Below are 54,382 nucleotides of genomic sequence, written 5' to 3'. Positions count from 1 at the left end.
CACAAGAAATGCGGCGGCATATCCGACTTCAATTTTTTCCATGACCCACCCCTTTTTAAATAAAGTCAGACCAAATTTTTACTTCGGTAGCGGTTGAGTTCGCTGCTATGTTTTGTGTTATTTTTACGGATATTTTTTTTCTCACCGGCGAAGGCGGTGAAAAGAAGGCTTTCTCAGCAACAATAAGAGCCGTATTCTCAGGTATTGTATTTTTTAAATTCCTGCCGGTCTCGTCATCTTTGTATTGAACTTTTGGCCCTGCTGGCCAAACTCTTGCCCAGCTATGCCTGTATTCCTTTACATCAAAGCCGTGCGATGCTAAATGGCGCAGCTTTTTGTTGGCATCTTCAATTTTCATGTCCGGCGGAAAATATTTGTCAGCAATTTCTTTGTTTTTGTCTATACCTTTTTCCGCCTCTGCGGAGCGCATATCTTGGAAAAAATCTTCCGCCCAATCTTTTTGAGCATCAACGCAACCTGTCATAAAAACCCCCGCAAGAAAAATCGCCGTCGTTAGGTGTGTTTTCATTCATCGCTCCTTAAGACTTTCTGAAACATGCGACTGCACGGGACTGAGCAGGTATTCAATGACCCGCCTCTTCCCGGTCTTGATCTCTGCCGTGAGGTTCATCCCCGGCGCCAGCCGAATCGCCTTGCCATCCACATCAATGGCATGCGCCGCCAGCGTGAGCGTGGCGGGGAAGACCGCCCCACCCGACGCAACCGCCTTGCCATCCTTGCCGGGCTGCACGCTGGGCTCCTTCATCACCGCGTCGGCCGTGATGGTCGTCACCTTGGCCTCCACCGTGCCGTAGCGCGTGAAAGGAAACGTCTCCAGCTTGATGGCCGCTTCCTGCCCCAGGTGCACAAACCCCACGTCCTTGTTCTCCAGCGTCACCTCGGCGGTGACCTGCGCGGCGTCGGGCACCACCACCATGAGCACCTGCGCGGGGGTGACCACGCCGCCGGTGGTGTGCACGGCGCGCTGCTGCACGGTGCCGCTCACCGGCGCGCGCAGCGTGGTGAGTTGCTCGCGCTGGCCGGTCTTGGTGCCCTCGGCCTGCAGCGAGCGCGCTTGCAGGTCAGCCTTGGCGTGCCGCTCGCTCAGCGTCTTGAGTGCTTCGGTGCGCCAAGCCGCGTGGTTGTGCTCGGCCTGCGCGATGGCGGCCTTGACCTCGACCAGGCGGGCGCGCTGGGTGGCCAGGTCACGTTCCATCTCGATGCGCGCCTGGGTGCGGTCCTGGCCTGCGTGCTGGCTCACGAAGCCCTGGGCTTGCAGGGTCTGGAAGTCGTCCTCGCGCTTGCGCACGATGGGCAGCGTGGCTTGGAGCTTCTCGATCTGCTCCTTGACGGTTTGCAGCTCGGCCTGGCGGGTGTCGATGTCGGCCTGCAGGCGCGCGAGCTGGGCCTGCGTGTCGCGCCACTCGGCGTCGAGCTGGCTGCGCATGAGCTCGCGCTCGTCTGGGCTCAGGGCGTTGCTGGCCTGGCGGGCTTCTTCAGGCAGCACAGGGGCTTTGGTGCCACGCTCACGCAAGGCTGTCAGCAGCGCCTGTGTTCGCCACGCTTCTGAGAGGGCGCCTGAGCGCTCCTGGCTGACCCGGCTGTTGTCCGCCTGGGCACTGGTGGGGTCGAGCTCGATGAGCACCTGACCGGCTTGCACCTTGTCGCCATCCTTGACGTGGATGGCCTTGACCACGCTGGCTTCGAGCGGCTGGATGAGCTTGGTGCCGTCGCTCACCACGATGCGCCCTGGCGCCACGGCCACGATGTCGACTTGGCCGATGCAGGCCCACAGCAGCGCGATGGTGAAGAGCGCCATGATGGCCCACAGCGCGCGGCGCGGGGCTGGGTGGGGCGGCGTGGCCTGCAGGCTCAGCGCCGCGGGCAAGAAGGCGGCCTCGTCGGCCATGCGGGCGGGGCCGGCCAGTTCATGGCGGTGGGCCCAGGCGGCCTGCACCACGGAGCGGTAGCGTTGCAGCAACTCCAAGAAGGGATGGCGCTGTGGAGGCTTTGAGTCGCCACCGGGGTTGCCCGGCGATCCAGGCGTGATGGGTGGGGTGGTGGTGCTCATGCCTGGCCCCCCGGTGTTGCGGGCGCCAGCGGCCCGCCACTTGGCGGCGGATCTCCTTCGCTGCCGCCTTGCTGCTGCATGCGCCACAGGTAGGCGTAAAGCCCCTTGGGCCTTTGAATCAGCACCTCATGAGGCCCCGCCTCGACGATGCGCCCCTTCTCCATGGCCACGATGCGGTTGGCATGGCGCACGGCGCTGAGGCGGTGGGCGATGATGATCACGGTGCGCCCCTTGCAGATGGCGGCCATGTTGCGCTGGATGATGGCCTCGCTCTCGTAGTCCAGGGCCGAGGTTGCCTCATCAAAAATCAGCACGCGCGGGTTGGTGAACAGCGCCCGCGCAATCGCGATGCGCTGGCGCTGCCCGCCCGACAGCGACGCGCCTTGCTCGCCCACCACCGTGTCATAACCCTCGGCCAGCTCGCTGATGAAGTCGTGGGCGCCGGCTAGTCGGGCGGCGTGCATGATGGCTTCGAGCGGCGCGGCCGGGTCGGCCACGGCGATGTTCTCGCGCACGCTGCGGTTGAACAGGAAGTTGTCCTGCAGCACCACGCCCACCTGGCGGCGCAGCTGCGCCGCGTCCACCAGGCTGATGTCGATGCCGTCGACCTGCACCCGGCCCTGCTCGGGCACGTACAGGCGCTGCACCAGCTTGGTCAGGGTGCTCTTGCCCGAGCCCGAGCGCCCCACGATGCCGATGACTTCGCCGGCGCGCATGTCCAGGCTCACGTCGTGCAGCACGGGGGCGGCTTCGGGGCGGTAGCGGAAGGTGACGTTGTCCAGCGTGATGCGGCCCTTGAGCTGGGGCAGCTGGGCGGCGGTGCTGGGCGGCACCTCGGTGCGTGTGTTGAGGATGTCGCCCAGGCGCTCCATGGAGATGCCCGTTTGCTGGAAGTCGGTCCACATCTGGGCCATGCGCATGATGGGCTGTGACACGCGACCGGCGAACATGTTGAAGGCCACGAACTGGCCGACGGTGAGCTCCTGGTCCATCACCAGCTTGGCGCCGAACCACAACGTGGCGGCGTTGATGAGCTTGCCAATCAGGTTGATGCCCTCGTGGGCCCAGGTGGCGAGCGTTTGCGTCTTGAAGCTGGCCGACACGTAGGCGGCGAGCTGGTTGTCCCAGCGGCGCGCCATCTGGGGCTCCAGCGCGTTGGCCTTGACGGTCTGGATGCCGGTGATGGTCTCGACCAGCAGGGACTGGTTTTCCGCCCCGCGGGCGAACTTCTCGTTCAATCGCCCGCGCAGGATCGGCACGACCACCAGCGTGAGCAGGGTGTACAGCGGCAGGCTCAGCAGCACGATGAGGGTGAGCTGCCAGCTGTAGAGCAGCATCACGGCGATGAAGAGCACCGAGAAGAGCACGTCCAGCACCAGGGTCAGGGCCTGGCCGGTGAGGAAGCTGCGGATGTTCTCGAGCTCGCGCACGCGGGCCACGGAGTCACCGACGCGGCGGGCCTGGAAGTAGGCCAGGGGCAACTGCAGCAGGTGGCGAAACAGCCGAGAGCCCAACTCGACGTCCATGCGGCTGGTGGTGTGGCTGAAGACGTAGGCGCGCAGGCCTGTCAGCAGTGACTCGAAAACGACGACCACGACCAGACCGATGACGAGCACGTCCAGCGTGGTCAGTCCCCGGTGCACCAGCACCTTGTCCATGACGACCTGGAAGAACAGCGGGCTGACCAGGGCGAAGAGTTGCAGGAAGAAGGAAACCAGCAGCACCTCACCCAGCAGCTTGCGATGCTTGACGATGCTGGGGATGAACCAGCTGAAGTCGAACTTGGCGAGGGCGCCGACGAGGCTGGCGCGGCTGGTGGCCAGCAGCAAGGTGCCGGAGCCAGATGGATTGCCAGCCGGGGCCCAGCGGGCAACAAAGGCCTCCATGGGCTCGATGGTGGGGCGGCCACCGCCTTCGGCTGACGGGTCTTGGTAAAGCACACGCTGGCCGTCGCATTGGGCGAGCAGCACCCAGCGCTCGGTGCCATCGTCGGCGCGGATGCGCGCCAGGGCGGGTAAAGCGGCGAGCGATAAACGTGAGCCGGTGGTCTGGCTGAGCTTGGCCTTGAGGCCAACGTGCTGGGCGGCCAGCAGCAGTTCGGCGTCTGAAACTGAACTGGAGGCGGTCAGGCCGAATTCATGCGCAAGCAGGCCCGGGTCGGCTGCGATGTGGTGCAGGCGTGCCAAAAAACACAGCGCATGAAGCGCCGATGCCTGCGGCGAGCCACCCTCGTCTGGAGGCAAAGCATCGGACATCGCGGTCGTTGACTGCACCGTGGTACTGCGTCCCATCCCTGGACCTACTTTGATAACTTTCTAATTGTCAATTTAGCGTATCGGATGTTACAACTTCGGTCAACACTCCAAACAAAGGGGCCATCTCCCGCCTCCGCGGAGACGACTACATCGCCTCCTAAACAGAGACCCTCGCAACGACATCGGTACACACCGCACCTTGGCTTATCAAGGCTCTGACCTCAAGAACGCAAGCTTGGTAAGGCCATAGGTAGTCGGCCAATCACACAAGGTTCACCGCTTGCGTTGCCTGCTGCGCAGTTGCTGCTCCAGTTGCTCAATGCGCGCACGCATATCAGGCACCGAAGCCAGCAGTTTCGCCACGGCCGTCCAGTAGGCATAACCGATGTCACCATCTTCGAGCGACAGCTCCCTGAGTTTGCGCAAGGCCACGGTGAGATCCAGTTCATCGTCTTTCACAGCAAAGTTCCTTGTTCGTTGATTGCCGCACCCTCATCTGCCGCGGCAGCCGGCATCTGTCCACCTTGATCGCTTGCGAACGGACTCGCTATCCGCTCCCGCATGAGATCAGCACACAAGTGCGGGACCCGAATCGGAAGCATCTGCATCCGCCAAAGGTCACGCAGCCTCACCTTGAAGCGAGCGCCGCTCCCTCCGTCCGCAATGTCACATCGGTCGTGATAGAGCGCGGCCATCATGGCCACGCCGTGCCGCAACAACGATGCTTCGTAGCTGGTCAACTCAAAGCGCATGTCAACGTGATCGACGGTCTGGACATCGGCCAGGTCATGACCACATGTTTGGCATTGCCTGAGGTAGGCAGTCCCCTCACCGCTCGGGCCCGACTCAGCCATGTCGAATGGCATCCTCAGCGGGCTGGAACAAACCGCGCAGACATCCTCCAGCATGCACTGGTGCAGCATGCAAAAGCGCACACCGTTGAAGCGCCAGTCGACTCGCAGATGCGGGGTTTCCAGCACACGAGCGTTGCCTTTGGACCGTGCCTGACCTACCTGGACCATAGTCTCGGTCAGCTTGCTCAAGCGTGCGCGCAGGAACGCACGTGTCTCCCGCTCGACGAACGGCGCTAATTCGACCTCTTCGGCGGAGATCTCGCCGGTCGCCGCGAGCCGCCGGTGTGTTCGGGCACTTACGACCACCTGCAGACCGGCGATCGCTGCGCCGTGCTCCAAGCTCTGCAGCAACAGGCGCGGGAACGAGTCCTGATGGCGATCACGAGCGATTTCGCTGGCGTTATCGATCGCGTCGAGCAGCAGGACCAGTTGCCGGTCCGCCGAGCCGCGGCGTAAGGTCGCGACGGCTTGCTCCAGGCGCACGCGGAAAGTGCGAAGGATGTCTTCGCTGTTGCTGGTCGAGGGCAGCATGGGGTCGCACAAGCCTCGACAGACGATCAACAGGCCCGCATAAACCAACGCTGCCGACTGCAACGTCATCGCCGGGCGCTCCTGCAGCCCTTCCTGGTCACTCATTTCAAACTCCCGTTGTGGCACAGCGGGGCGTTGCACAACCCCGAATGTGCGAATTAGTGTGTGTACGAATGAGTGTACGACTTGGAGAGTCGCGCTGTGCGGCACTCTCCTCAACAGGCTTTCGGTCAAAGGATCAGGGAACTGCGTCAAGCCAAAGGCATGACGCAGGAGGACTTGGCCGACCGCTGCGGCCTGTTTCGCACGTACATGAGTCGGATCGAAACCGGCAAGGCCAACCCGACGCTGACCATGATTCATGCGCTGGCAGACAGCGTTGGCGTGCCGGTCCAGTCGCTTTTTGATCCTGCGGGGCAGGCTGCTCCGGCAGCACAAGAGTCGACGCGCTGACCTTCCTAGGCGGCAAGCAAACCAAAACCAAAGCCCAGCCAGGCGCACCTCGCCTGGGGATGACATCGATTTCGCCTCGCGTCCGAAAGATACGGAACTGAGCGACACGAAATCCGGAAAAGTACAGAACTGAACGAACACAGGCGACGAAACTGAAGAAATCAGTCGTCGCCAAGTGCTTGATTCAGCTCATTCGGGGCTACAGGATTGAACGAAAGTCGACAGGAGCCCACCGGCCCGGGAAGCTGCTGGAGCGCGTCATGCAAAGGCCGGCGGCTATCGCGGTGATTGAAATCCTTGGTTTGCCGCCCTGGGTGCGGCTGCCTAGACTCAGTTCCTGAATCCCGGCCCCTCACAGGAGAAGAACATGACCCAAGAAGCCAAGTGCCCGTTCTCTGGCGCCCACAAGCCCGCCACCCAGGCCGTGCGCGGCAACCGCGACTGGTGGCCCAACCAGCTCAACCTGGCCATCCTGCACCAGCAGGGCCCTCAGTCCAACCCGATGGGTGAGGACTTCGACTATTCGGAAGCTTTCAAGAAGCTCGACCTCGACGCCGTCGTCGCCGACCTCAAGGCCCTGATGACCGACTCGCAGGACTGGTGGCCTGCCGACTGGGGTCACTACGGCGGCCTGTTCATCCGCATGGCCTGGCACGCCGCCGGCACCTACCGCATCCAGGACGGACGCGGCGGCGCGGGCACCGGCAACCAGCGCTTTGCGCCCCTCAACAGCTGGCCCGACAACGGCAACCTCGACAAGGCCCGGCGCCTGCTGTGGCCCATCAAGCAGAAGTACGGCCGCCACCTGTCCTGGGCAGACCTCTTCATCCTGACCGGCAACGTGGCGCTCGAGTCCATGGGGTTCAAGACCTTCGGCTTTGCCGGTGGCCGCCCCGACATCTGGGAGCCCGAGATCGACATCGACTGGGGCCCCGAAGCCAAGTGGCTGGCCAGCAGCAAGGAAGGCAACAGCCGCTACTCGGGTGAGCGCGAGCTGGCCAACCCGCTGGCCGCCGTGCAGATGGGTCTGATCTACGTGAACCCCGAAGGCCCGGACGGCAACCCCGACCCGGTGGCATCCGGCCGCGACGTGCGCGAGACCTTCGCCCGCATGGCCATGAACGACGAAGAAACCGTGGCCCTGGTGGCAGGTGGCCACACCTTCGGCAAGGCGCACGGCGCGGGCGACCCGAGCCTGGTGGGGCCCGAACCCGAGGCCGCCCCGGTGGAAGCCATGGGCCTGGGCTGGATCAACCAGCTGGGCTCGGGCAAAGGCGTGCACATCACCACCAGCGGCATCGAAGGGGCCTGGAAGCCCAACCCCACGACCTGGGACAACGGCTACTTCGACATGCTCTTCGGCTACGAATGGGAGCTCACCAAGAGCCCGGCTGGCGCTCACCAGTGGGTGGCCAAGGACGTCAAGCCCGAGCACATGATCCCCGACGCGCACGACCCCTCGAAAAAGCACGCGCCGATGATGACCACGGCCGACCTGTCGCTGCGCTTTGACCCGGCCTACGAAAAGATCTCGTGCCGCTTCCACCAGAACCCGGCCGAGTTCGCCGACGCTTTTGCCCGCGCCTGGTTCAAGCTCACCCACCGTGACATGGGCCCGCGTGCACGCTACCTGGGCAAGCTGGTGCCAAAAGAAGAACTCATCTGGCAAGACCCGATCCCGGCCGTCGACCACAAGCTGGTGGACGCCGCCGACGTGACCCGCCTCAAGGCCGAGGTGCTGGCTTCGGGTCTGAGCACGGCCGAGCTGGTGGGTACCGCCTGGGCCTCGGCCTCGACCTTCCGCGGCAGCGACAAACGCGGCGGCGCCAACGGTGCGCGCATCCGACTGGCGCCGCAGAAAGACTGGGAGGCCAACCAGCCGGCCCAGCTCGCCAAGGTGCTGGCCAAGCTCGAAGCCATCCAGCAGGCCTTCAACGCCCAGGCCACCGATGGCAAGCGTGTGTCGCTGGCCGACCTGATCGTGCTGGCCGGCAACGCCGCCGTGGAAGCCGCCGCCAAACAGGCGGGCCACGCCGTGCACGTGCCGTTCACACCGGGTCGCATGGACGCCTCGCAGGCGCAGACCGACGTCGAGTCCTTCGCCGTGCTGGAGCCCCGCGCCGATGGCTTCCGCAACTTCACCAGGAAGGACTGGGAAGCCGCTGCCGCCGAGCTGCTGATCGACAAAGCCCAGCTGCTGACGCTGAGCGCGCCCGAGATGACGGTGCTCGTCGGTGGCCTGCGCGCCCTCGGCGCCAACACCGCAGGCACGAAGCACGGCGTGTTCACCCAGCGCCCAGGCACGCTGAGCAACGACTTCTTTGTCAACGTGCTGGACATGGGCACCACCTGGCAGCGTTCAAGCGCCGATGCCAGCGTGCTCGAAGGGCGCGATCGCAAGACGGGGGCGGTGAAGTGGACGGCCACGGTGGTCGACCTCGTCTTCGGCTCGAACTCCCAACTGCGCGCGCTCGCCGAGGTCTACGCCAGCAGCGATGCCCAGGTCAAGTTCATCGATGACTTCGTGGCCGCCTGGGTCAAGGTGATGAACCTCGACCGCTTCGACGCGGCCTGACGTCAGGCCAGGCACGGCGCCCCCCGGAGCGCGGGAGGGCTGCCGTGCGTCCTGATACACAGGGGTGGATTTTTGGTGCAGTATCGGCAGCCTCTTGCCAGCCTGCACCCATGTCCCAGCCTCAGACACCCAACATCTTCAGCCGGCCCCTGACGCCTCCCCCCGTCAACCTGGAGCTGGAGCAAAAGCTCATCCTGTCCTTGTTCCAGCAGGGTCGCATGCCTGAGGCAGAGCGCGCTGCGCGGTCGCTTTCCGAGCGCGCTCCCAAGCACGGCTTCGCCTGGAAGGCCCTGGGTCTGATCCTCAGTCGGCAAGGCCGCAAAGAGGAGGCGCTGCAGCCGATGCAGCAGGCCTGCAAGCTGATGCCCCAGGACGCCGAGGCCTTCAACAACCTGGGCGCCCTCTTTGAAGAATTCCACCGCCTGGACCTGGCGCAGTCTTGCTACCAGCATGCCAGCGAGGTCAACGCAAGTTTCGAAGCAGCGCTGGACAACCTGATCCGCCTGGTCGAAAAACAGGACCGTCCGCAGGATTTGCTGCCCCTGCTCAAGCGCAAGCTCAAGGCCGCGCCCAACGACGACTATGTGCGACACCAGGTCGACATGCTCGAGAGCAACCAGACAGATGCGGCGCCCAGCGCCTACGTCGTGCGCCTGTTCGACCACTACGCCGAGCAGTTCGACCACCACCTCCAGCACGAGTTGGGCTACCGTGCGCCCGCAGACATCGTCGGGCTGCTGGAACGACACGCCCCCGAGCAGCACGCCTGGCGCGTGGTCGACCTGGGTTGCGGCACAGGCCTGGTGGCCGAGGCCCTGGCCGGCCGGGCGCAGTCGCTGGTGGGTGTAGACCTGTCCGAGAAGATGTTGCGCCAGGCTCACGCTCGCGGGGACTACACCCAGCTGGTTTGCGCAGACGTGCTGCAACACCTGCAACAAGCCGAAAGCGGCAGCGCGGACACCGTCATCGCGACGGACGTGTTCATCTACGTGGGCAAAATCGACGAGGTGGTGGCCCAGGCCCATCGCCTGCTCAGCCACGGCGGCTTGTTCGCCTTCACCGTGGAGGACATGGCGGCATCGCGCTTGGCACCCACACCAGCCGACCTCGAGCGCGGTCATCGCCTGGAACGATCAGGCCGGTATTCGCACGCCGAGGCCCACCTGCACAAACTGGCTCAACAGCACGGATTCCAGGTGCTCGCCCACGAGCCCACGGTCATCCGACGCGACAAAGACCAACCCCTGCACGGGCACCTGGTGCTCTGGCAGCGCTGAGCCGGCCCTGCGAAGCAGCCAAGCGTCATCATCGGCTGCAGGGTCACCAGGCACCCGGCGTGGGCTCAAGGACGTGGCGCAATGGTCTCGTCCCAGAAGTTCAGGACCTGAACCAGGGCAGGCCGCCTGAGGCGATCGACTTCCACCAGCAGCCCATGGCGGGCCTCAGGCAGGCGCAACCCCGTGCAGCGCCCCGGGTCTGCTTCCGTTTTGCCGGCGTTGACGTTGTCGCAAAACTCCTGCTGGGCTGAGGGCTCGACCACCACGTCCTCGCCGCCTTGCAGCACCAGCACCGGCACGGCAATGCGCGAAGCCCCAGCCCCCCGTGCTTGCGCCGCCCCGGCGCATGCCTCGTCCACCCAGCCCAGCGTGGCCCCGGCCACCCGGGCGTCGTCGTGGCCACAGTGCTCGCCTTCACAACGCGAAGCCCGGTTGAGCCAGCGCACGTCGTGGCGCACCACGCTGTGGGTCTGCGGGTGGCTGACGCGATCGAGCATCTCGCGGTAGCGGCGCCACTCCTGCTCGAAGGTGCCGCCCTGCACACGCGTGCTCGACAGCACGGGCCAGTCGAAAAAGAAAGGCATGGAGCCAGCATGGCACCAGCGCCGCAGGGCTTGGTCGCCCCAACGGCTGGAATTGTTGGGCGCCACGGTGGGCTCCATCATGGGGGTGACCAGCGCAGCCGCTCGAAACGGCGTCTGGCCTGCCTGGCGAGCCAGGTGCAGGGCCGACACCGCCCCACCCATCGAATGCGCCAGCAGCACCCAGGGCTTGTGGGCCCGCTGCGGGTCGGCGCGCAAGCGTTGAACCTCGGCGACGAAGCGCTCCAGGTCAGCGACCAGGTTGTCGAAGCGATCGACATGGCCTTTGTCTCGGCCATCTTCGCCCTCGATGAGCCGCGTTGAGAACCCCTGGTTGCGGTGGTCGTGAACGTAGACCGACCACCCGTTGTTCAGCAGGTCGTGGATGACCTCCTGGTAGATGACCAGGCCCTCGGTGAAGCCCGGCACGATGACCACGGCGCCCCGCTCCTGGTCTGCCGGCAACACGTACGCGCGGTGGTGGATGCGCACCGGCCGGCCCAACCAACCTGTGGGCACCCCCTCGAAGTGGTCCACCTGCACCGATGCCAGGGCCGAGTTGGCCTGCTCGATGTCCGCCCAACCCTGGCCGGCGAAGCGGGCCTCGTCCACCACGGGGTGACGCGCCAGCGCCTGCGCCGAAGCCTGCAAGACAGGCCAGGGCTCGGCAGCGCCCGCCAGGCCGGCCAGCAGGCCCAGCACCGAGACCACCAAACCACGTCGAATCCACGCTCTCACATCCACCCTCCTGATGAGCTGCCCCTGACCCACATGGCGAGACAAGGGGCCCACAACACGACAACAAAACCGACAAACCCCACACGGCTGACACCACCCAATCGGTGCTGTGCGCCGGTTGATGGAGCGCTTTTCCCAGGGGAAACCCACTTCGGTCACACGCGATGCGGACGTGGCACCGCGTTTGCAATGAAGGGCAAGACCACCGGCCCCGCCCCACCCTCAGGAAGGCTTGCCCATGAACTTCCCTCCGCCCCCGCACCCCCATCCGGTTTACCTGGACTACGCTGCCACCACGCCTGTGGACCCGCGTGTGGCAAACAAGATGATGCCCTACCTCACCGAGCGCTTTGGCAACCCGGCCAGCCGCTCTCATGCCTATGGGTGGGCAGCGGAAGAAGCCGTCGAGATCGCCCGCGAACAAGTGGCCTACCTGATTGGAGCCGATCCACGGGAAATCGTCTGGACTTCCGGCGCAACAGAGAGCAACAACCTGGCCATCAAGGGTGCGGCCACGTTCTACCAACAAAAGGGCCGCCACCTGGTGACGCTGGCCACCGAACACAAGGCCGTGCTCGACACCATGCGCGAGATGGAGCGGCTGGGCTGGGAGGTCACGGTGGTGCCGGTCGAGGCCGATGGCCTGGTCGACATGGACCGCTTCGCCGAGGCGATCCGGCCCGACACCGTGCTGGCCTCGGTCATGTTCGTCAACAACGAGACCGGTGTGATCCAGGACATCGCGCGACTGGGCGCCCTGTGCCGCAGCAAAGGGGTGCTCTTGCACGTGGATGCCGCCCAGGCCACGGGCAAGGTCGCCATCGACCTTGATCGCCTGCCCATCGACCTGATGTCGATGTCGGCCCACAAGACCTATGGCCCCAAGGGCATCGGTGCGCTGTACGTGCAGCGCAAACCCCGCGTGCGCATCGAGGCGCTGATGCATGGCGGCGGCCACGAGCGTGGCATGCGCTCGGGCACGCTGCCCACGCACCAGATCGTCGGCATGGGCGAGGCCTTCTACATCGCCGCCCGCGAAATGAACACCGAAATCGAGCGGCTCGTCAGCCTGCGGGAACGCCTGTGGCGCGGCCTGCAGGGCATCGATGCGGTGGCGCTCAACGGCCACACCGAACGCCGCGCGCCGGGCCACCTCAACGTCAGCTTCAACTACGTCGAGGGCGAGTCGCTGTTGATGGGCATGAAGGACATCGCCGTGTCGTCGGGATCGGCCTGCACCTCGGCCAGCCTGGAGCCCAGCTACGTGCTGCGCGCGATGGGTCGCAGCGACGAACTCGCCCACAGCTCGGTGCGCTTTTCCATCGGTCGCTTCACCACCGCCGAGGAGATCGACTTCACCATCGGCCGCGTGCGCGAGGTCGTGAACAGGTTGCGCGACATGAGCCCGCTGTGGGACATGGTGCGTGCCGGCATCGACCTTGACGCCATCCAGTGGGCCGCGCACTGACAGCAGCGCTGCACCACCCCACGAACATCGAACCACCGGAGCCCCAACATGGCCTACAGCGACAAAGTCATCGACCACTACGAGAACCCCCGCAACGTCGGCTCCTTCTCGGCCGACGAAGAAGGCGTGGCCACCGGCATGGTGGGCGCCCCCGCATGCGGCGACGTCATGAAGCTGCAGATCAAGGTCAACCCCGCCACGGGCGTGATCGAAGACGCGCGCTTCAAGACCTACGGCTGCGGCTCGGCGATTGCGTCGAGTTCGCTGGTGACCGAGTGGGTGCGCGGCAAAACGCTCAACGAAGCACTGGCCATTCAGAACACGCAGATCGCGGAGGAGCTGGCCCTGCCGCCCGTGAAGATCCACTGCTCCATCCTGGCCGAAGACGCGATCAAGGCCGCCGTGGCCGACTACCGATCGCGCCTGGCCGACCCGGCAACGCTCGGCGCCACAAGCGTGACGCTGCCCGAGCAAACCGCCTGCCAACCCTCCTGACCACCGACTTCCCCCCACCGTCCCACCGATCTTCCACGAAGGAGCCGCCATGGACACCACCACCCTCACCCCCACCACGGCCGCACCGCCCCCGGCCGCGCCCATTCAGTTCAGCAGTGCTGCGGCCGCGAAGGTGGCCGAACTCATCGCCGATGAAGGAAACCCTCAACTCAAACTGCGTCTGTACGTGACGGGTGGGGGCTGCTCGGGCTTCTCTTACGGCTTCGCCTTCGACGACCAGGTCAACGAAGACGACACCCGCATCGACAAGGACGGCGTGAGCATGGTGGTCGACATGATGAGCATGCAGTACCTGCTGGGTGCCGACATCGACTACGAGGACGGCCTGGAAGGCTCGCGCTTCGTCATCCACAACCCGAACGCGCAGACCACCTGTGGCTGCGGCAGCTCGTTCTCGATGTGAGGAGGACCAAATGGCCGTCACCCTGACCGACAACGCCGCCCGCCACATCGAGAGATCGCTGAACAAGCGCAGCAAGGGCGTGGGCCTGCGCCTGGCCGTCAAGACCAGCGGCTGCTCGGGCCTGGCATATGCCATCGAGTTCGCCGACGAGGCCCTGCCCGAGGACCAGGTGTTCGACAGCCATGGCCTGAAGCTGTTGGTGGACGCACGCAGCCTGCCCTTCCTCGATGGCACCGAGCTGGACTTCGTTCGCGAAGGGCTCAACGAGGGATTCAAGTTCCACAACCCGAACGCCAAGGCCAACTGCGGCTGTGGCGAAAGCTTCGCTGTCTGAACTCAACAAGGGGCACGCCATGGCGCTGCTGCAGATCGCCGAACCCGGCCAGAGCGCCGCCCCGCACCAGCACCGGCTCGCCGCCGGCATCGACCTGGGCACCACCCACTCGCTGGTGGCCAGCGTGAGCAGCGCCTTGCCCCGGGCCCTGCCCGACGAGCAAGGACGGGTGCTGTTGCCGTCGGTGGTGCATTACCGCGCGCCAGACGAGCCGCCCATCGTCGGGGCCGACGCCGTGGCCCGCCAGGCACAAGACCCCCTCAACACCATCGCCTCCATCAAGCGACTGATGGGGCGCAGCCACGCCGACGTGGTCCGCGCCGGCAGGCCGCCTTACGCCATCGTCGAGCAGCCCGGCATGGTGGGTGTGCAGACGGCGGCCGGCCTGCGCTCACCGGTGGAGGTGTCGGCCGACATCCTGCGAAGCCTGCGGGCCAGGGCGGAAGGCTCGCTGGGCGGTGAGCTCACCGGCGTGGTCATCACCGTGCCGGCCTACTTCGACGACGCGCAGCGCCAAGCCACGAAAGACGCCGCCAGGCTCGCAGGCCTGCAGGTGCTGCGCTTGAGCCAGGGGGTCTTCGAGGTCTGCTCGACGGGCGGGGACTCGGCCCTGGGCGGCGACGATTTCGACCGCAGCGTGGCGCTTTGGCTGGCCGACCAGCAGGGCCTGGACTGGCCCGCTCTGGACGCCATCACGCAGCAGCACCTGCTCATCAGTGCCCGCGCGGCCAAGGAGGCGCTCTCATCCTTCGACGCCGTGGACGTGTGCGGCCAGACCCTGACGGGCGAGGCCTTCGGCGAGCTGGTCAGGCCGCTGGTGCAGCGCACGCTCAGCGCCACCAAGCGGGCGATCAAGGACGCGCAGATCACACTCGAAGACACCATCGGCATCGGCTGCATGCTCTCGGACTTCAAGAAGAACGAAAACAAGACCTCGCCTTACCAGCTGCTGGAGAACCTCAAGCGCCACCCATCCGTGGCACCGCTGATCGAAGGCGGAGAGATGAAAGAGTACTGCGCTCACCTGATCCCCGAAGGCGGCTTCTTTGCCGTCCCCAAGGTGCATGGCAACGGCTGGATGATCGTCGGTGACTCGGGTGGCTTCGTCAACGCCGTGCACCGCGAGGGCTCCAACCTGGCCATGACCACCGGCCGCCTGGCCGCCGAGACCGTGATCAATGCCAAGGCCGCCGGCAAGACGCTCAACGAAGCCACGCTCAAGGCCTACCAGAAGGCACTCGACGAATCCTTCGTCATGAAGGACCTCAAGAAGTACCGCGACATGCCCAAGGTCTTCCACGAGAACCCGCAGTTCTTCACCACCTACCCCGAGCTGCTCAACAAGGCAGCGCGCACCATGGTCACGGTCGACAACGTCGACAAGAAGACCAAGGAGCGCGAGGTGTTCTCGAGCTTCCGGGCGGCGCGCAGCTTCACCGGCCTGGTGGGCGACGCCTTCAAGCTCTGGCGCGCTTTCCGCTGATCCGCACTGCCACGCGCTGACCCCAACCTGACGACGACACGACAGGAGCCCTCGACATGACCCCCATCTCCGTCAACGTGGAAGACAAGCTCTTTCAGAACCGCTACAAGGTCGATGCCGGCCGCCCCCACATACAGATCAAGGATGCCGAGGTCTGCCGCAGCACCTGCCAGGACCGCAGCTGCACCTTCGTCTGCCCGGCCAGTTGCTACAAGGCCGAGGGCAATGGTTCCGTGACCCTCATCACCGATGGCTGCCTGGAATGTGGCAGCTGCCGGATCATTTGTTCAGAGCATGCCAACGTCGCCTGGGAGTACCCGCGCGGCGGCCACGGCATCCTTTTCACGTTCGGCTGAAAGCCGCTGGAGCCCCCATGTCCCGACCTGAACGCAGCGTCTTCGTCTGCTCACAACAGCGCCCGCCTGGGCACCCGCGCGGTTGTTGCGCCGCGCAAGGCAGCCAGGCCGTGCTGCAGGCCTTCTGGCAGCAACTGCAGGCCAGGCAAGCCTATGACCAGGTGGGCGTGACCTACTCGGGCTGCCTGGGGCCATGCGATGGCGGCGTCAACGTCGTCGTCTTCCCCGACAGCGTGCTCTACAGCCGGGTCAAGCCGGAAGACGTGCCCGAGATCTTCGAGAAGCACCTGCTGGGCGGCGAAGTCGTGACCCGGCTGGCCGCCTCGGCCGGCACCTGGTGATCGGGTGGGCCAAGTGAACCTGTTCACCGGCGAATCGTCCAACGAGCTCTTCGGCGGTGAGGTGCCGCCACAGGTGCGCCACCTGGTCGACGAAGCACGCCAGGAGCCCAACCCCCAGCGCGCACTGGCCCTGCTGTGGACGGCCCAGGTCTGCGCACCAGACTGCCCGGCGCTGTACTACCTTCTCTACAAGTGCCACGCTCGGCACGGTGACACAGCCCAGGCCGAGTTCGCCGCGCTCAAAGGCCTGGACGTGGCGGCCATGCAAGCAGGTTTGCCAGGCACCTGGCAACAAGTGGACGCGGGCATGGCCGATTTTCAATCGCCTGGACCCGCGCGCTTTTGGCTTTTCACGCTCAAGGCACTGGCCTTCATCCGCCTTCGGCGGCGCGACGCGTTGGGCGCCCGGGCCTACCTGCGCAAGGTTCAGGAGCTCGATCCCACCGGGGGCACCGGCGCTGGCGTGATCGACGCCCTGCTCAAGGGAGCGGCCTGAGCGCCTCCTCGCGGCGCAACGGCCACTGCCGCAAGAGCATCGCGCCCACCAGGAGCAGCAAGGGCAAAGCGTAAACCGGCGCAGCCCCCACCCGCTTGAGGCAAGACAGCACGAACACCAGCCAGATGACGTGGCCACACACTCGGTGCAAGGCCTGCCAGCGCGCGCGTCCCAACTTGTGCACCGCTGCGTCAAAGGATGTCAACGCCATCAGCGCCACGGCCACGTAACCCGCGCCACCGAGCCAACGACTGAGCTGAGGCGTGAGCTCCGCCCACAACGCGGGTTCAGCCCACATCGCCAGGCAGGCAATGCCCACAGCGTGACACGCGTGCGACGTGGCGAACAACAAGCCCACCTGCCGACGGTGCCGCATCAGCGCAGCACTCATGGCACCAGGCCAACGGCGCCACCACGCCGAGGCGACAAAGGCCAGCAGGAACAGCACCAGCGACAGCCGAGCCGTCAGCCGGATGAGCCTGCGCGCGCCCTCTGCATCAGGCTGCGCCAGCAACATGGACACGGTCAGCAGCGCGAGCGACACCGTCCCCCAGGCCCACAGGCGCCAGGGCGAGGCAGCTGAGCCCCGTGACCGTTGACGGGAGGCGGGTGGCGATGAATCCGGCATGGCTGTTCAAGTGTGGGTGACGATGGCTGACATCCTGACCGCAACGGGGTTCAACGAGAAGCCAGAATGCACACTGCTTACATTGACATTCATCCACCCGCCTTGCCATGCCAGACAACCGCCCGAAGCGATACCACCACGGCAACCTCCGCCAAGCCGTCATCGACACCGCCTTGCTGCTGGCAGAGGAGTCAGGCGACGAACGCGTCAGCTTGCGAGAAGTGGCAAGGCGCATCGGCGTGTCCTCGGGGGCGCCATTCCGGCACTTCGCCGATCACGCCGCCTTGATGACCGCCATCGCCGAAGAGGCCACCGTGCGCCTGAGGTTGATGGTCGATCGCGACCTGCATCGCGCGCCAGCCTCAGCCATCGAGCGGCTGCGCACCATGGGGCACAGCTTCCTGGCCTGGGCGTTGCAAAACCCGACTTCGTTCAGGCTGGTGTCGGCGCGGCGCTTGTATGACTTCAACGCCTCGCCATCGCTGCAAGCGCACTTCCAGGCGGTGCGGGACCGCACCGTTTCACTCGTCAAGCAAGCGCAGCTTGAAGGCGACCTTCAAGACAATGTGGCAGCCGATCGCCTGGCGCTGATGCTGCGCAGCACCGTCTACGGCATGGCACGCATGCACGTGGACGGGCAACTGGTGCAATGGGGCGTGGGCCCACGCTCAGCACGGCGGGAGCTGCAGGCCACGCTCGACGCCCTGGTCGATGGCTTTCGGCGCGCAGCGCCTCGAAAAACCGCCCCCGCAAACCGCTCAACGAAATGAGAAAGGCCAGCGCGTCTGCACGCGCTGGCCTTGTCACCTGGTGTGCGGCCTCAGCCGCTGCTCACGTCAGGGCTTGTAGACGAGGGGCGTCAGCGGATTGCCCACAGCGATGCTGGAGCAGTTCTGGGGCGCGGCCTTGCCAGCGAATCGGTCGTCGATCCAGGAGGTGGCCCAGGGCAGCCAGTTCAGCATGGTGGTGAAGTGGCTGGTGCCCCATTCCTTGTGCTGAACGGGCACACCTTGAGCGCAGTACTGGCGAGCCAGCGTGCGGACGTCACCCGCCAGCATCACGCCATCACCGGCACCCCAAACCGGAGAGGGCTTGGTGCCTTCCCAGATGCCGCCGGTGCCTTGACCGATCTGCAGCGGGATCTCGGGCGTGCCGCCGGTGCCCATGATGACCTTGTTGACCGCTTCCACGTATTCCTTGATCTTGGTGCGATCCTGGAACTCGGGCTTGACCAGGTCTTTCCAGGTCACCCGGCTGTACTGACCCAGCACATAGGCGATCGATGCCTTTTGCATCTTGTTGTAGACCTCCAGGCCGCGCGGGGTCAGGTACTTCTGGATGTCGATGTCATAGGAGCGCGAGACGCCAATGACCGCCATCGGCAGCACACCGCCCCAGATGGGCGTGCCTTCGACGTAGGTCAGGTTGTGCTCGGGGCTCACCAGCGTGCCGCCGAAGGCCGCGCCGATCAGGTTGGGCTTGAGGTCGGGGGCGTAGCTGGGTGCCAGCTCGGCCGCCCACTCCGTGGCGATGGCACCGCCCGAATAGCCCATCATCACGACCTTGGCATCGCGGCCCAGGCCGATCTGGGGAGCGTTGAAGGTCGCGCGGATCGAATCCAGCGTGTTGTAGCCGTACTCGGGGCCCGCAGCGAAGTTCGCGCCCTGACCTTCCGTGTCGGAGATGACAACGGTGTAGCCCTTCTTGACGTAGGTGCCGAACAGCACGGTCTCGACGGCAGGCAAGAGGTCAGGCAGGCGCTTGCCGCCAGCGTAGGCACGCGAAGGGCCGTCCTCCGGGTTCAGCGAGTCGTAGAACGACTGATACGAAATGACCTTGTTCTTGTTCGCGCAACTGACCTTGGCGCAGTCGGGCGCGAAGATGGTGGTCACGTTGGAGGTCGGGCGCAGCTTGGCGTCGGTCGAGCGGTACACGAGCTGGGTGGCCTGCATCGAGGTCTTGATGCCGGCGATGTAGACCGAGATCGTGCGGCTCTTGAGGACGGTGCCCGGCGCGATGTCGGCCAATGGGGTGCTGCCGGTGTACTGGTAGAAGGGGTCGGGCGTGGCCGCGCTCGCCATGCTCGGCAGCATGAGTGCGGTGACGGCGGCTTGTGCTGCGCTCAGCAGCAGGCTTTGTTTGCTCAGGCGAAATCGCATCTTGGTCTCCGGGTTTATGACTGGCAGTGGCCTGTCGTGAAAACAGTTTCTGCCGCCGACCTCTTGAATGCATTTGCTTGAACGGCCACCAATTGGCCCGAGCGACCAGAACCAGGGTTAGACCGAATCCGCCGGCACCAACATGAACGGCGGACAAACCCGCAAAGATCGTGAAATGCTCCTCAGCCTGTCAGCCTCTCAACCCCGCAGCAAGGCAGCCCCCTTGATCTGCGCATGCACGGCCAGACCGGGCCTCAAGCTCAGGGCGACCACCGATCGCCGCGTCAGGCGAGCCAGCAAAGCGCTGCCATCGCTCAGCGTCAGCCGCAGCATCACGCTGGCGGCATCTTCGTCGTGCAGCGCATCCACCGTGGCGGGCAGGATGTTGAGGATGCTGCTGTCCACCGGTTGGCTGAGTGCCACGCTGACGTCGCGCGCCAGCACCCTCACCCGCACCCTCTCGCCGATGGCGCCGGTGCAGCCGCCCACCCAAAGCTCCGCGCCCGACTGGCCATCGCCACCGCCGTTGATGCAACCCAGCCTCAGCCTGGACAGACCGGGCTCTGGCTCCCGCTCGACCACGGTGGCATGGAGGATGGCGCAAGCATCGTCGAAGCGCGCTAGAGGGCAGTCTGGCCGCGCCATGACTTCATCGGCCGCGCCCGCCATTTCAACGCGCCCTTCGCGCAGCAACACCAGGTGGTCGGCCAGGCGAGCGGCCTCGTCCAAGGAATGGGTCACGTAAACGATGGGCACACCGCTGTCACTCAAGCTCGCAAGGTAGGGCAGCACCTCTGCCTTGCGGGCCGCATCGAGCGCCGACAGGGGCTCGTCCATCAGCAACAAGTCCGGGCTGGTCAGCAGCGCCCGGGCAATGGCCACACGCTGCCGTTCGCCGCCTGACAAGCCCGCCGACGATCGGTCCATCAGGTGGCCGATGCCCAGCAAGGCGATGGCTTGATCGGGCTGGATGCGCCGTTGCGCAAGCGGGATGCGCCGAAAGCCGTACAGCAGGTTGTCCTGGACCGACAGGTGTGCAAACAGGCTGGCCTCCTGAAAGACCATGCCCAGGGGACGGCGGTGGGTGGGCAGGTGCCACCTGCGTTCATCGTCCTGCCAGGCCTGGCCCGCCACGCTCACGCTGCCCTGCGCCTGCTCCAGGCCAGCCAGGCAGCGCAGCACGGTGGTCTTGCCGCACCCCGATGGGCCCAGCAACACGGAGATGCCTTGTCCGGGCAGCTTCAGGTTCACGTCCAGGGCAAAGCCCGGCCGGCTCAAGCGCAGGCGGGCCTCGATGGCCGGCGCCTGCCCGGCATCGCTCGCTGGGGTCATGGGCGACAGGCGACGGGTGGAGGCAGCGGACTGGCTCATGTAGGGGTCCCGCTCAAGCCGCGCAGCGCGCGGCCACCCCGGCCGTTCAAGGCGTAAAGCAGCCACATCACGCCGAAGCCAAAGGCCACCATGCCGCCGGCCAGCCAATGGGCCAGGGCCCACTCCTGAGCTTCGACGTGGCCATACAGCGCCACCGAGAGCACCTGCGTGCGGCCGGGGATGTTGCCGCCGATCATCAACACCACGCCGAACTCGCCCACGGTGTGCGCAAAGCCCAGCACCGCAGCCGTGAGAAAGCCGGGACGCGCCAGGGGCAGCGCCACGCTCAGGAATCGGTCCCAGGGCGACGCCCGAAGCGTGGCCGCCACTTCCAGCGGTCGCGAGCCGATGGCCTCGAAAGCCTGCTGCAAAGGCTGCACGACGAACGGCATGGAGTGCAGCACCGACGCCACCACCAGACCCGCGAACGTGAAGGGCAGGAGGCCCAGCCCCAGGGACTGCATGGCCTTGCCCACCGCGCCATGCGGACCCAGCAGCAGCAGCAGGTAAAAGCCAATGACCGTGGGGGGCAGCACCAGCGGCAAGGCCACCACGGCGCCCACCACCCCTTTGAGACGAGAGCGCGTGTGCGCCAGCCACCAGGCAATGGGCGTGCCCACGAGCAACAACAACACGGTCGTGAGCCCGGCCAGCTGGGCCGTGAGCTTCAGGGCTTGCCAGTCGGCTGGGTTCACAGGCCGTATCCCCAGGCCTGGATCACGGACTTGGCCGCGTCCGACTGCAGGTACTTGATCAAAGCCTGAGCGGCCGCCTGGTTCACACCGCGCGTCAAGAGCACCGCGTTCTGACGGATCGGGGTGTGCAGTTGTGCGGGCACCAGCCACCATGAACCGGTGGGCACTTTGCCCGGGATTGCCACCTGGGACCAGGCCACGAAGCCCAACTCGGCGTTGCCCGTGGCCACGAACTGCTGAGCCTGGCCGATGTTCTCGCCCTGCACGATGCGTGGCGCGAGCTTATCGGCCAGGCCCAGCTTGTTCAGCGCTTGCATCGCGGCCGCCCCATAAGGAGCAAGCTTGGGGTTGGCCACAGCCAGGTGCTGGAAGTCACCCGCCTTGAGCACCTCGCCCTTGGCGTCCACGTAGCCGGGCTTGGCGCTCCAGAGCACCAGCTTTCCCACGGCATAGGTGAAGGACGAGCCCTTGACGGCCAAGCCCTCGCTGATGAGCTTGGCCGGGGTTTCGTCGTCGGCGGCGATCAGCACGGCAAAGGGTGCACCGTTGCTGATCTGCGAGTGGAACTTGCCGGTCGAGCCCGTCGAAACGACGGCCTGGTGGCCGGTTGCGGTGGCGAAGCCTGCGGCGATCTGCTGGAAGGGGCCCGCGAAGTTGGCCGCCACGGCGACCTGGACTTCATCGGCGAAACAGGGGGCACTCAGCAGCGACAGGCCACCCAGGGCAGCCAGGACAACGGAGCGGAAGGAACCGCTTTGAATCATGGTGTCGGTGCAGGGACTGCGTCAGAGTGAGACAAGCGGGGACGAAGGCGAGAAAAGCGCGCACAGCCGCTCACCCACTTCGGGTTGCACGCGTTGCGCATCGCTGGCCGTCAGCACGGCGGTGATGAAACGATGGGCGCCCACCTGCACGGTGACCTCGCAGCGCTGTGCGCCTTCGATGATCCCGGTGACCGTTCCCCACAAGGTGTTCTGGTCGCTGCGCGCGACGGGGGCTCGACGCCCCAGCCCGACGGCGGATGCCTTGACGAGCACCATCAGCGACATGCCTTCGCGGATGCCCAGGCGCTCGACGGACGCTTGCGTCACGAGCACCGACAGGGGCTGATCGCCATCCAGGCTGAGGTGCAGCAACACATCGACATCGGTCGGCTCCAGCGAGACCACCGTGCACAGAAACTGGTTGCGGGCGCTCGTGCGCAGGGCCATGTTGCGCAGGAAGCAGGCGAACGCCCCGGCGTCCGAATCGGCGCCTTCCATGCCACGTGACAGCAGGCGCGCCAGAGCGAGCTGGCACTCGCCTTCCATCGCACGGTAGAGCTCGACCATGCGCCGGCCATGCGCTGTGAGGACCGCGCCACCACCATGGCGACCACCCGTAGACCGCTCGACGAGCGACTCGGTGGACAGGTTGTTCATCGCCTCGATCGCGTCCCAGGCCCCCTTGTAGGAGAGCGGCACCAGGGGCGCCGCCCGGGAGATCGAGCCCTGCTCGTCAATGGCTTCGAGCAGGCGGATGCGGGCATCGGCCAGCAGGGTGGCGCCACCGCTGATCAGTTCCAGGCGGCCTTGCAAGGCCACAGGGGTGTCAGGCGGCTTGGACGCTCTGGAGGTTCTTGGCATTTTGGGTGCCGATGGCGACATCGTTTCGACACAAGGAATTCGCTATGTATCCCACTATATAGCGAATCTCCCATCGGTGCCGAAAAGGGGCCGCGTGAGGCCTGGGCCAGCTCAAGCGTGCGCGTCGTTGTCTTCCGCAGTGGCCTTGGCAATCGCCTGCTCCACGACCTCGCGCGTCAGTGGTGAGGCGAAGGTCTCGATGAAACCGTACACATACCCGCGCAGGAACGCCCCGCGCCGAAATGCCAGCCGCGTCATGTTGACGCTGAAGAGGTGGCCGGCGTCGAGCGCGCGCAGGTTGCGGTCCCGGTCTTCGTCGAAGGCGATGGAGGCCACCAGGCCCACACCCATGCCCAGCTCGACATAGGTCTTGATCACGTCGGCGTCCATGGCGGACAGCACGATGCTGGGCTGCAGCCCTTCGCGAGAGAAGGCCTCGTCGATGTGGGCGCGGCCCGTGAAGCCCCCGTCATAGGTGATGAGCGGGAACTTCGCCAGGCGCTCCAGGGTCAGCGGCTGGCCGTCGAGCAGCGGGTGCCCTGGTGGCACGACCACGCTGTGCGTCCAGGTGTAGCAAGGCAGCGTGACCAATTGAGGGTACTGATCCAGCGCCTCGGTGGCGATGCCGATGTCGGCCTCACCGTCGATCAGCATCTGGGCCACCTGGCGGGGCGAGCCCTGGTGCAGGCTCAGCGTGACCTTCGGGAAGCGCAGGCGGAAGTCGCGCACGGCCGATGGCAGCGCATAACGCGCCTGCGAGTGGGTGGCCGCCAGCGAGAGCGGGCCCGTGTCGTGCGAGGCGCAGTCGCGCGCGGCCTGGCGCAGGTTCTCGGCCTCGCGCAGCAGGCGCTCGATGACGGGCAGGAGCTGCTGGCCGGAAGGCGTCAGGCCCGTCAGGCGCTTGCCGGCACGTTGGAACAGCTCCACGCCCAACTCGTCTTCGAGCTCTCGGATCTGGCGGCTGACACCTGGCTGCGAGGTGTGCAGCGCCGCGGCCACCTCGGTCAGGTTGTAGCCACGCCGCGCCGCTTCGCGCACAGAGCGAAGTTGCTGGAAGTTCATGCTCGCGCTCCCGACTCGAACTGGCGGATGCGGCGCGGCTTGAGGTGCGCGTCGTGGCCGGCGCGCAGCACACCGCTGTCGCGCAGGGCTGCGTACTCGTCCCGGCTGAGTTCGACCTCGATCTCACCTGAGCCATCGGTGCGGCGGAAGGCCAGGCGGGTGTTGGGGCCCACGGTCAGCGTGTCGATCAAGGTGGCGGCCAGCGAGCCGTCTTCGGCGTGGGCCAGCACCTGGATCTCGTGCGGACGCACGTAACTCACCGCAGGCTGTGCAGCAGCACCCTCACCCACCGTGCCTGGCGCGTGGTCACGGCCGTGGAACAGGTTCACGTCACCCAGGAACTGCAGCACGAAGGGCGTGGCCGGGTGGTCGTAGACCTCGTCCGGCGCGCCTTCCTGCTCGATTCGGCCCTGGTTCATCACCACAATGCGGTCGGCCACTTCCATGGCTTCTTCCTGGTCGTGGGTCACGAACACGCTGGTGATGTGCATTTCGTCGTGCAGGCGGCGCAGCCAGCGGCGCAGCTCCTTGCGCACCTTGGCGTCGAGCGCGCCGAAAGGCTCGTCGAGCAGCAGCACCTTGGGCTCGACGGCCAAAGCGCGCGCCAGGGCGATGCGCTGGCGCTGGCCGCCCGATAGCTGGTGCGGGTAGCGGTCGGCGATCCAGTCGAGCTGCACGAGCTTGAGCAGCTCGGTCACCTTGGCGCGAATGGCCTCTTCAGACGGGCGGCTGTCCTTGGGGCGCACGCGCAAACCGAAGGCCACGTTCTCGAAAATCGTCATGTGGCCGAACAGCGCGTAGTGCTGGAACACGAAGCCCACGTTGCGCTCGCGCACGGCCACGTGGGTCGTGTCCTCGCCATTGAAATAGACGGCGCCAGAGTCGGGCACTTCCAGGCCGGCGATGATGCGCAGCAGCGAGGTCTTGCCAGAGCCCGAGGGGCCCAGCAGGGCGACCAGTTGGCCGGAGGGGATGTGCAGGTTCAGGTTGTCGCAGACGGTTGTCTGACCGAAACGCTTGACCAGGTTCTTGACTTCGATGCTCATGCGGGGACTCCGGATGCTTGGGCGGCCTGGGCCAGCTGTTGCTGAACCCGGCGTTCGACGATGTATTTGAGCACCAGGGTGACCAGCGCCAGGCTGGCCAGCAAGGATGCCACGGCGAAGGACGCGGCGAACTGGTACTCGTTGTAGAGGATTTCGATGTGCAGGGGCAGCGTGTTGGTCTGCCCGCGGATGTGGCCCGAGACCACCGAGACGGCGCCGAACTCACCCATGGCCCGCGCGTTGCACAGGATCACGCCGTACAGCAGGCCCCACTTCACGTTGGGCAGGGTCACCTTCCAGAAGGTCTGCCAGCCCGAGGCACCCAGCACGCGAGCGGCTTCTTCCTGCTCCTGGCCTTGCGCCTGCATCAGCGGGATCAGCTCACGCGCCACGAACGGGAAGGTCACGAAGATGGTGGCCAGCACGATGCCAGGCACCGCGAAGATGACCTTGTAATCGTTGGCGATCAGCCACTCGCCCCACCAGCCTTGCAGGCCGAAGACCAGCACGTAGATCAAACCGGCGATCACGGGCGAGACAGAGAACGGCAGGTCGATCAGCGTGAGCAGGACGCTCTTGCCGCGGAAGTCGAACTTGGCGATCGCCCAGGCCGCCGACACGCCGAAGACCAGGTTCAGCGGCACGGCGATGGCGGCGGCCGTCAGCGTCAGCCAGATGGCCGACACCGCATCCGGGTCCGTGACAGCGGCCACGTACACGTCCCAGCCCTTCTTGAAGGCCTCGACGAACACGGTGACCAGGGGCACGAACAGGAACAGCGACAGAAAAACCAGCGCCACGCCGATGAGCAGGCGCCGCACCCACGCGGGCTCGGTGGTGGCCCCGGCCACGTCAGGTGGCGAGAGGGTGCGCGATGCAGGCAACGCGTTCACCGGTTGAGAAACAGCGGTCATGAGATGAACTCCGAAGGGGTCACTTGCCCTGGCGCTTGCGCGTCCAGGCTTGCAGGGCGTTGATGGCCAGCAGCAGGATGAAGGACATCACCAGCATGACCACGGCGATGGCGGTGGCGCCCGCGTAGTCGTATTGCTCCAGCTTGGTGATGATGAGCAGCGGCGTGATCTCCGAGATCATCGGCATGTTGCCGGCGATGAAGATGATCGAGCCGTACTCGCCCAGGGCGCGGGCAAAGGCCAGCGCAAAACCCGTGAGCAGCGCCGGGGTCAGGATGGGAAAGATCACCTTGCTGAAGCTCTGCCAGCGGCTGGCACCCAGCGTGGCGGCGGCCTCTTCCAGCTCGGAGGCCAGGTCTTCCAGGATGGGCTGCACCGTGCGAACCACGAAGGGCAGGCCGATGAAGGTCATGGCCACGAACACACCCACTGGCGTGAACGCCACCTTCAGCCCCAAGGGTTCGAGCCACTGGCCGATCCAGCCGTTGCCAGCGTACAACCCGGTCAGCGTGATGCCGGCCACCGCGGTGGGCAAGGCAAAGGGCAGGTCCACCAGGGCATCGACGACGCGGCGGCCAAAAAAGTCATAGCGCACCAGCACCCAGGCCACCAGCAGGCCGAAGAAGGCGTTGACCAGCGCGGCCAGCAGCGATGCGCCAAAGGTCAGCTTGTAGGACGCCACCACGCGAGGCGAAGTCACCGTTTCAACGAAGGCCGGCCAGGTCAGCTCCGTGGTGCGCAGGAAGGCCGCGCTCAACGGGATCAGCACGATCAGGCACAGGTACAGCAGCGTCAGGCCCAGGGCCAGGTCGAAGCCGGGCAGCACGCTGTGCCGCCGCAGCAGGGTTTTGGAAAACAACATGTCAGGCTCTTTTCAGGCGGGCGTCACTTGGCACGGCCGGCCGCGGTGATCTGGTCGTAGATGCCGCCGTCGCGGAAGTGCTCGGCCTGCACCTTGCCCCAGCCACCGAAGACCTCGTCCACGGTGAAGGTGGGCACGCCGATGAACTTGGCCTGGTGCTGCTTGAGCAGCGCGGGCGAGCGCGGACGCAGGTTGTGCTTGACGGCAATGGCCTGGCCTTCGTCGGAGTACAGGTACTGCAGGTAGGCCTCGGCCTGCTTGCGGGTGCCCTTCTTGTCGACCACCTTGTCGACCACGCTGACCGGGTTCTCGGCCAGGATGGTGGTTTTGGGGTAGACAACCTGGTAGTCGCCCTTGAACTCGTTCTGGATCAGCGGCACCTCGCTCTCGAAGGTGGCCAGGGCGTCGCCGATGTTGCGCTGCGCGAAGGTGGTGGTGGCCGCGCGGCCGCCGCCGTCGAACACGGGCACGTTGGCAAAGATCTTCTGCACCAGGGCGCGGGCCTGCTCTGGCTTGCCGCCCGCCTTGATGACCGAGCCCCAGGCCGCCAGGTAGGAGTAGCGACCGTTGCCCGAGGTCTTGGGGTTGGGGATCACGACGGACACGCCGGGACGGCCCAGGTCGGACCAGTCCTTGATCTGCTTGGGGTTGCCCTTGCGCACCAGGATCACGGTGACCGATGCGGTGGGGGAGCTGTTGTAGGGCAGGCGTTTGGCCCAGTCGGCCGGAATCAGCTTGCCCTTTTCGGCCAGGATGTCGATGTCGCTGGCTTGGTTCATGGTGATGACGTCTGCACTCAAGCCTTCAACCACGCTGTTGGCCTGTTTGCTGGAGCCGCCGTGCGACTGGTTGAGCGTCAGGGTCTCGCCGGTGGTCTGCTTCCAGTGGCGGGCGAAGGCCTGGTTGTAGTCCTTGTAGAACTCGCGGGTGACGTCGTAGGAGACGTTGAGCAGGGTGGCGTCGGCGTGGGCGGACAGGGACGTGAGCCCCAGGCCAGAGGTGGTCAGGACCAGGGCGGTGGCTTTGAGGGCAAGGCGGCGAAGGCTGCTCATTCGGGACTCCATCTGACGAATGCTTTGGATGCTATGCAGCCAACGTCTTTGGCAGAAGCGCCCATTGCTCAGCTCCTTATGCACAAAACGCGCAAAGCGATTGCGCGCGGTGCGCGCGCGCGCTTACAGGCATCGCTTTCATGCCGAGGCGCCTTGCTGCGCGCATAACGCATGAGCTCGTGCGCATTCCTTCGTTCTCAAGCTCGGGCTCCGTGCTCAGCATGCAGACATCGCATCACCTGACCGACGCCCCCATGCCCCAAACGACTTTCACCCGCCGCGCTTTTCACGCTCTGGCCCTCGCCGCCGCCTTCACTGTGGGCAGCCTGGCCCAAGCCAAGGACATCTCTCTGCTGAACGTTTCCTATGATCCAACGCGCGAGTTCTATGCCGAGTACAACGGCGCTTTTGCCAAGCATTGGAAGGCCAAGACCGGCGACAACGTCACAGTGAAGGCCTCTCATGGAGGTTCGGGCAAGCAGGCCCGATCGGTGATCGACGGACTGGAAGCCGACGTCGTCACGCTGGCCCTGGCCTACGACATCGACGCCATCGCTTCGAAAGGCCTGCTCAAGCCCGACTGGCAGAAGTCCTTCCAAGGCAACAGTTCGCCCTACACCTCGACCATCGTCTTCCTCGTGCGCAAGGGCAACCCCAAGCAGATCAAGGACTGGTCAGACCTGATCAAGCCGGGCGTGGGCGTCATCACGCCCAACCCCAAGACCTCGGGCGGTGCGCGCTGGAACTACCTGGCCGCCTGGGCCCACGAACTCAAGAAAACAGGCTCCGAAGACAAGGCCCGGGAGTTCGTGCGCAAGCTGTACGAGAACGTGCCCGTGCTGGACTCCGGCGCCCGCGGCTCGACCGTGACCTTCGCCGAACGCGGCCAGGGCGACGTGCTGCTGGCCTGGGAAAACGAAGCCCACCTCACGCTGAAAGAATTTGGCACTGACAAGTTCGACATCGTCTACCCGAAGCTGTCGATCTACGCCGAGCCGCCCGTGGCCATCGTCGACAAGGTGGCAGACAAGCGCGGCACGCGCGATGTGGCCAAGGCTTACATCGAGTACCTCTACAGCGCCGAAGGACAGGATCTGGCCGGCAAGCACTTCTACCGCCCGACCGACGCCAAGGCCGCAGCCAAGTACGCCAGGCAATTTCCGAAGCTGGAGTTGGTGAAGATCGACGAGGTCTTCGGTGGCTGGACCAAGGCTCAGAAAACACACTTCGCTGATGGCGGTCTGTTCGACCAGGTCTACACCAGGAAGTGACCTCCAGCCAGGCAAGGACGAAGCCATGCATTCATCGCTGCACATCGCCTCGCCCGCGGCCCAGTCAGCCTGGCAGCCCAGCGCCCGACAACCGCGCCGCTCGGTGCGGGTGCTGATCGTTCCCGGCCTGCGCGACAGCGGCCCCGCGCACTGGCAGACCTGGCTGCAAAGTCAGTACGTCGACGCGGTGCGCGTGCAACAACACGACTGGCAACAGCCCGACCTCGAAGCCTGGTCGGCACGCATCGAAGAAACGCTGTCGCGCTACAGCCGCCACACACAATGGGTGGCGGTGGCGCACAGCTTCGGCACCCTGGCCCTGGCGCACCACCTGGCCACGCGCCAGATGGCACCAGCGCTGCCAACAGGCCAGGCAGATTCAGCCCTCGGCGATGCAACCGGTGTCGGGCCCCGACACGGCCGCATCGTCGCGGCCCTGATGGTGGCGCCGGCCGACCCGGTGAAATTCCAGATCGAAGATCGACTGCCCCGTCACCGACTGGGCCTGACCCTGAGCGTCATCGGCAGCGAGAACGACCCCTGGATGCCCTTGGATCGAGCGCGCGCTTGGGCCCACACCTGGGGCGCGGGCTTTCGCAACCTCGGGCAAGTGGGCCACATCAACACCGAATCGGGCTTCGGCGCGTGGCCGCTGGCGCGCCAGAAGGTCGACGAACTCATCAGGCAACAACTGCGACACCAGCCCTGCCTGTGCGCGCTGAGCGACTCGGCCCACGCCGCGTCAACCTGAAGGACTCGGCAACCCGCCACGGCTGCCTGGCTGTGCATCAGCCTTTGGATCGCGACTGCACCGTCCCAACCTCGCGCATGGACTGCTCCAGCCCACTGCGCGGCACGATGGCATCCGCACGATCGCTGATTCGCGGCCAGGCCTCGGCCACGCGATCCACAGCGTCAGGCGTAGCACCGATGAACACGGGCGAGCCCAACCCCACGTGCGAGGCCGCGAACACGCCCGCTCCCGCGTTGAGGATGGCGCGCGTGGGTGCCTCGTCGCTGACCAGGTAGACCAGGCCCGGCGACACGCTCTCGGGCGTGAGCACCGCCAGCACCTCGGGCGGCAAGATGCCCTGCGTCATCGCCGTGGCCGCCGTGGGCGCCAGGCAGTTGACGCGGATGTTGGCCTTCTCGCCTTCGAGCGCCAGCGTCTGCATCAGGCCCACCAGCGCCATCTTGGCGGCGCCATAGTTCGCCTGCCCGAAGTTGCCGAACAACCCCGACGACGAGGTCGTGAACACGATGCGACCGAACTGCTGGGCGCGCATGGTCTCCCACACGGCCTTGGTGCAGACGACGGCGCCCATCAGGTGCACGTCCACCACCAGGCGGAAGTCGTCCAGCGACATCTTCGCGAAGCTCTTGTCGCGCAGGATGCCGGCGTTGTTGACCAGGATGTCGATGCGGCCAAACTGCGCCAGCGTTTGATCGACCATGGCCTGCACGGCGGCCTCGTCGGTGACCGAACCCGCGCACGCCAGCGCCTCGCCACCGGCCGCACGCACCTCAGCTGCCACGGCCTCGGCTGGCGCCAGGTTCAGGTCGTTGATCACCACCTTGGCACCCCGGGCAGCCAGGGCCAGGGCGTGCGCACGCCCCAGGCCGGCGCCGGCTCCAGTGACGATGGCCACGCGGCCATCCAGGCGGATGTGGTGGGACTCGGGGGTGGCGGGAGCGCTCATGGGACCTCTTGGCTCTGGTGGATGGGGGACAGGGTGTCGCGGGCACAGCCTGCGGCCGCCTCACGATGCAAAAAGTTGGTGGTAACCCGATGGGGTGGATCCACGTCAGACTCGGTGCACACCCCAAAGTGTCGCCCAGGATGCCCACCTGTCGCGTTGACGTGCACGTCAAGCAACTCACGGTTACTAGACTCTGCCCATCAGCAGTGCCGAGGAGACAGCATGAGCACCCAAAAACACAACGGCCCCGAACACATCGTGCCGCGCGAAAAGCTCGACTTCGAGCTCGACGAAAACACCCCACGCTGGTGGTACGGCAACGACGCCTTCAAGACCCGCCTGTTCGACGGCATGCAAGCCGCCTTCCCCGATGGCGAGCGCTACTTCATCACCAGCGTGCGCGCCTATCGCCACCTGATCACCGACCCCAAGCTGGCCGAAGACGTCAAGAACTTCATGCGCCAGGAGGGCCAGCACGGCATCGCCCACACGCACTACAACGACCTGCTGCGCAAGCAGGGTTGCAGCGTCGACGTGATCCTGACCGAGGCCAAATCCCTCTTCGACGATTACACGAAGAAGTACTCGGCCAAGTACAACCTCGCGCTGACAGCCGCCTTCGAGCACTTCACGGCCATGATGGCGCAGATGCTGTTCGAGTCCAAGGACGTGATGGCCCCCGCCGACCCCAAGGTGCGCGCCATGTGGGCCTGGCATGCCATCGAGGAGATGGAGCACAAGGCCGTGGCTTTCGACGTGATGAAGGACGTGGCCAAGGTGGGCTACTTCATGCGCTGTGCCGCCATGACCCACGCGCTCTACAAGGTCGTGGTCGACAGCATGCGCCTGACCAACCGCCTGATGAGGGACGACAAGATCTCCGTTCCCAAGCGGCTGTGGTTGAGCCTCAAAGGCGCCTGGTGGGTGTATGGCCCCAAGGGCATCTTTGCGCGCAACACGCTCAAGCTGCTGGACTACTACCGCCCGGGCTTTCACCCGTGGCAGCACCAGGTCATCCACAGCTACCCGGTGTGGATCAAGGCTTTTGAAGAATCCGGCAATCCCATGAAGGCCGGGGACGCGCTCTTTCAGGCCGCCTACTGAGTCGCGTCACCCTCCACTCTCTCTCGAATGCATCGTGTTGGCCGTCCGCGCTGTTCGCAGCGGGACGGCTTTTTTTTGTTCCGCGCGCCTGGTGCCTTGTGTTTGTGGGGGGGATTGGGGTGGGATTCGTGCGTCGGCTGGTGCGTGGCTCGCTGGGTGGGGAGCGTGTGATCCGGCCCTGCGCGGGGCACCACCGAGCTTTGCTGCGGTCACCCCTTGAACACCCATCAAGTGGTTGCCGAGCCATGACACCGCACATGTCGGGCCGGCTCACACGCTCCCCACCCATCGAACCCGAACCACCGCGCACTGCGGGGTTGGCGGAAGGAGGGCGACGCAAAGCGTCGCCCTCCTTCCTTCTCCGCCTGCCACGTTGTGTCGCGGGCAGGGGGCGAGGGGTGCCTGCGCAGGCCCGACATGTGCGGTGTCATGGCTCGGCATCTGCTTGGCTCGCGTTCAAGGGGTGATGGTGAACACGCTCGGTGGTGCCCCGCGCAGGGCCTGAGCAGGCACCCCTCGCCCCCTGAACGTTGCTCAACCGTGGCACACCACACCAAAACAGCCAACACCCAAAACACACACCGAGCCCTATTTCACAGTCACCCAAAGCGCCTCAGGGTCTGCCCCGTTGCCACCCCCACCGCAAATGCGACGATGACCACATCGGGAGCAAACCATGGCGATCTCGGTGTTCGACCTCTTCAAGGTGGGCATCGGCCCCTCCAGTTCCCACACCGTGGGACCGATGCGGGCCGCGCGCCTCTTCGCGCTCAGGCTGCAGCGCGAAGGCCTGCTGGCACGCGTGGCACATGTGCGCTGCGAGCTGCTCGGCTCCCTCGGCGCCACGGGCAAAGGTCACGGCAGCGACCGCGCCGTGCAACTCGGCCTGATGGGGCACGAGCCTGACTCGGTGCCCATTGACGCCATCCCTGGCTGGCTGCAAGCCGTGCGCGACACGCACCGCCTGTCGATGCTGAACGAACACGAAGTCAGCTTCGACCCGGACCATGACCTCGTGCTCGATGGCCGGCGCTCCCTGCCCTTCCACCCCAACGCGATGACGTTGATGGCTCTCGATGCCAAGGGCCAAGCGCTGCTCACCGAAACCTGGTACTCCGTCGGCGGCGGCTTCGTGGTCTCGCAGGACGTGGCCGAGCACCCCGCACGGCAAGCCGACATCGCCCCCGGCCCGGACGCACTGCCCCTGCCCTTTCACAGCGCGGGTGAGCTGCTGGCGCTGTGCACCCAGCATGGCCTGAGCATCGCCGACCTCATGCGCCGCAACGAGACCCACTGGCGCAGCGACCAGGCCACCCGCGAAGGCCTGCAAACCACCTGGCAGGCGATGCAAGCCTGCGTGCGCCGAGGCTGCGGCATCGACCAAACCCACCACCCCGAGCTGCCAGGGGGCTTCAAAGTGCGGCGGCGCGCACCGCAGGTTCACCAGCAGCTCACGGCCAACGCCAACCAGGCTGACCCGCTGCAGCAGATGGACTGGGTCACGCTCTGGGCCCTGGCCGTCAACGAAGAAAACGCATCGGGTGGCCGCGTGGTCACCGCCCCCACCAACGGCGCGGCCGGCATCGTGCCGGCGGTGCTGCACCACGCCATGCACCACTTGCCTGACGCCAGCGACCAACGCATGGAAGACTTCCTGCTCACCGCCGCCGCCATCGGCCTGCTGTGCAAGGAAAACGCGTCCATCTCGGGCGCCGAAGTCGGTTGCCAAGGCGAAGTGGGCGTGGCCTGCGCCATGGCCGCAGCCGGCCTGTGCGCCGTCATGGGTGGCACCCCCGCTCAGGTCGAGAACGCCGCCGAGATCGGCCTGGAGCACCACCTGGGCCTGACATGTGACCCCGTGGGCGGGCTGGTGCAGATCCCCTGCATCGAGCGCAACGCGGTGGGCGCGGTGCAGGCCTTGCACGCTGCCCGACTGGCCCTGCTGGGCGATGGGCAGCACCGTGTCAGCCTGGACCAGGCCATCCTGACCATGAAGCAGACCGGCGCGGACATGCAAAGCCGCTACAAAGAGACCTCGCTGGGGGGCCTGGCCGTCAACATCGTCGCCTGCTGACGACAAAGGCCCCATCTGTCGCAGCCGATGTCACACAGGCGGGGACGGCGCTCCTAGACTGACCCCATGCAAGACACGGATCACTTCGTCCCACGCGTTCCCGGCATCGACTACGGCGTGCTCGACACCCTGCTGGGCTATGCCGTTCGCCGGGCTCAGATCCGCCTCTACGAAGACTTCGTCACCTCGCTGGCGCCATGGGGCATCACACCGCCGCGCTTCTCGGCCATGGTCATCGTTTCGCGCAACCCGGGGCTCAAGCCGATCCAGCTGGCCAAGGTGCTGGGCATCGCGCGCTCAGGTGTCGTGATCCTGGTCGACGCGCTGGAAGAGCTGGGCTACATGCAGCGGCAAGCCGTGCCGGAAGACCGGCGCGCCTTCAGCCTGTCACTGACCCCGCGCGGGCAGGCCGCCCTGGTGGAGATCACCCAGGCGGTTCAGGCTCACGACGAGCGCATGGCGCGCATGTTCTCGGCCCAAGAACAGGCGCTCTTGCGTCAGCAACTGACCCAGCTGGCTGGCGGCACCGACTGACTCAGCCCCTGGCACCTGAGCCACCTGGGTCACCTAAGCCGCTTGGGCAGCTTGGGCAGCCTGTTCACCCCCGGCCCAGCTTCTCGCCACTTTTTCAGCGGCGCACGATGGCCACCACCGTGCGCCAGATCAGCCAAACGTCCAACCACAGCGAGGAGCGCTCCACGTAACGCGCCGCCAGCGCCAGCTTGTGCGGAAGCACCTCGTCGATGTAGGCGCGCTCAGGGTCCGTGGCACGGGCCAGCACCGCACTTTCGTCGCGGTACTCGATGGAAGCGATGTCGGTGATGCCAGGGCGCACCGACAACACCTTCTCGCGCAGATCGGCGGGGTAATGCGCCACGTAGCGCGGCACCTCGGGGCGTGGCCCCACCAGGCTCATGTCGCCCAGCCAGACGTCCAGCAACTGCGGCAGCTCGTCGAGCTTGGAGGCGCGCAGGAAGCCGCCCACGCGCGTGATGCGGCGGTCCGCCCCCACCGTGATCTGCAGGCCCTGGCCGGCTGGCTCGTGGCGCATGGTGCGGAACTTGTGGATGAGAAAGGGCTGCCCAAAGCGGCCCACGCGCTCCTGGCGGAACATCACCGGGCCCGGGGAGTCGAGCTTGACCAGCGCGGCGATCAGCAGCAGCAGCGGCGCCAGCAGCAGCAAGCCGATCGAGGACAGCAGCAGGTCGAAGAGGCGTTTGGCCATGGAGAACGAAGGCTCGAGGGCGGCGGCAGGCTCGGGTTCGGATCAAGCGTGGCCAAAAGCCTTGCGCACCGAAGCCACCACGCGGTCCACGTCGGCATCCGTCATGCGGGTGTACAGCGGCAGGCTGACCATGCGCTCGTACGCCAACTGGCTGTGCGGGAATTGCTCGGGCTGGAGGCCATAGCGGTCGCGCCAGTAGGGGTGCAGGTGCAGCGGGATGTAGTGCACGCTCACGCCGATGCCATCGGCAAAGAGCTGCTCGATGAGCTGGTCACGTGTGATGCCGGCGTCGTCCTTCAGGCGCACCACGTAGAGGTGCCACGAATGCCGGTCACCAGCATGCACGGGTCGTGGAGGCAGCACCAGCGGCAGGTCGGCCAACGCCGCGTCGAAGCGCTCCGCCAGGTGTTCGCGCTTGTGCTGGAAGCCCTCGATGCGCTGCAGTTGGTGCAGGCCCAATGCCGCGGCGATGTCGGTCAGGTTGTACTTGAAGCCAGGCGCCACGATCTCGTAGTACCAGCTCGGCACCTTGGCCGTGAAGCGATCGAAAGCATCGCGGTTGATGCCATGCAGGCGCATCACCTTGGCACGCGCGGCCAGCTCGGCGTTGCGCGTGACCAGCATGCCGCCTTCGCCGGTGGTCATGGTCTTGTTGGCGTAGAAGCTGAAGACGATGGCGTCGCTGTCGTGCAAGCCGATCAGCTTGCCGCGCCAGGTGGTGGGCAGCGCATGGGCCGCGTCTTCGACCACCTTCACACCATGCTTTCGCGCGATGGCCTGCACCGCGTCCATGTCCACCGCCAGGCCGGCATAGTGCACCGGCATGATGGCCTTCGTTTTCGGCGTGATGGCCGCTTCGAGCTGGGCCAGGTCGATGTTGAGCGTGGCCGGGTCGATGTCCACCAGCTTGACGTCGGCGCCCAGGTAGCGCACGACTTCGGCCGTGGCCGTGAAGGTGTGCGTGGTGGTGATGACCTCGTCGCCCGGACCGATGCCCAGCGCTTCGAGCGCCAGGTGCAGGCCGGCGGTGGCCGAGTTCACGGCGATGCAATGCAGCCCGGGCTCACCCAGGAAGGCCCCGAACGCCTCTTCGAACTTGCGCGCCTTGGGGCCGGTGGTGACCCAGCCCGAGCGCAGCGTGTCGACGACCTCGGCGATTTCTTCTTCGCCGATTTCAGGCAGGGCGAAGGGCAGGAAGGCGGGCTTGTTGTCGGTGCTCATGGGCAGGTCAGGGGGCGAAGGGGGTGCAGAAAAGGCGGCGGCGAAAGAGGCTGAATGGACGGCAAAGGGGCCTCGGCCACTCACCTTGTCAGGCGGCCGAACGCCGGGTCGGGCTTGCCGCGCAGCAAGGCATCGAGCCACCCGCTGAGCGAGCCCAGTCCGTACCCGAAATGGTAGGCCGCGATCACATCGGGCAGGTGCCAGAACAGCTCGCGCCCGGCTTCACCGGCGATGCGCCAGCTCACGGCCAGCACGGCCGAGCCATAGAGCAGCGTCAGCCCCAGCAGGCCGGCGGTGCCAACGGTCGACACCCACAGCGCCCCCAGGCGGTAATTCTGGCCAGGCTCGATCAACAGGGCCACGGCCGATCCCGCGATCATCAGCAGCACACACAGCAGCAACGCGGCCACGAACAGGCCAGGGATGAGGTGACGCAGCGCGGCGGCCTGGCCATGCTTCTTCATCACGAAGGGCTTCCAGTAGCCGTACTGGCGGTACTGCCGAAAGACATCGCCCTTGCTGCTGCGCGGGAAGTAGACCGAACGGATCGACGACGACTGCCAGATGCGCCCACCACCTCGGTGGATGCGCAGGTTGTGTTCATCGTCCTGGTTGCGCACCAGGTTCTCGTCGAAACCACCGAAGCGCTCGAAGGTGCTGCGCGGCCAGGCACCCAGGTAAACGGTGTCGGCCTCGCCGTTGTGGGCCAGGTCACGAGACAAGGCCCCGCCTGCCACCCACTTCGACTGGAAGGCCGCCGCAACGGCACGCTGCACACGCGCCTGGGGGCCATCGCCACCTTGCGCCCGCCAGGGGCCGCCCACGTTGTCGGCGCCGGTGGCCTGCCAGGTGGCCAGGCACTGCGCGATGTAGTCCTCGGCGTAAACCGTGTGCACATCCAGGCGCACGATGAACTCGCCCGTGGCGCGCTCGATGCAGCGGTTCAAACCGGTCGAGACGATGCGCCCAGGGTTGTCGATCATCGAAAAGTGCATGGCCTTTTCGCCCTGGTGCTCGCCCCGGCCCGCGTGCTGACCTGCGTTGATGGCCTCGCAAAAGGCGCTCAAGCGCTCGCGCGTGCCGTCGTTGCTCATGCCGTCGGCGATCCACACTTCCAGCGTCCAGCCTTCAGGCAGGCGCTGCGCGGCCACGCTCTGGCAAAAGGGCACGATGTGCTCGACCTCGTTGCGGCAGGGCACGATGACGGACACGCGCCGAGGCGCAGCAGGCTGAGCGAAACTGACGGTGCTCATGCCCGACCTCAACCGCTGACCGCGCGCTTGCGCTGCATGCGCAGGTCGCAAGGCTGCAGCAGCTTCTGGTAGTGGCGCCACATGGCGTCCATCTGCCCGCGCCTGGACGCATCTCGCTCGATGCGATCGCGGTTGTGCGGGCCCATCTGCGCCGTCTGCTCGGGGTGGTCGTGCAGCCTCAGCAAGGCTTGCGTGAGCGCCTCGGCGTCGCGCACAGGCACGATGCAGCCGCCTCGCTCGTCGATCCACTGGCGGTTGGCTGGCAGGTCGGACGCCACGATCGGCAGCCCGCAGGCCATCGACTCGAGCACCGACACCGAGGTCGCGTCCGAGGTGGGCACCGACACCGACACGCGGCTTTGCTGGATGGCCTCGACCATGGCGCGGTCACCCACGCGGCCATGGAACACCACCTGGTCGACCAGGCCCAGGTGCTTGACCTGCTGCTCGATGTCGCCCTGCAGGCTGCCGCCGCCCAGCAGGTGCAGGCGCGCGGCGGAATCGGGCCGCTCGGCCACGAAGCGCGCGAAGGCGTTGACGATCACGTCGATGTTGTAGTTCGGCTCCCAGCTGCGCAGGCTGACGATGTCGAAGCTCGCGGGCTTGCCGGCGGAGTCCAGCGGCGTGAACAGGTCGGTGTCCGCGCCCCACAGGATCTGGTGGCAAGGCGCCGAGGGGTGGTACTGCGCGATCTCGTCGATCATGTCCATCGAGTCGGCCGTGATCAGGTCGGCGCGGCGCAGCGACCAGGCCACGACCAGTCGCATCAGCCGGCTTTCGCGCGGCGTGACCAGGATGTCGCTGCCCCAGGCGGTGAGCACCTTTGGCAAGGCCAGACCGCAGGCCGCCGCCCACAGGCCGTACGACGTCACGTAGTGGCCGTGCACCAGGGTTGGCTGAAAGCGCGCCATGACCTCGCGGGCCACGCGGCGCACCTCGGGCAAGGCAGCGAACCAGCCCAGCTTGTCGCTGCCCGGTCGGATGGCGATGACCTCTTTCGCGCCCGGCACCTCGGCCGGCTGGCGGGTGATGACCACGGCTTCGCCGCCCCGGTCGGCCACGGCCTGAACCCAGCGGCGCGTGTGCACGCTGGCCGCGTCGGCGAAGAAGAGGATGCGGGTCGGGCAGTTGTTCATGCGGAGACGGAACGGTTCTCGTCGCCCGGCGCCACCTGGCCGTCGAGCGCGCGGCGCAGGTGATCCTTGCCGGCCCACTGGGCGTAGATGGCGTGCAGCTCGGGGTGACGCTGCAGCAGGGCACGATCGAGCTCCCGGCTGTCACCCAGCACCACCGCCGGCTTGCCGTGGGCCTCGGGGCCCACGATGGCGAAATCGGGCACCACGCCGGAGACGAAGCTGTAGGCCTGCACGATCACGCCCTTGCCGATCTGGGCACCGGGCGCGACCACGCTGTGCGGGCCGATGAAGCTGTAGGCCCCGATGCGCGTGGCCTTGCGGATGTAGCCCACCGGCTGCGGCTCACCCAGGTAGCGCCGCCCCATGACCCGCACCGAGCGGTGGCTGGAGTGGCTGAGGATGGACACGTAATTGGTGACCTGCACACCTTCTTCGATGAGCAGGCCGTTGGAGCCATCGAGCCGGTTGAAGTGGCCCACGAACACGTGGTCTTGCAACACCAGCCCTTCGAGGCCTTCCAGGCAGGTGTGGGTGCTCACACGGGTGCTGGCGCACCAGCTGCCATCGGGGTTGCCCCAGCCGTACACCATGCGCGGCCCGGTGAACGCCGCAGCGGCGCGCACCAGGGGGCGTTTGAGTTTCTGGATCAGGGCAGACATGGCCCCGCATTGTCCCCGATTCCACGAGGGGCGCTTAGACTCGCGCCCACCACCTTGACACCATGCAGCGCCCACCCCCACTCCAGTTGCTCCCGGCCTTCGAAGCCGCGTCCCGCCTGCTGAGTTTCAGCAAGGCCGCCGCCGAGCTGCACGTCACCACCGCCGCCGTCAGCCAGCAGATCCGACAGCTGGAATCGCACCTGGGCCTGCCGCTGTTCCTTCGCCTGACCCGCCGGGTGGAGCTGACCGACGCCGGACGGCAGTTCGCCGAGCTGGTCTCGCGCATGCTGCAGCAGTACCGGCAAGGGCACGCCGACCTCCTGCACCACCACACGCGCCCTGTGCTGCGCCTGAGCATGACCCCGCTGGTGGCGCAGGAGCTGCTGATCCCCAGGCTGGCGGCGTTCCAGGCCCAGCACCCCGACGTCAGCATCCGCCTGGATGCGCGCATGGACTTCGTCGATTTCGAGCGTGAGCCCATCGACGCCGCCATCCGCGTCGGCAAAGGGCCCTGGCCAGGTCTGCAAGCGCAGCCGCTGTGCCGCTGCGTGGCCGCCATCGTGGCCTCGCCACAGTTGCTGGCCCGCCAGCCCGTTCACGGCATCGACGACCTCGCCCGCCACACCCTGATCCACCCCCGCGAAGCCCCCCTGGACTGGCGCGCTGCCGCCCACTTCCTGGGCCGCGACGAGCTGCCCCGGCGGGCCGACCTGGTGCTGGACTCCGACCTGTCAGCGCTCAAGGCGGCCGAACAAGGCCTGGGACTGGCGCTGTGCCTGCTGCCTGCGTCCGCGAAAGTGCAGGCCCGCCTGATCCAGCCAGACAAGCTGGTGTGCGTGGTGCCGCCTGTTGCATTGCCTGATCCAGCCTGGTTCGTCTCACGTGTCCATGGCGGCAAGGAAGCGCTGTTGGCACAGGCCTTTGACTGGATCCGCGCCGAGGTGGGTGACGACGGTTAAGTCCCACTTAACCGTCCAGCAGGAATCATCGTTTGTCAGCGGGGGCCACGACTGAGACAGTCCGCCCGACATCCTCCCGGCCTCGTGCCCCTGCTGACCATGGCTTCCGACACCTTGCAGACTCCTCGCGCCCGACCGGGCACCGGCCCCTGGGCCACGGCCTACATCCTGCTGATCGCGCTGACCATGGCGCTGACCGGGTGGATCGCCCTCAACGAAGGCTGGCACCGCTACCTGCCGACCTTGCAGGCCGACCCCAGTCGCGCGTACACGACCGAGCAACTCGAGGACCTGCGCGAGAGCGGTGACCCCTCGCAGGTCAAGGCGTTCAGCCCGGAGCTGGCTGGCCTGACGGCGGCCACCGACGAGCGCCGATTCCTGGATTCGAAGCTGCCCGAGCACGGGCTCTACCTGGGGCAGATGCCCCAAATCAACCAGCTGCTGCTGACCAGCCACATCTTCCTGGGTGTGTTCTGCATGCTCTTTGGTGGCCTGCAGTTCTGGCCCTGGCTGCGGCGCGAGCACATGAAGGTGCACCGGCTCATCGGGGGCCTGTACGTGCTGACCGCGCCGGTGTCGGTGCTGCTGTCGCTGATCTACCTGGGCCTGACGCCACCCCAGCACCTCTACACCCACCTCACCGGCTTTGTCGCGCTGTGGATCTTCGGCTTCGGCGCCATCGCGTCCATCGCACTGGCCATCCGAGCGCTGCGTCAACGTCGCATCCACGAGCACATGGGCTGGATGGCCCTGTCCTTCGCCTGCCTGCTGGTGGCGCCCATGCTGCGCCTGAACTGGGTGTTCACCGCCTGGGCCTGGCCGCACATCGACCAGGAAACGCTGAACCTGGTGACGCTGGGCTTCATGCTGCCGCAGTGCCTGCTGATCGGCCTGGGCCTGATCTGGGCCAACCGACAAGCCCAGGTGCGCCGCCGCGCCGCGTCGCCCATGGCCGAAGCAGCTGCACGCCTGTTCCTGCTCGCCACGCCCTTGTGGTGGGCGCTGGCCGCAGCCGCCACGGCGGTCGTGACCCTGGCCTGGGGCGGCGGCTTCGAGCAGATTGGTCTGGCCAGCCTGCCTGGGGCCAGCGGCCTGATGACGCCTGCGCTGGTGGCCCGCGAAGCACTCGCCTGGTCGGCCACACCGGGCCTGGGGGCCGCATTCGCCATCGCCCTGGGGGCGGCCTTGCTGACGGGTCTGGGTCAATTGATCAGCGGACTCCGAACCACGTCGGTGAACGCGGCCTCAGGCTGGAGCCTGGGCACGGCCACGGTGGTGGCGGGCTCCCTGCTGGCCGCCGGCATCTGCCTGGTGGTGGGCTGGCGAATCGGCCTGGCACCCGACAAGGCCTGGTTCACCGGTGGCACCTTCTACGCGGTCGAGGGCAGCTTGCTGCTGGGCCTGGCCCTGGTGCACGCCATGCGCGTGTCGGCCGGCTCGGTGGGCCCGCAACGCGAAAGCCTGGTCCTGCTGATGAGCCTGCTGCCTGCACCCGCGCTGGCCGCCTTCAACCTGTGGGCGCTGAGCTCGGTGAGCTGGCCCACCGGCTACGTCGAAGGCGGTCACGTGCACCTGCTGGCGACCGCAGGTGGATCGGGCCTGCTCTTTGTGGCGATGCTGCACGCGGTGCTCGGTCAAGCCACCCGGGAGCACGCATGAGCCAGCATCACACCACCACGGTGACCACGCTCGCCGGCGTCGCGCTGGCGGTGCACACCTGGGGCCAGCGGCCCAGCGCCGCCGCCCCGCGAGAAACCATCGTGCTGCTGCACGGCTTCCCGGACCGCGCCCTGCTGTGGGAAGGCGTGGCGCAGCGCCTGTCAAAAGACCACTTCGTGATCGCCTACGACATGCGCGGCTGCGGGCACTCGACGCCCTTGCAAGGGACACAGCACTATCGCTATGGCCCACTCATCGACGACCTGTTTGCCGTCATCGACCAGCTCAGCCCGGGACAGAAGGTTCACCTCGCGGGCCACGACTGGGGCGGGCTGTGCGGTTGGGACGCGCTGTTCGATGCGCGCAGCGCCACCCGCATCGCCAGCTTCACGACGATGGCCCCCAGCCTCAACCAGGTTGGGCACTGGGTGCGGCAACGCCTGTCTCGGCCCACCCCCAGCCGGCTCGCACAGGTGCTCCACCAGATGCTGGTGAGCAACGGCCTGATGGGCTTTTTTGCCATGCCGGTGCTGCCCACGCTGATGTGGCGCTCCGGGCTGGGCCTGTGGACCTTCCGGCAGATGGTCGCGAGGCTGGAAGGCGTTCGGCTGCCGGTGCACCCCGGTGTCGAGGGCGATGCCGTGCGCTACCTGGGCATCTACCGGGCCAACCTGTTCCAGCAGGTGCTGCGGCCACAACCCGTGCAGCGCACGCCGATACCGGTTCACACCCTGATCGCCACGCGCGACCCTTTCCTGCCCCCGAGGGTGTTCGAGGGCTGTGCCGATTGGAGCCAGCAGCCCAGCCGCAGCGAGGTCGACGCGACGCACTGGGCGCCCTTGAGTCGGCCTGAGGAGGTCGCGCAGGTGGTGGCAGACATGGCGCAACGGCACCGACAGACCGCTCCCCTCCAGACCGCCGCCTGCGGTTGATCTGTGTGAGGCAAGCACACCCAACGCAGCGCTTGCACGCTGGGGCCGCCACTCAGGCAGCTGTGTTGCGGGCCCACATTGCTCGCAGCGGCAGGCCGGCCTGCTTCAGGAACACGGTGTAGGCCACGCCGATGGCCCCGATGTAGCCCAGGCTGGACGCCGCCGCCGCACCGATCGCCCCCCACATGGGCACCCACCACAGGCCCAGGCCCACGCTGAGCAGCAAGGACAGCGCAGCGATCATCCCCGACAGGTGAGGCCGCCCCAGGTGGTTGGTGTAGAAGGCCGACAAGCTCGAGGCCGCTGCGTAGGCCGCCACCCCCGGCAACAGCGCGAACAGGGGCCACAGCGACGCCCGGTAAGGCTCACCCAAGGCCCATGGCACCGCCCACCAGGCCCCCAGCAGCAGCACTGGTGCTGCTGCCAGGGTGGCCAGCACATTGATGCGCACCGCCTGCACCGTGGTGGCCGCAGCGACCGCGCGCTCGGGGTGTCCGATGCGCGCATACAGCGACACCGTCACCGACGAGGACAACAACCACAGCAACTCCGCCACCGTCACGGCCACCGAGTAGGTGCCCACGGCTTCCAGGCCATGGAAACGCTCCACCAGGAACAAGGACGCGCGGTAATTCAACAGGCTGATGACGTTGGTGACCCCGATGGTCGCGACAAAGCGCCACTCCTCACGCCAACTCGGCGATGCCTGCCAACGCCCCTGCCAGGCATCGTCGCGCTGGCTGGCGTGGCGCAAAGCGGCCAGGGCCGTCAGCAGGGCGACGACGGCCTTGCCGCTGACCCACGCAATCAACACCATCACCACCACCGGGGCCCGACCCACGTAGTCGGTGGTCAACCAACCTGCGCCCAGCAATCCAGCCAGCACGAGCGCCGGGGCCGCCACCTGCGCGAGGTTGATGGGCCACATGCGCCCCTCCCCCAACCAAAGCCCGGTGGCCGTCGGCACCAGCAGCAAAAAGGGCGCACCCAAGGCGAGCAGCCACAACTGCGAATAAGGCAGCGTCTGCGCATGCCACGACGCGGCCAGCAGCCCCACAGCCGCCAACACACCCAACAACACCGCCGCCCGCAACACACCGAGCAACATGGGCAGGGCCGGCCACGCCTGACCCGCCACCTGCCGAGACACCTGCCGAGCCAGCCACAGGCCGAGCCCGGAGAACAGCGTCAGCAAGGCCGATTCGACCGCCACGAACAAGGCGAACGCGCCCTGCACTTTCGGCCCCATGCGCGCCACCATCACGGTGATGGCCAGACCCAATCCGACGATGGCCAGCTTGGCGACGAGGTTGCCCAGCGCCGCCCGGGGCACCGCCGCCACCTGGGACTGCACCCAACCCCTGAGGGCAGCCGAACGCGAGTCGGCAACAGGGGGGCGAGAAGGAGGCGAAGTCGGCATGGCCGGGATTGTCGCGCACACGGCAACCCGGCCACCCGCCGCATGCTCAACATCGCCTTCACGGTGCTCAAGCAATGATCGTTCGTCAGGCGGGGTCCGGCTCACTACAGTTCGCCCATGAGCCCAGCCCACCCCCTTGACTCGCCCAGGCCCTGCGCCATCGTCATCGTCATCGTCATCGCCGGCATCGGCGGCATCGCCGGCATCGGCGGCGCCACCGCCTTGCACTGCGCCCAACAAGGCCTGCCCGTCTTCCTGGTGGGTCGAACCCCCACCAAGCTGGAGGCGCTGGCCGAAGCCATCCGGCAAGCCGGTGGGGTCGCACACGTGCACGCTTGCGACCTCGCCGAGCCGCACGCCATCGATGCGCTGTTCGCAGCCATCGACGCCTCCGGACACGTGCCCGAGTTCGTGGCCTTCAACGCCGCTTACCTCAACATGCCGCGCCTCCTTCTGAGCACCTCGACGCGCTTTTTCGAAGGCAATTGGCGCGTGACAGCGCTGGCCGGCATCTTGTGCGCCCAGGCCGCCGGCCAACGCATGGTGCGCAGGGGTCGGGGCAGCATCCTGGTGACCGGGGCCTCCGCCTCCATGCGGGGCAAACCGCTGTTTGCCGCCTTCGCCTCTGCCAAGGCCTCGCTCAGGGCCTTCACCGCCTGCCTGGCACACGAGCTCGCACCTCAGGGTGTGCACGTGGCGCACGTCGTCATCGACGGCGTGGTCAAGGGCGATCGGGCACGGCAAGCCTTCTTCGGCCTCGGTGCCCTGCTCAGCTGGTTGCTCAAGCGCGATGGGCGCCTGGCACCTCAAGAAGTGGCCCGCAGCTACTGGGCCCTCCACCAACAGCCCCCGGGGGCCTGGACCCATGAAATCGACCTGCGCCCCCATCAGGAGCCGTTCTGACCATGCCGAGCCCACCCCACACCGCACCCGCTGATGCCCCTGCCCACGGCCGCGTCTGCCTGTTCGCCCCACCTGGCGCCCTGGCCCTGGCCGACTTGCTGCGAGACCAAGCCCAGGCCCGAGGCATGGCCTTCGAACACCACGACGCACACGTGCCCGACCCCGATGCCCTGCTCGCCACGCGCCGCCCACCCGGGCGACCGCTCAGCCTCGTGGTCTTCGCAGGCGACCCCGCGCCAGGCGGATCCGCGCTGCACACCCCGGCCTCGGCCTGGCAGGCCGCTTGGGCCAGCCATTGCCTGGCCGGCCTGCGTGTCGGGCAAGCGGCGATCCGTGCGATGCGCCCCCAGCGACACGGCACGCTGATCTACCTCGGGCACCACGCTGGCGTCACCGACGCGCAGGCCGTGCGACGCCTTGACCCCAGCGCCTTCAGCGCCAGCCAGGCGGTGGCCAGCGCGGGCCTGCGCGCGCTCAGCCAGTCCATGGCCCGCGCCTTCGGGCCGCAGCGTGTGCATGTGGCGCACGTGGTGATGGATTCCCCACTCGCCGGCGACACCCACCCAGATGCCATCGCCCAGGCATGCTGGCTGCTGCACGACCAGGGCCCCTCGGCCTGGACCCACGAAATGGACCTGCGCACAGGTTGCGCGTCGGCGTGATCAGCCCTGCCGCGCGAGCACCAGCCGGGCCCCGCCCCGAGGGGACGGCAAGTTCGTACAATAGCGGGTTCGGGGCGCGAGACCGGTGACACCGGTTTTCGGCAGCGCCCCCCACCCGAGCCAGCACATGACCACGCCCCAACACCCCGCCCAAGCCGGCGCCAACCCCGACGCCGTTTCCACCGAGCCTCAGGTCGACACCAACAAACTGGTGGCCGAGCGCCGCGAGAAACTGGCCGCCATCCGGGCCCAGGGCGTGGCTTTCCCCAACGACTTCAAGCCCGCCGACCGCGCTGCAGCCCTGCACGCCGCCCACGACGGCACCGAGCCCGAGGCCCTCGAAGCCCAGGCGGTCAAGGCCATCGTCGGTGGTCGCCTGATGCTCAAGCGCGTCATGGGCAAGGCCTGCTTTGGCACCCTGCAGGACGCCACCGGCCGCATCCAGGTCTACGTCACGCTCGACAACGTCGGCGCTGAAACCCTGAACGCCTTCAAGCACTGGGACCTGGGCGACATCCTGGGCGCCGAAGGCACGCTGTTCAAGACCAAGACGGGCGAGCTCTCCATCAAGGTCACCGGCATCCGCCTGCTGACCAAGGCCCTGCGCCCGTTGCCCGACAAGTTCCACGGCATGACCGACCAGGAGCAGAAGTACCGCCAGCGCTACGTCGACCTGATCGTCGACGAGCACTCGCGCTCGCGCTTCATCGCCCGCAGCAAGGCCATCGCCTCCATCCGCGCCTTCATGGTCGACAACGGCTTCCTGGAAGTCGAAACGCCCATGATGCACCCCATCCCTGGCGGCGCCAACGCCAAGCCCTTCACCACCCACCACAACGCGCTCGACCAGGAGATGTTCCTGCGCATCGCGCCTGAGCTCTACCTCAAGCGCCTGGTGGTCGGCGGCTTCGAGCGCGTGTTCGAAATCAACCGCAACTTCCGCAACGAGGGCGTGTCAGTCAGGCACAACCCCGAGTTCACGATGATGGAGTTCTACGCGGCCTGGTGGAACCACCGCGACCTGATGGACTTCACCGAGAGCATCCTGCGCCACGCGGCGATGGCCGCCGTCGGCACGGCCAAGCTCACTTACGGCGGCAAGGACGTCGATCTCGAATCTCCCTTCGAGCGCCTGACGGTGCGCGACTCGCTGGTCAAGCACGCCGGCCTGACACCGGCCGAGGCCGATGACGCCGCCGTGCTGCACGCCAAGCTCAAGCAACTGGGCGAAGAGCCGCCAGCCCGCTGGAGCCTGGCCGAGCTGCAATTCGGCCTGTTCGAAGCGGCGGTGGAAGAAAAGCTCTGGCAGCCGACCTTCATCATCGACTACCCCGTTGAAGTCAGCCCGCTGGCGCGCGCCTCCGACGCCAACCCCGGCATCACCGAGCGCTTCGAGCTGTTCATCACCGGCCGCGAGTACGGCAATGGCTTTTCCGAGCTGAACGACCCCGAAGAGCAGGCCGCCCGCTTCGCCGCGCAAGCCAGTGCCAAGGACGCCGGCGACGAAGAAGCCATGTACTTCGACGCCGACTACATCCGCGCGCTCGAGTACGGCCTGCCCCCGACCGGCGGCTGCGGCATCGGCATCGACCGCCTGATGATGCTGCTGACCGACGCGCCCAACATCCGCGACGTCATCCTGTTCCCGGCCCTGCGCCGCGAATGAGCGAGCAGCACCCGGCCTGGGTGATCGGGCCCTGCTTGCTGGCCTGGCTCAGCATCTGGGTCCTGGGCAAGTTGTGGCGCACGCCTGAACCCGCCCAGCCAGGCCGAAACGCCAGCATCGACGGGCTTCGGGGCCACCTGGCCTTGGCGGTGTTCCTGCACCACGGCGTCATCTGGCACGGCTACCTGAGAACCGGGCGATGGGAGGCCCCGTCCACCAACCTGTTCAACCAGTTGGGGCAGGCCAGCGTGTCGCTGTTCTTCATGATCACCGCCTTCCTCTTCGTCGGGAAGTTGCTCGACAAGCGAGGCCAAGCGATCGACTGGACACGGCTTTATGTCTCTCGTGTGATGAGGCTGACGCCGCTCTACCTGATCGCAGTGCTTGGGGTGGTGACCCTGTGCGGCGCGCTCACCGACTGGACCTTGCAAACCAGCCCGCAGGCGCTCGCTCGGGCTTTGCTGCACTGGTTGTTCTTCACCATCGGCGGTGCAGCCGATCTCAACGGCGTCGAACAAACCAACCTGATGACCTCGGGTGTGACATGGTCGCTGCCGCTGGAGTGGATGTTCTACCTGCTGCTGCCCACCCTGGCCTTGCTGCTCAGGCGTGACGCCCGCTGGTGGATGGCGGCAGCGACATTCCTGGCTGCGTGGGCCATCTGGGCCCACCACAAGGACGCGTGGATGCTCCGGGCGTTCGCCATCGGGGGCCTGTCGGCCTGGGTCAGCCAGCAAGCCTGGGTCCAACAACTGGCCCGCAGTCGCATGGGGTCGGTGGGCGCGGGGGTTGCGCTGGCCGTGGCATTGCTTGCCACGCACCAGGTCCGCGAGTGGCGGCCGATGTTGGCGCTCGCCATCGCCTTCACGCTGGTCGCTGCTGGCAACACGCTGTTCGGCGCCCTGGTTTCGCGCACCTCGCGCGCACTCGGGGACCTGGCCTACGGCATCTACCTGCTGCACGGCCTGATCTTGTGGGGCTCGGTGCATTTCCTGATCGGATCGGATCAGGCCGCAACGCTCACGGTCGCCCAACACTGGGGGTGGCTCACGGCCTTGACCCCCGTGCTCATCGCCCTGGCATGGGCGGCCTTTCACCTGGTCGAGCACCCCTGCATGGGGATGACGAACGCCGTCACCCACCACGTCAAGGCTCGATTGGCAGGCTGGCGCTTGATCGCGCGCCGACGCTGAGCCCACTCGCGAGCAAATCAGGCCTTGTCGGGGCCTTGTCCTACACGGCAACACGCGCCAGTCCGACAAGTTGCCGACGGCAGCGCAAGCACCATTTCTCCACCGGGGCAGCCAGCCCCTTCACGCAAGCCCCACAGGGCATCAAGGAGAAATGACATGCAACTCAACCGAATGCTCATTGCCGCCGTGGCCGCTGCCGCATCGCTGACCTCGCTGCCGGGCTGCGCTGTCTCCCGCGAGCAATCAACGGTCGGTGAATACATCGACGACGCCACCATCACCGCCAAGGTCAAGGCCAGGTTCGTGGAAGACAAGTCCGTGGACGCGACAGCCATCAGCGTCGAGACACTGGGCGGCGAGGTCATCCTCTCGGGTTTTGCCAAGTCCAGCGCCGAGAAGACCCGCGCTCAGGAACTGGCTCAGCAAGTCAAGGGCGTGCGCTCCGTCAAGAACTCGCTGGAAGTGCGCGGTTGATCGCCTGATCACCCCTCCCAGTTGCCACCCGGTGAAATCGGGTGGCTCGCACGGCGCGCGTGTCGGACAAGTCCTACACGCGCGCGCCTGCGTTTCCGATTCAATCGGTAACATGCCCAGCACACCCCCACCACTGCGCTGTTTCATCGTCGAAGACAGCCCCATCATCCTGCACAACCTGATCGACACCCTGGAGCAGGTGTTGCCGCTTCAGGTCGTGGGGACGGCCGCCGACGAAGAAAGCGCCACCACCTGGATCCACAACCACCCGTCGGGTTGTGACCTGATGATCGTGGACGTGTTCCTGAAATCGGGCATCGGCCTGAACGTGCTGGTCACCGCGCGGCGCCACGCCCCGCACGTGCACAAGGTGGTGCTCACCAACTACGCCACCGACGCCATCCGCCAGCGTTGCCTGGCGCTGGATGCGGACCGGGTCTTCGACAAATCGAGTGAGCTGGAAGACCTCATCGCGTACTGCGGCGAACTCGCCAGCACGATCGGTGCGGCCTGAACGCACGCGGTGGCTTCTCACTCACTGGATCAAGCCGTTCTTGAGCGCGTAATAGGTCAGGTCGCTGTTGGTGGACAGGCTGAGCTTTTCCATCACCCGGGTGCGGTAGGTGCTCACGGTCTTGACGCTCAAGGCCAGGCTGTCGGCCATGGCGCCCACGGTCTCGCCTTTTGCCAGGCGCAAGAAGACCTGGAACTCGCGCTCGGAGAGCAACTCGTGGGGCTGCTTTTCAGCGGGAGCCGTGAGCCCGCTGGCCAGCATCTCCGCCACCCCGGCGGTGATGTACTTGCGCCCCCTGAACACCGTGCGGATGGCGTTGATGATCTCGCTCGGGTCGCACTCCTTGTTGAGGTAGCCGCTCGCGCCCTGCTTGAGCAAGTGGGTGGCATAGTGCTGCTCAGGGTAGCCGCTGAGGATGAGCACCGGCAGGTCAGGGAATCGGGCCTTGATCGCCAGCAGCGCATCGACGCCACCCTCGTCGGGCATGGACAGGTCCATCACCAGCACATCGACCTCGCCACTGCGCGCCAGCTCCAGGGCTTCCTTGCCGTTGCCCGCTTCCCCCGTGACACGCAGGTCAACCTGCTCGCCCAGGTATTGCTTGAGCCCCGCACGCACGATGATGTGGTCGTCCACCAAACCAATTCGGATCATCTGTCCAGTCTAGGCCATGAACTCAAGACTTTTGCGACTCCTCCTTGGCGCCCATGGGGACATGTGGCGCATCGCTGCGGCGGTGCTGGCGGCGGCCTTCATGCTGCTGATCACGGAGCTGGCTTACCAAAGCCAGAGCGAGCAACTCGGCACGCTGGCCAAGATGGGCAAGGCGCGGCTGACGCTGGCCTACGCCATGCAGCGGGTCACCGATGCCGAGGCGGGCAAACGCGGCTACCTGCTGGTGGGTGGGCAAGACTACCTGGAGCCCTACGTTCGCGCCAGCAACGACGTGCGCGTGGCACTCAGGGAGATCCATGCGCTCGACCACGCCAGCGGCGAAGCCAGCCTGCCAAGCAGGCAACTCAAGCTCGATCAGCTCTTCGACGAAAAGCTCGCCGAAATGCAAGAGGTGCTGCGCAGGCATGACAGTGGCAACCGCGAAGCCGCCATCGACATGGTGCGCAGCGGCATCGGCCGCGAAATCATGCAGCGCATGCGCGACGAGTTCGACGTCAACATGGCGCACCGCAATCGCCTGGTGACCCAAGGCCTGGACGACATCCAGGAGTTGCTGCTGCTGGGTCGCATTGGCATCGCCGCGATGACGGTGCTCAGCCTGCTGATCCTCATCCTGCTCATCCGCCAGGGCCGCCAGCTCATGATCGAGCGTGAAGCGCAGCGCACCTCGCTGCTGCACGAAAAAGACCGCTTGGAGCAGGAGGTGCAACGCCGCACCAGCGACCTGCGCGACCTCGCTCGTCACCTGCAGACCGCCCGCGAAGACGAGCGAGCCCGCCTGGCCCGTGACCTGCACGACGAGCTCGGCGCACTGCTGACCACGGCCAAGCTCGACGTGGCCGTGCTGCGTCCGCGCATCCAGCAGAACCTGCCCGAGTTGCTACCCAAGGTCACCCACCTGACCGACGCGCTCAACCAGGGCATCGCGCTCAAGCGCCGCATCATCGAAGACCTGTGCCCGTCATCCTTGCGCACCCTGGGCCTGGCCGCTTCGCTCGAAGCGCTGCTGCACGACACGGGCAAGGTCAGCGGCCTGCACATCGAGCAGGACCTGCAAGCCACCTCGCTCTCCGCAGACGACCAGCTCACCGTCTACCGGGTGGTGCAAGAGGCGATCACCAACGCGCTCAAGTACGCCCAGGCCACCCACCTGCGCGTGCGGCTGCTCGAACAAGGCGCACACGCTGTGGTCAGCGTCGAAGACAACGGCATCGGCTTTGACCCCGACACCTCCAGGCTGGGACGGCACGGCCTGCGCGGCATGCGCTTTCGCGTCGAGGCCTCTGGAGGCGAGCTCTCCCTGAGCTCGGCGCCTGGTCATGGCACCTGCATCACGGCCAGGCTGCCCCTGATCCCGACAGACCCGGGCGAAGCCAAGCCGACGCAGGCGTTCGGTGCTCAGGCATCCGGCGCCATGTAGGCCTGGTCCGACACACACGCCTCACCGAGACCGACGCGCAAACAAGCCGCGCGCCTTCACGCCCGCGCCCCCTCGGTTCCTAAAGTGAACCCAACGCCCACCACACGGTTGGCGCCCAGGCCTCATCACTTCAGGAGCCCGCCATGCTGCACTACGCCGTCGTCTTCTTCGTCATCGCCCTGATCGCCGCCGTGTTCGGCTTCGGAGGCCTCGCGTCCGGCGCAGCCAGCATCGGCAAGATCCTGTTCGTGGTGTTCCTGGTCATGGCCATCGCATCGTTCGTCATGAACCTGCTGCGAGGCTGACCTCCCATCCATCCACCCAAAGGAGCCCACCATGAGCCGACAGACCGCCCAAGAAATCAGCCGGGTCGCCAGCCGCCAGGTCGACCGCATCGCCGACGCCGCAGGCAACGCCCTGGACCAGGCCCACGACGCAGCCGATCAGGCCCTGAGCTCGGTGCAAAACGGCGCGCAGCACCTGGCCGAGCGCGCCCCAGGCCTGGTCGACCTGGCCATCGACCGCGTCAAGCATTTGGGCGAGCGAGGCAGCGACATCGCCCGAGCCACCAGCGCCATGGCGATGGACAAGGCCAGGCTGGCCGCCGACCACACGGCAGACCGCATCCGACGTGACCCGCTGAAGTCGGTGCTCATCGCGGTGGCCGCCGGCGCAGCGGTCGCGGTCATTGCCAGCCACATGGCCCACCGCCGTGCATCCAGCGGCGGCCGCAGCAACCCAGGCCGCTGAACCCGCGGCACACCACCCGCTTCACCAGGCCAAAGCCATGCCACCTCTTCTCAACGCCGCGCTGCGTCACCCTGAGGCCGCGCTGAAACACCTGCGCGCCTACGGTCAGCTCGCCAGTGCCGAGCTGACCCTGGCCCTGCAGGGGTGGCAAAAGAGGTTGCTGCTGAGCGTCGGGGCGCTCGTGAGCGGTGGGCTGGCCATCGGCTTCATCGGACTGTTGCTGATGGCCTGGGCGCTGGTGCCCGGTGCGCTGGGGCCTCTGTGGAGCCCGCTGCAATGGGTGCTGCTGTCGGCCCCTGCGGCGCTCAGTATTGCAAGCTGCCTGGCTTGCGTGCTCGCCTTGCGTGCCACCCCATCGCCTGCGCCGCTGCGGCACCTGCAACGACAGTGGCAACTGGACGCCACCTGGCTGATGCCCAGCCAAGCCGAGCCGCAGGAGACACCATGACACCCCTCACCGACGCGCGCATCGCCGAAGCTTTGATGCAGCTCGAGCGAACGCGGACCCAGCTCGTGCTGCGCTGCGCTGGCGGGCTCAATGAGTCGGGCGAACACGCCAACCAGGCGCCCTCCGACCTCGAGCTCACCGGACTCCTGGACACCGTGTTCACCGAGGGCCTGGCCGACGACTGGATCGCCCGACACCCCTGGGCCAGCGTCGCAGCGGGTTTGCTGGCAGGCGGCCTGGCGGTGTCACAACGCCAACGCCTGATCCGCTGGGCCGTGGCCCATGCCCTGCCCTGGCTCACCTCGCAAGCGTCGGTGATGGCCGCGCCGCTGCTTTTGCAGTGGCTGAGCCGACAGGCTGCTCAGCCCCCCACCGACGGGGCCACGGCAGCGGCAGACACCGAAGCAGCCCCAACCCCCGACACCGTCGGACTCACCGAGCCGAATTCACCCACCGCAAGATCGCCTGCGTGATCCTGGGCGCGATCGGCGAGGCCACAAAGGCCGCCAGCGAGGCCACCGGCCACGCGATCACGAAGGCCCGCGCCCAGAGCTTGAGGAAGTCCGGCCGCCATCCCAGGTTCAGCCAGGTGATGAAGGCCGTCATGATGAAAGCCATGATGCCGGCCATGACGACGGGCTGAACGTGTTTGGGTTGCAGTTGCATGGGCTCGGCCGCAGATGAAATCAGGGTGAACCCGGATGATACGCAGCCGGGGACAAGCTGGCATGATCTCGGGTCATCCCACCACGAGGACGCCTCATGGCCCATGCCCCCACCGCGCCGGCTGCCGACGCACCCATCACGACCAAACATGGCGTTTGCAACCTTTGCGAAGCCATCTGCGGCCTGACTTTCCAGGTCCAGGGCGAAGGCTCGCAAGCGCGCATCATCAGCGTCAAAGGCAACGACGCCGAC

Annotated in this window: 59 protein-coding genes (2 of these 59 running past the window's edge); 32 read left to right on the top strand and 27 right to left on the bottom strand. The window is 66.5% G+C overall.

Annotated elements, in window-relative coordinates; genetic code table 11:
* The 6 genes from ABG80_RS05400 to ABG80_RS05380 all read right to left on the bottom strand — a co-directional run.
* The coding region annotated (locus tag ABG80_RS05400; RefSeq protein WP_152987474.1) for a calcium-binding protein crosses the window boundary (this coding region is incomplete at its 3' end): on the bottom strand, positions 1-42 show 42 of its 2,518 nt. Its footprint begins 2,476 nt before the window's first position.
* Between the two features lie 13 nt (positions 43-55).
* Positions 56-529, bottom strand: a complete 474-nt coding sequence (locus ABG80_RS21880; RefSeq protein WP_152987473.1) for a hypothetical protein — start codon at positions 527-529, stop codon at positions 56-58.
* Entirely contained in the window at positions 530-2,071 is a 1,542-nt protein-coding gene (locus ABG80_RS05395) for an HlyD family type I secretion periplasmic adaptor subunit (protein ID WP_058086723.1), read from the bottom strand.
* A complete protein-coding gene (locus tag ABG80_RS05390; RefSeq protein WP_407638731.1) occupies positions 2,068-4,362 on the bottom strand; it encodes a type I secretion system permease/ATPase in 2,295 nt (764 codons plus the stop codon). The genes ABG80_RS05395 and ABG80_RS05390 overlap by 4 nt, the downstream gene beginning before the upstream one ends.
* A gap of 237 nt (positions 4,363-4,599) precedes the next feature.
* Positions 4,600-4,785, bottom strand: a complete 186-nt coding sequence (locus ABG80_RS05385; RefSeq protein WP_058086721.1) for a hypothetical protein — start codon at positions 4,783-4,785, stop codon at positions 4,600-4,602.
* Positions 4,782-5,816 (bottom strand): NACHT domain-containing protein, encoded by a 1,035-nt coding sequence (locus tag ABG80_RS05380; protein WP_058086720.1) that lies wholly within the window; start codon positions 5,814-5,816, stop codon positions 4,782-4,784. Before ABG80_RS05380 ends, ABG80_RS05385 begins: the two co-directional genes overlap by 4 nt.
* Before the next feature lie 72 nt (positions 5,817-5,888).
* Here ABG80_RS05380 and ABG80_RS05375 point away from each other — a divergent pair, with 72 nt between their 5' ends.
* From ABG80_RS05375 to ABG80_RS05365, 3 genes are all read left to right on the top strand, one after another.
* Positions 5,889-6,164 carry a helix-turn-helix domain-containing protein gene (locus ABG80_RS05375; protein ID WP_321166032.1) on the top strand — a complete coding sequence of 92 codons (276 nt, stop codon included), beginning with the start codon at positions 5,889-5,891 and terminating at the stop codon, positions 6,162-6,164.
* 367 nt (positions 6,165-6,531) lie between these two features.
* Positions 6,532-8,739 carry a catalase/peroxidase HPI gene (gene katG, locus ABG80_RS05370; protein WP_058086718.1) on the top strand — a complete coding sequence of 736 codons (2,208 nt, stop codon included), beginning with the start codon at positions 6,532-6,534 and terminating at the stop codon, positions 8,737-8,739.
* Positions 8,740-8,849: 110 nt separating this feature from the next.
* Entirely contained in the window at positions 8,850-10,016 is a 1,167-nt protein-coding gene (locus tag ABG80_RS05365; RefSeq protein WP_058086717.1) for a methyltransferase domain-containing protein, read from the top strand.
* Positions 10,017-10,081: 65 nt separating this feature from the next.
* Here the strand turns inward: ABG80_RS05365 and ABG80_RS05360 are convergent, their stop codons facing one another.
* Positions 10,082-11,335 (bottom strand): alpha/beta fold hydrolase, encoded by a 1,254-nt coding sequence (locus ABG80_RS05360; RefSeq protein WP_160322446.1) that lies wholly within the window; start codon positions 11,333-11,335, stop codon positions 10,082-10,084.
* Between the two features lie 238 nt (positions 11,336-11,573).
* On the opposite strand from ABG80_RS05360, the gene ABG80_RS05355 reads away from it, so the two are divergent.
* From ABG80_RS05355 to ABG80_RS05320, 8 genes are read left to right on the top strand one after another with little or no spacing between them, the layout of a single operon-like run.
* On the top strand, positions 11,574-12,803 hold the full coding sequence (locus ABG80_RS05355; RefSeq protein WP_058086715.1) for an IscS subfamily cysteine desulfurase: 1,230 nt from the start codon (positions 11,574-11,576) through the stop codon (positions 12,801-12,803).
* Between the two features lie 48 nt (positions 12,804-12,851).
* On the top strand, positions 12,852-13,298 hold the full coding sequence (gene iscU, locus ABG80_RS05350; RefSeq protein WP_058086714.1) for a Fe-S cluster assembly scaffold IscU: 447 nt from the start codon (positions 12,852-12,854) through the stop codon (positions 13,296-13,298).
* Between the two features lie 49 nt (positions 13,299-13,347).
* Positions 13,348-13,722, top strand: coding sequence for an iron-sulfur cluster insertion protein ErpA (gene erpA / locus ABG80_RS05345; protein ID WP_058086713.1), 375 nt, complete (start codon positions 13,348-13,350; stop codon positions 13,720-13,722).
* A 10-nt stretch (positions 13,723-13,732) separates the two neighbouring features.
* Positions 13,733-14,056, top strand: a complete 324-nt coding sequence (gene iscA / locus ABG80_RS05340) for an iron-sulfur cluster assembly protein IscA (RefSeq protein ID WP_058086712.1) — start codon at positions 13,733-13,735, stop codon at positions 14,054-14,056.
* A 19-nt stretch (positions 14,057-14,075) separates the two neighbouring features.
* Positions 14,076-15,539, top strand: a complete 1,464-nt coding sequence (locus ABG80_RS23220) for an Hsp70 family protein (RefSeq protein ID WP_200964262.1) — start codon at positions 14,076-14,078, stop codon at positions 15,537-15,539.
* A 56-nt stretch (positions 15,540-15,595) separates the two neighbouring features.
* Complete coding sequence (locus ABG80_RS05330) at positions 15,596-15,895, top strand: ferredoxin family protein (RefSeq protein WP_058086711.1); 300 nt, start codon at positions 15,596-15,598, stop codon at positions 15,893-15,895.
* Between the two features lie 17 nt (positions 15,896-15,912).
* Positions 15,913-16,236 carry a (2Fe-2S) ferredoxin domain-containing protein gene (locus ABG80_RS05325; RefSeq protein WP_058086710.1) on the top strand — a complete coding sequence of 108 codons (324 nt, stop codon included), beginning with the start codon at positions 15,913-15,915 and terminating at the stop codon, positions 16,234-16,236.
* A 13-nt stretch (positions 16,237-16,249) separates the two neighbouring features.
* Complete coding sequence (locus ABG80_RS05320; RefSeq protein WP_058086739.1) at positions 16,250-16,732, top strand: hypothetical protein; 483 nt, start codon at positions 16,250-16,252, stop codon at positions 16,730-16,732.
* On the opposite strand, the gene ABG80_RS05315 is transcribed toward ABG80_RS05320, so the two are convergent.
* On the bottom strand, positions 16,716-17,360 hold the full coding sequence (locus ABG80_RS05315) for a cytochrome b family protein (protein ID WP_152987472.1): 645 nt from the start codon (positions 17,358-17,360) through the stop codon (positions 16,716-16,718). The genes ABG80_RS05320 and ABG80_RS05315 overlap by 17 nt on opposite strands.
* Before the next feature lie 107 nt (positions 17,361-17,467).
* Between ABG80_RS05315 and ABG80_RS05310 the strand changes: the two genes are divergently transcribed.
* Entirely contained in the window at positions 17,468-18,130 is a 663-nt protein-coding gene (locus ABG80_RS05310) for a TetR/AcrR family transcriptional regulator (RefSeq protein WP_058086708.1), read from the top strand.
* Between the two features lie 66 nt (positions 18,131-18,196).
* Here ABG80_RS05310 and ABG80_RS05305 read toward each other — a convergent pair whose 3' ends face one another.
* From ABG80_RS05305 to ABG80_RS05260, 10 genes are all read right to left on the bottom strand, one after another.
* Positions 18,197-19,519, bottom strand: coding sequence for a lipase family protein (locus ABG80_RS05305; protein WP_058086707.1), 1,323 nt, complete (start codon positions 19,517-19,519; stop codon positions 18,197-18,199).
* Between the two features lie 198 nt (positions 19,520-19,717).
* Positions 19,718-20,851 (bottom strand): molybdenum ABC transporter ATP-binding protein, encoded by a 1,134-nt coding sequence (gene modC / locus ABG80_RS05300; protein ID WP_058086738.1) that lies wholly within the window; start codon positions 20,849-20,851, stop codon positions 19,718-19,720.
* Between the two features lie 35 nt (positions 20,852-20,886).
* Complete coding sequence (modB, locus tag ABG80_RS05295; protein WP_058086737.1) at positions 20,887-21,594, bottom strand: molybdate ABC transporter permease subunit; 708 nt, start codon at positions 21,592-21,594, stop codon at positions 20,887-20,889.
* Positions 21,582-22,349, bottom strand: coding sequence for a molybdate ABC transporter substrate-binding protein (gene modA, locus ABG80_RS05290; protein WP_058086706.1), 768 nt, complete (start codon positions 22,347-22,349; stop codon positions 21,582-21,584). The genes modB and modA overlap by 13 nt, the downstream gene beginning before the upstream one ends.
* Before the next feature lie 21 nt (positions 22,350-22,370).
* Positions 22,371-23,210, bottom strand: coding sequence for a TOBE domain-containing protein (locus ABG80_RS05285; RefSeq protein WP_160322445.1), 840 nt, complete (start codon positions 23,208-23,210; stop codon positions 22,371-22,373).
* 111 nt (positions 23,211-23,321) lie between these two features.
* Complete coding sequence (locus tag ABG80_RS05280) at positions 23,322-24,272, bottom strand: CysB family HTH-type transcriptional regulator (RefSeq protein WP_058086704.1); 951 nt, start codon at positions 24,270-24,272, stop codon at positions 23,322-23,324.
* Positions 24,269-25,318: a sulfate/molybdate ABC transporter ATP-binding protein gene (locus tag ABG80_RS05275; RefSeq protein WP_058086703.1), complete on the bottom strand. Its 1,050-nt coding sequence runs from the start codon at positions 25,316-25,318 to the stop codon at positions 24,269-24,271. Before ABG80_RS05275 ends, ABG80_RS05280 begins: the two co-directional genes overlap by 4 nt.
* On the bottom strand, positions 25,315-26,232 hold the full coding sequence (gene cysW, locus ABG80_RS05270) for a sulfate ABC transporter permease subunit CysW (protein WP_083505833.1): 918 nt from the start codon (positions 26,230-26,232) through the stop codon (positions 25,315-25,317). The genes ABG80_RS05275 and cysW overlap by 4 nt, the downstream gene beginning before the upstream one ends.
* Positions 26,233-26,251: 19 nt before the next feature.
* Positions 26,252-27,094 carry a sulfate ABC transporter permease subunit CysT gene (gene cysT / locus ABG80_RS05265; RefSeq protein ID WP_058086702.1) on the bottom strand — a complete coding sequence of 281 codons (843 nt, stop codon included), beginning with the start codon at positions 27,092-27,094 and terminating at the stop codon, positions 26,252-26,254.
* 23 nt (positions 27,095-27,117) lie between these two features.
* Complete coding sequence (locus ABG80_RS05260) at positions 27,118-28,158, bottom strand: sulfate ABC transporter substrate-binding protein (protein WP_083505832.1); 1,041 nt, start codon at positions 28,156-28,158, stop codon at positions 27,118-27,120.
* Between the two features lie 242 nt (positions 28,159-28,400).
* Here ABG80_RS05260 and ABG80_RS05255 point away from each other — a divergent pair, with 242 nt between their 5' ends.
* Both ABG80_RS05255 and ABG80_RS05250 read left to right on the top strand, forming a co-directional pair.
* Positions 28,401-29,417: a sulfate ABC transporter substrate-binding protein gene (locus tag ABG80_RS05255; protein WP_083505841.1), complete on the top strand. Its 1,017-nt coding sequence runs from the start codon at positions 28,401-28,403 to the stop codon at positions 29,415-29,417.
* 25 nt (positions 29,418-29,442) lie between these two features.
* Positions 29,443-30,168 carry an RBBP9/YdeN family alpha/beta hydrolase gene (locus ABG80_RS05250; RefSeq protein ID WP_152987470.1) on the top strand — a complete coding sequence of 242 codons (726 nt, stop codon included), beginning with the start codon at positions 29,443-29,445 and terminating at the stop codon, positions 30,166-30,168.
* 37 nt (positions 30,169-30,205) lie between these two features.
* Here ABG80_RS05250 and ABG80_RS05245 read toward each other — a convergent pair whose 3' ends face one another.
* The gene (locus ABG80_RS05245; protein ID WP_083505831.1) at positions 30,206-31,117 is read right to left on the bottom strand and encodes an SDR family NAD(P)-dependent oxidoreductase; all 912 of its coding nucleotides are present in this window, start codon (positions 31,115-31,117) and stop codon (positions 30,206-30,208) included.
* Positions 31,118-31,339: 222 nt separating this feature from the next.
* On the opposite strand from ABG80_RS05245, the gene ABG80_RS05240 reads away from it, so the two are divergent.
* The 3 genes from ABG80_RS05240 (at position 31,340) to ABG80_RS05230 (ending at position 34,829) form a co-directional block, all read left to right on the top strand.
* Positions 31,340-32,221: a metal-dependent hydrolase gene (locus tag ABG80_RS05240; RefSeq protein WP_058086701.1), complete on the top strand. Its 882-nt coding sequence runs from the start codon at positions 31,340-31,342 to the stop codon at positions 32,219-32,221.
* Between the two features lie 676 nt (positions 32,222-32,897).
* Positions 32,898-34,295: an L-serine ammonia-lyase gene (locus tag ABG80_RS05235; protein ID WP_058086700.1), complete on the top strand. Its 1,398-nt coding sequence runs from the start codon at positions 32,898-32,900 to the stop codon at positions 34,293-34,295.
* A 66-nt stretch (positions 34,296-34,361) separates the two neighbouring features.
* Positions 34,362-34,829, top strand: a complete 468-nt coding sequence (locus ABG80_RS05230; RefSeq protein WP_058086699.1) for a MarR family winged helix-turn-helix transcriptional regulator — start codon at positions 34,362-34,364, stop codon at positions 34,827-34,829.
* Positions 34,830-34,923: 94 nt separating this feature from the next.
* Here the strand turns inward: ABG80_RS05230 and ABG80_RS05225 are convergent, their stop codons facing one another.
* The 5 genes from ABG80_RS05225 to ABG80_RS05205 all read right to left on the bottom strand — a co-directional run bounded on the left by ABG80_RS05225 (position 34,924) and on the right by ABG80_RS05205 (position 39,789).
* A complete protein-coding gene (locus ABG80_RS05225) occupies positions 34,924-35,520 on the bottom strand; it encodes a sugar transferase (protein ID WP_058086698.1) in 597 nt (198 codons plus the stop codon).
* A gap of 42 nt (positions 35,521-35,562) precedes the next feature.
* Positions 35,563-36,741: a DegT/DnrJ/EryC1/StrS family aminotransferase gene (locus ABG80_RS05220; RefSeq protein WP_058086697.1), complete on the bottom strand. Its 1,179-nt coding sequence runs from the start codon at positions 36,739-36,741 to the stop codon at positions 35,563-35,565.
* A gap of 80 nt (positions 36,742-36,821) precedes the next feature.
* Positions 36,822-37,994 carry a glycosyltransferase family 2 protein gene (locus tag ABG80_RS05215; protein WP_058086696.1) on the bottom strand — a complete coding sequence of 391 codons (1,173 nt, stop codon included), beginning with the start codon at positions 37,992-37,994 and terminating at the stop codon, positions 36,822-36,824.
* An 8-nt stretch (positions 37,995-38,002) separates the two neighbouring features.
* On the bottom strand, positions 38,003-39,130 hold the full coding sequence (locus ABG80_RS05210; RefSeq protein ID WP_058086695.1) for a glycosyltransferase: 1,128 nt from the start codon (positions 39,128-39,130) through the stop codon (positions 38,003-38,005).
* Positions 39,127-39,789, bottom strand: coding sequence for an acyltransferase (locus tag ABG80_RS05205; protein WP_058086694.1), 663 nt, complete (start codon positions 39,787-39,789; stop codon positions 39,127-39,129). Before ABG80_RS05205 ends, ABG80_RS05210 begins: the two co-directional genes overlap by 4 nt.
* Positions 39,790-39,851: 62 nt before the next feature.
* Here ABG80_RS05205 and ABG80_RS05200 point away from each other — a divergent pair, with 62 nt between their 5' ends.
* The 3 genes from ABG80_RS05200 (at position 39,852) to ABG80_RS05190 (ending at position 43,339) form a co-directional block, all read left to right on the top strand.
* Complete coding sequence (locus tag ABG80_RS05200; protein ID WP_058086693.1) at positions 39,852-40,748, top strand: LysR substrate-binding domain-containing protein; 897 nt, start codon at positions 39,852-39,854, stop codon at positions 40,746-40,748.
* A 99-nt stretch (positions 40,749-40,847) separates the two neighbouring features.
* Entirely contained in the window at positions 40,848-42,407 is a 1,560-nt protein-coding gene (locus tag ABG80_RS05195; protein WP_160322444.1) for a DUF2306 domain-containing protein, read from the top strand.
* A complete protein-coding gene (locus ABG80_RS05190) occupies positions 42,404-43,339 on the top strand; it encodes an alpha/beta fold hydrolase (protein WP_058086691.1) in 936 nt (311 codons plus the stop codon). The genes ABG80_RS05195 and ABG80_RS05190 overlap by 4 nt, the downstream gene beginning before the upstream one ends.
* Positions 43,340-43,391: 52 nt before the next feature.
* On the opposite strand, the gene ABG80_RS05185 is transcribed toward ABG80_RS05190, so the two are convergent.
* Complete coding sequence (locus tag ABG80_RS05185; RefSeq protein WP_152987469.1) at positions 43,392-44,759, bottom strand: lipopolysaccharide biosynthesis protein; 1,368 nt, start codon at positions 44,757-44,759, stop codon at positions 43,392-43,394.
* A 117-nt stretch (positions 44,760-44,876) separates the two neighbouring features.
* Here ABG80_RS05185 and ABG80_RS05180 point away from each other — a divergent pair, with 117 nt between their 5' ends.
* The 6 genes from ABG80_RS05180 (at position 44,877) to ABG80_RS05155 (ending at position 50,171) form a co-directional block, all read left to right on the top strand.
* Complete coding sequence (locus ABG80_RS05180; protein WP_058086689.1) at positions 44,877-45,662, top strand: SDR family NAD(P)-dependent oxidoreductase; 786 nt, start codon at positions 44,877-44,879, stop codon at positions 45,660-45,662.
* Positions 45,663-45,664: 2 nt separating this feature from the next.
* Complete coding sequence (locus tag ABG80_RS05175; RefSeq protein ID WP_058086688.1) at positions 45,665-46,324, top strand: Rossmann-fold NAD(P)-binding domain-containing protein; 660 nt, start codon at positions 45,665-45,667, stop codon at positions 46,322-46,324.
* 127 nt (positions 46,325-46,451) lie between these two features.
* Positions 46,452-47,990, top strand: a complete 1,539-nt coding sequence (lysS, locus tag ABG80_RS05170; RefSeq protein WP_058086687.1) for a lysine--tRNA ligase — start codon at positions 46,452-46,454, stop codon at positions 47,988-47,990.
* Positions 47,987-49,183: an acyltransferase family protein gene (locus tag ABG80_RS05165; protein ID WP_058086686.1), complete on the top strand. Its 1,197-nt coding sequence runs from the start codon at positions 47,987-47,989 to the stop codon at positions 49,181-49,183. Before lysS ends, ABG80_RS05165 begins: the two co-directional genes overlap by 4 nt.
* Before the next feature lie 156 nt (positions 49,184-49,339).
* The gene (locus tag ABG80_RS05160; protein ID WP_058086685.1) at positions 49,340-49,657 is read left to right on the top strand and encodes a BON domain-containing protein; all 318 of its coding nucleotides are present in this window, start codon (positions 49,340-49,342) and stop codon (positions 49,655-49,657) included.
* 112 nt (positions 49,658-49,769) lie between these two features.
* On the top strand, positions 49,770-50,171 hold the full coding sequence (locus ABG80_RS05155) for a response regulator (RefSeq protein ID WP_058086684.1): 402 nt from the start codon (positions 49,770-49,772) through the stop codon (positions 50,169-50,171).
* Between the two features lie 21 nt (positions 50,172-50,192).
* Here ABG80_RS05155 and ABG80_RS05150 read toward each other — a convergent pair whose 3' ends face one another.
* Positions 50,193-50,825 (bottom strand): response regulator, encoded by a 633-nt coding sequence (locus ABG80_RS05150; RefSeq protein ID WP_058086683.1) that lies wholly within the window; start codon positions 50,823-50,825, stop codon positions 50,193-50,195.
* Positions 50,826-50,886: 61 nt separating this feature from the next.
* On the opposite strand from ABG80_RS05150, the gene ABG80_RS05145 reads away from it, so the two are divergent.
* The 5 genes from ABG80_RS05145 to ABG80_RS05130 all read left to right on the top strand — a co-directional run bounded on the left by ABG80_RS05145 (position 50,887) and on the right by ABG80_RS05130 (position 53,937).
* Positions 50,887-52,266, top strand: coding sequence for a CHASE3 domain-containing protein (locus ABG80_RS05145; RefSeq protein ID WP_058086682.1), 1,380 nt, complete (start codon positions 50,887-50,889; stop codon positions 52,264-52,266).
* Between the two features lie 143 nt (positions 52,267-52,409).
* Positions 52,410-52,571: a DUF1328 domain-containing protein gene (locus tag ABG80_RS21230; RefSeq protein ID WP_083505828.1), complete on the top strand. Its 162-nt coding sequence runs from the start codon at positions 52,410-52,412 to the stop codon at positions 52,569-52,571.
* Positions 52,572-52,602: 31 nt separating this feature from the next.
* Entirely contained in the window at positions 52,603-53,016 is a 414-nt protein-coding gene (locus ABG80_RS05140; RefSeq protein ID WP_058086681.1) for a hypothetical protein, read from the top strand.
* Between the two features lie 37 nt (positions 53,017-53,053).
* Positions 53,054-53,464, top strand: coding sequence for a hypothetical protein (locus ABG80_RS05135; RefSeq protein WP_058086680.1), 411 nt, complete (start codon positions 53,054-53,056; stop codon positions 53,462-53,464).
* Entirely contained in the window at positions 53,461-53,937 is a 477-nt protein-coding gene (locus ABG80_RS05130) for a hypothetical protein (protein ID WP_058086679.1), read from the top strand. Before ABG80_RS05135 ends, ABG80_RS05130 begins: the two co-directional genes overlap by 4 nt.
* Here ABG80_RS05130 and ABG80_RS05125 read toward each other — a convergent pair.
* Entirely contained in the window at positions 53,897-54,094 is a 198-nt protein-coding gene (locus tag ABG80_RS05125) for a DUF2798 domain-containing protein (protein ID WP_200964256.1), read from the bottom strand. The genes ABG80_RS05130 and ABG80_RS05125 overlap by 41 nt on opposite strands.
* 132 nt (positions 54,095-54,226) lie before the next feature.
* On the opposite strand from ABG80_RS05125, the gene ABG80_RS05120 reads away from it, so the two are divergent.
* Positions 54,227-54,382: the 5' end (the start) of a molybdopterin-dependent oxidoreductase gene (locus ABG80_RS05120; protein ID WP_058086677.1), read on the top strand. 2,076 nt of this gene lie beyond the right edge of the window; 156 of the gene's 2,232 nt are visible here — the first part of the coding sequence; it begins with the start codon at positions 54,227-54,229; the stop codon falls past the right edge of the window.

This window comes from Aquabacterium parvum, from assembly GCF_001447195.1.
Classification (GTDB): Bacteria; Pseudomonadota; Gammaproteobacteria; order Burkholderiales; family Burkholderiaceae_C; genus Aquabacterium; species Aquabacterium parvum.
The sequence above is the reverse complement of the archived record's forward strand: the minus strand, read 5'-3'. Positions and strand labels throughout refer to the sequence as shown.

Excerpts from the sequence above, each read along its gene's own strand:
- ABG80_RS21880 (WP_152987473.1), bottom strand. The coding sequence starts at position 529 with ATGAAAACACACCTAACGACGGCGATTTTTCTTGCGGGGGTTTTTATG.
- ABG80_RS05395 (WP_058086723.1), bottom strand. The coding sequence starts at position 2,071 with ATGAGCACCACCACCCCACCCATCACGCCTGGATCGCCGGGCAACCCC.
- ABG80_RS05390 (WP_407638731.1), bottom strand. The coding sequence starts at position 4,362 with ATGGGACGCAGTACCACGGTGCAGTCAACGACCGCGATGTCCGATGCT.
- ABG80_RS05380 (WP_058086720.1), bottom strand. The coding sequence starts at position 5,816 with ATGAGTGACCAGGAAGGGCTGCAGGAGCGCCCGGCGATGACGTTGCAG.
- katG (WP_058086718.1), top strand. The coding sequence starts at position 6,532 with ATGACCCAAGAAGCCAAGTGCCCGTTCTCTGGCGCCCACAAGCCCGCC.
- ABG80_RS05365 (WP_058086717.1), top strand. The coding sequence starts at position 8,850 with ATGTCCCAGCCTCAGACACCCAACATCTTCAGCCGGCCCCTGACGCCT.
- ABG80_RS05355 (WP_058086715.1), top strand. The coding sequence starts at position 11,574 with ATGAACTTCCCTCCGCCCCCGCACCCCCATCCGGTTTACCTGGACTAC.
- iscU (WP_058086714.1), top strand. The coding sequence starts at position 12,852 with ATGGCCTACAGCGACAAAGTCATCGACCACTACGAGAACCCCCGCAAC.
- erpA (WP_058086713.1), top strand. The coding sequence starts at position 13,348 with ATGGACACCACCACCCTCACCCCCACCACGGCCGCACCGCCCCCGGCC.
- iscA (WP_058086712.1), top strand. The coding sequence starts at position 13,733 with ATGGCCGTCACCCTGACCGACAACGCCGCCCGCCACATCGAGAGATCG.
- ABG80_RS23220 (WP_200964262.1), top strand. The coding sequence starts at position 14,076 with ATGGCGCTGCTGCAGATCGCCGAACCCGGCCAGAGCGCCGCCCCGCAC.
- ABG80_RS05330 (WP_058086711.1), top strand. The coding sequence starts at position 15,596 with ATGACCCCCATCTCCGTCAACGTGGAAGACAAGCTCTTTCAGAACCGC.
- ABG80_RS05325 (WP_058086710.1), top strand. The coding sequence starts at position 15,913 with ATGTCCCGACCTGAACGCAGCGTCTTCGTCTGCTCACAACAGCGCCCG.
- ABG80_RS05315 (WP_152987472.1), bottom strand. The coding sequence starts at position 17,360 with ATGCCGGATTCATCGCCACCCGCCTCCCGTCAACGGTCACGGGGCTCA.
- ABG80_RS05310 (WP_058086708.1), top strand. The coding sequence starts at position 17,468 with ATGCCAGACAACCGCCCGAAGCGATACCACCACGGCAACCTCCGCCAA.
- ABG80_RS05305 (WP_058086707.1), bottom strand. The coding sequence starts at position 19,519 with ATGCGATTTCGCCTGAGCAAACAAAGCCTGCTGCTGAGCGCAGCACAA.
- modC (WP_058086738.1), bottom strand. The coding sequence starts at position 20,851 with ATGACCCCAGCGAGCGATGCCGGGCAGGCGCCGGCCATCGAGGCCCGC.
- modA (WP_058086706.1), bottom strand. The coding sequence starts at position 22,349 with ATGATTCAAAGCGGTTCCTTCCGCTCCGTTGTCCTGGCTGCCCTGGGT.
- ABG80_RS05285 (WP_160322445.1), bottom strand. The coding sequence starts at position 23,210 with ATGCCAAGAACCTCCAGAGCGTCCAAGCCGCCTGACACCCCTGTGGCC.
- ABG80_RS05280 (WP_058086704.1), bottom strand. The coding sequence starts at position 24,272 with ATGAACTTCCAGCAACTTCGCTCTGTGCGCGAAGCGGCGCGGCGTGGC.
- ABG80_RS05275 (WP_058086703.1), bottom strand. The coding sequence starts at position 25,318 with ATGAGCATCGAAGTCAAGAACCTGGTCAAGCGTTTCGGTCAGACAACC.
- cysW (WP_083505833.1), bottom strand. The coding sequence starts at position 26,232 with ATGACCGCTGTTTCTCAACCGGTGAACGCGTTGCCTGCATCGCGCACC.
- cysT (WP_058086702.1), bottom strand. The coding sequence starts at position 27,094 with ATGTTGTTTTCCAAAACCCTGCTGCGGCGGCACAGCGTGCTGCCCGGC.
- ABG80_RS05260 (WP_083505832.1), bottom strand. The coding sequence starts at position 28,158 with ATGGAGTCCCGAATGAGCAGCCTTCGCCGCCTTGCCCTCAAAGCCACC.
- ABG80_RS05255 (WP_083505841.1), top strand. The coding sequence starts at position 28,401 with ATGCCCCAAACGACTTTCACCCGCCGCGCTTTTCACGCTCTGGCCCTC.
- ABG80_RS05250 (WP_152987470.1), top strand. The coding sequence starts at position 29,443 with ATGCATTCATCGCTGCACATCGCCTCGCCCGCGGCCCAGTCAGCCTGG.
- ABG80_RS05245 (WP_083505831.1), bottom strand. The coding sequence starts at position 31,117 with ATGAGCGCTCCCGCCACCCCCGAGTCCCACCACATCCGCCTGGATGGC.
- ABG80_RS05240 (WP_058086701.1), top strand. The coding sequence starts at position 31,340 with ATGAGCACCCAAAAACACAACGGCCCCGAACACATCGTGCCGCGCGAA.
- ABG80_RS05235 (WP_058086700.1), top strand. The coding sequence starts at position 32,898 with ATGGCGATCTCGGTGTTCGACCTCTTCAAGGTGGGCATCGGCCCCTCC.
- ABG80_RS05230 (WP_058086699.1), top strand. The coding sequence starts at position 34,362 with ATGCAAGACACGGATCACTTCGTCCCACGCGTTCCCGGCATCGACTAC.
- ABG80_RS05225 (WP_058086698.1), bottom strand. The coding sequence starts at position 35,520 with ATGGCCAAACGCCTCTTCGACCTGCTGCTGTCCTCGATCGGCTTGCTG.
- ABG80_RS05220 (WP_058086697.1), bottom strand. The coding sequence starts at position 36,741 with ATGAGCACCGACAACAAGCCCGCCTTCCTGCCCTTCGCCCTGCCTGAA.
- ABG80_RS05215 (WP_058086696.1), bottom strand. The coding sequence starts at position 37,994 with ATGAGCACCGTCAGTTTCGCTCAGCCTGCTGCGCCTCGGCGCGTGTCC.
- ABG80_RS05210 (WP_058086695.1), bottom strand. The coding sequence starts at position 39,130 with ATGAACAACTGCCCGACCCGCATCCTCTTCTTCGCCGACGCGGCCAGC.
- ABG80_RS05205 (WP_058086694.1), bottom strand. The coding sequence starts at position 39,789 with ATGTCTGCCCTGATCCAGAAACTCAAACGCCCCCTGGTGCGCGCCGCT.
- ABG80_RS05200 (WP_058086693.1), top strand. The coding sequence starts at position 39,852 with ATGCAGCGCCCACCCCCACTCCAGTTGCTCCCGGCCTTCGAAGCCGCG.
- ABG80_RS05195 (WP_160322444.1), top strand. The coding sequence starts at position 40,848 with ATGGCTTCCGACACCTTGCAGACTCCTCGCGCCCGACCGGGCACCGGC.
- ABG80_RS05190 (WP_058086691.1), top strand. The coding sequence starts at position 42,404 with ATGAGCCAGCATCACACCACCACGGTGACCACGCTCGCCGGCGTCGCG.
- ABG80_RS05185 (WP_152987469.1), bottom strand. The coding sequence starts at position 44,759 with ATGCCGACTTCGCCTCCTTCTCGCCCCCCTGTTGCCGACTCGCGTTCG.
- ABG80_RS05180 (WP_058086689.1), top strand. The coding sequence starts at position 44,877 with ATGAGCCCAGCCCACCCCCTTGACTCGCCCAGGCCCTGCGCCATCGTC.
- ABG80_RS05175 (WP_058086688.1), top strand. The coding sequence starts at position 45,665 with ATGCCGAGCCCACCCCACACCGCACCCGCTGATGCCCCTGCCCACGGC.
- lysS (WP_058086687.1), top strand. The coding sequence starts at position 46,452 with ATGACCACGCCCCAACACCCCGCCCAAGCCGGCGCCAACCCCGACGCC.
- ABG80_RS05165 (WP_058086686.1), top strand. The coding sequence starts at position 47,987 with ATGAGCGAGCAGCACCCGGCCTGGGTGATCGGGCCCTGCTTGCTGGCC.
- ABG80_RS05160 (WP_058086685.1), top strand. The coding sequence starts at position 49,340 with ATGCAACTCAACCGAATGCTCATTGCCGCCGTGGCCGCTGCCGCATCG.
- ABG80_RS05155 (WP_058086684.1), top strand. The coding sequence starts at position 49,770 with ATGCCCAGCACACCCCCACCACTGCGCTGTTTCATCGTCGAAGACAGC.
- ABG80_RS05150 (WP_058086683.1), bottom strand. The coding sequence starts at position 50,825 with ATGATCCGAATTGGTTTGGTGGACGACCACATCATCGTGCGTGCGGGG.
- ABG80_RS05145 (WP_058086682.1), top strand. The coding sequence starts at position 50,887 with ATGTGGCGCATCGCTGCGGCGGTGCTGGCGGCGGCCTTCATGCTGCTG.
- ABG80_RS21230 (WP_083505828.1), top strand. The coding sequence starts at position 52,410 with ATGCTGCACTACGCCGTCGTCTTCTTCGTCATCGCCCTGATCGCCGCC.
- ABG80_RS05140 (WP_058086681.1), top strand. The coding sequence starts at position 52,603 with ATGAGCCGACAGACCGCCCAAGAAATCAGCCGGGTCGCCAGCCGCCAG.
- ABG80_RS05135 (WP_058086680.1), top strand. The coding sequence starts at position 53,054 with ATGCCACCTCTTCTCAACGCCGCGCTGCGTCACCCTGAGGCCGCGCTG.
- ABG80_RS05130 (WP_058086679.1), top strand. The coding sequence starts at position 53,461 with ATGACACCCCTCACCGACGCGCGCATCGCCGAAGCTTTGATGCAGCTC.
- ABG80_RS05125 (WP_200964256.1), bottom strand. The coding sequence starts at position 54,094 with ATGGCCGGCATCATGGCTTTCATCATGACGGCCTTCATCACCTGGCTG.